The sequence below is a fragment of the Natrialba sp. PRR66 genome, from assembly GCF_034808065.1.
GTDB classification, from domain to species: domain Archaea; phylum Halobacteriota; class Halobacteria; order Halobacteriales; family Natrialbaceae; genus Natrialba; species Natrialba aegyptia.
This window is the reverse complement of record NZ_JAXHGN010000001.1, coordinates 622676-680346: the sequence shown is the minus strand read 5'-3', so window position 1 is coordinate 680346 and position 57671 is coordinate 622676. Positions and strand designations below refer to the sequence as shown.

General features: G+C 63.9%; 49 protein-coding genes (1 of these 49 cut by a window edge). 18 read left to right on the top strand and 31 right to left on the bottom strand.

Going from position 1 to position 57671, the window contains the following annotated elements:
- Window positions 1-28 precede the first annotated feature (28 nt).
- Window positions 29-1030 (top strand): hypothetical protein, encoded by a 1002-nt coding sequence (locus tag SM755_RS03220; RefSeq protein ID WP_323171417.1) that lies wholly within the window; start codon window positions 29-31, stop codon window positions 1028-1030.
- A gap of 142 nt (window positions 1031-1172) precedes the next feature.
- On the opposite strand, the gene SM755_RS03215 is transcribed toward SM755_RS03220, so the two are convergent.
- Window positions 1173-3182 carry a DEAD/DEAH box helicase family protein gene (locus SM755_RS03215; protein WP_323171416.1) on the bottom strand — a complete coding sequence of 670 codons (2010 nt, stop codon included), beginning with the start codon at window positions 3180-3182 and terminating at the stop codon, window positions 1173-1175.
- 139 nt (window positions 3183-3321) lie between these two features.
- On the opposite strand from SM755_RS03215, the gene SM755_RS03210 reads away from it, so the two are divergent.
- Window positions 3322-3498 (top strand): hypothetical protein, encoded by a 177-nt coding sequence (locus SM755_RS03210; RefSeq protein WP_006664198.1) that lies wholly within the window; start codon window positions 3322-3324, stop codon window positions 3496-3498.
- Here SM755_RS03210 and SM755_RS03205 read toward each other — a convergent pair.
- The gene (locus SM755_RS03205; RefSeq protein WP_323171415.1) at window positions 3491-4444 is read right to left on the bottom strand and encodes a transcription initiation factor IIB; all 954 of its coding nucleotides are present in this window, start codon (window positions 4442-4444) and stop codon (window positions 3491-3493) included. The genes SM755_RS03210 and SM755_RS03205 overlap by 8 nt on opposite strands.
- Before the next feature lie 960 nt (window positions 4445-5404).
- Here SM755_RS03205 and SM755_RS03200 point away from each other — a divergent pair.
- Window positions 5405-6004 (top strand): hypothetical protein, encoded by a 600-nt coding sequence (locus tag SM755_RS03200; RefSeq protein ID WP_006664200.1) that lies wholly within the window; start codon window positions 5405-5407, stop codon window positions 6002-6004.
- 480 nt (window positions 6005-6484) lie between these two features.
- Here SM755_RS03200 and SM755_RS03195 read toward each other — a convergent pair whose 3' ends face one another.
- From SM755_RS03195 to SM755_RS03185, 3 genes are all read right to left on the bottom strand, one after another.
- The gene (locus tag SM755_RS03195; RefSeq protein WP_323171414.1) at window positions 6485-8176 is read right to left on the bottom strand and encodes a hypothetical protein; all 1692 of its coding nucleotides are present in this window, start codon (window positions 8174-8176) and stop codon (window positions 6485-6487) included.
- A 486-nt stretch (window positions 8177-8662) separates the two neighbouring features.
- Window positions 8663-9607 (bottom strand): hypothetical protein, encoded by a 945-nt coding sequence (locus SM755_RS03190; protein ID WP_006664202.1) that lies wholly within the window; start codon window positions 9605-9607, stop codon window positions 8663-8665.
- Between the two features lie 447 nt (window positions 9608-10054).
- Complete coding sequence (locus SM755_RS03185) at window positions 10055-11866, bottom strand: hypothetical protein (protein ID WP_323171413.1); 1812 nt, start codon at window positions 11864-11866, stop codon at window positions 10055-10057.
- A 399-nt stretch (window positions 11867-12265) separates the two neighbouring features.
- On the opposite strand from SM755_RS03185, the gene SM755_RS03180 reads away from it, so the two are divergent.
- Window positions 12266-13663: a hypothetical protein gene (locus SM755_RS03180; RefSeq protein WP_323171412.1), complete on the top strand. Its 1398-nt coding sequence runs from the start codon at window positions 12266-12268 to the stop codon at window positions 13661-13663.
- 68 nt (window positions 13664-13731) lie between these two features.
- Here the strand turns inward: SM755_RS03180 and SM755_RS03175 are convergent, their stop codons facing one another.
- Entirely contained in the window at window positions 13732-14205 is a 474-nt protein-coding gene (locus tag SM755_RS03175; protein WP_323171411.1) for a hypothetical protein, read from the bottom strand.
- A 105-nt stretch (window positions 14206-14310) separates the two neighbouring features.
- Window positions 14311-15915: an alkaline phosphatase family protein gene (locus SM755_RS03170; protein ID WP_323171410.1), complete on the bottom strand. Its 1605-nt coding sequence runs from the start codon at window positions 15913-15915 to the stop codon at window positions 14311-14313.
- Window positions 15916-16157: 242 nt separating this feature from the next.
- Between SM755_RS03170 and SM755_RS03165 the strand changes: the two genes are divergently transcribed.
- Genes SM755_RS03165 through SM755_RS03150 form a run of 4 tightly spaced genes read left to right on the top strand, consistent with a single transcriptional unit; the run spans window position 16158 to window position 20484 of the window.
- The gene (locus SM755_RS03165) at window positions 16158-17108 is read left to right on the top strand and encodes a polysaccharide deacetylase family protein (RefSeq protein ID WP_323171409.1); all 951 of its coding nucleotides are present in this window, start codon (window positions 16158-16160) and stop codon (window positions 17106-17108) included.
- 57 nt (window positions 17109-17165) lie between these two features.
- Window positions 17166-18269 carry a Gfo/Idh/MocA family oxidoreductase gene (locus SM755_RS03160; protein ID WP_323171408.1) on the top strand — a complete coding sequence of 368 codons (1104 nt, stop codon included), beginning with the start codon at window positions 17166-17168 and terminating at the stop codon, window positions 18267-18269.
- Window positions 18266-19381, top strand: coding sequence for a hypothetical protein (locus SM755_RS03155; RefSeq protein ID WP_323171407.1), 1116 nt, complete (start codon window positions 18266-18268; stop codon window positions 19379-19381). The genes SM755_RS03160 and SM755_RS03155 overlap by 4 nt, the downstream gene beginning before the upstream one ends.
- The gene (locus SM755_RS03150; RefSeq protein WP_323171406.1) at window positions 19381-20484 is read left to right on the top strand and encodes an NAD-dependent epimerase/dehydratase family protein; all 1104 of its coding nucleotides are present in this window, start codon (window positions 19381-19383) and stop codon (window positions 20482-20484) included. Before SM755_RS03155 ends, SM755_RS03150 begins: the two co-directional genes overlap by 1 nt.
- A gap of 181 nt (window positions 20485-20665) precedes the next feature.
- Here SM755_RS03150 and SM755_RS03145 read toward each other — a convergent pair whose 3' ends face one another.
- The gene (locus SM755_RS03145) at window positions 20666-21595 is read right to left on the bottom strand and encodes a glycosyltransferase (RefSeq protein ID WP_006664211.1); all 930 of its coding nucleotides are present in this window, start codon (window positions 21593-21595) and stop codon (window positions 20666-20668) included.
- Window positions 21596-21746: 151 nt separating this feature from the next.
- Between SM755_RS03145 and SM755_RS03140 the strand changes: the two genes are divergently transcribed.
- Complete coding sequence (locus SM755_RS03140; protein ID WP_323171405.1) at window positions 21747-22844, top strand: DUF354 domain-containing protein; 1098 nt, start codon at window positions 21747-21749, stop codon at window positions 22842-22844.
- 23 nt (window positions 22845-22867) lie between these two features.
- On the opposite strand, the gene SM755_RS03135 is transcribed toward SM755_RS03140, so the two are convergent.
- The 5 genes from SM755_RS03135 to SM755_RS03115 are packed head-to-tail and all read right to left on the bottom strand — an operon-like array spanning window position 22868 to window position 28307.
- Window positions 22868-23941 carry a glycosyltransferase family 2 protein gene (locus SM755_RS03135; RefSeq protein WP_323171404.1) on the bottom strand — a complete coding sequence of 358 codons (1074 nt, stop codon included), beginning with the start codon at window positions 23939-23941 and terminating at the stop codon, window positions 22868-22870.
- Entirely contained in the window at window positions 23928-25484 is a 1557-nt protein-coding gene (locus SM755_RS03130; protein ID WP_323171403.1) for a nucleotide sugar dehydrogenase, read from the bottom strand. Before SM755_RS03130 ends, SM755_RS03135 begins: the two co-directional genes overlap by 14 nt.
- Complete coding sequence (locus tag SM755_RS03125; protein WP_323171402.1) at window positions 25484-26488, bottom strand: Gfo/Idh/MocA family oxidoreductase; 1005 nt, start codon at window positions 26486-26488, stop codon at window positions 25484-25486. Before SM755_RS03125 ends, SM755_RS03130 begins: the two co-directional genes overlap by 1 nt.
- Window positions 26485-27732, bottom strand: coding sequence for a DegT/DnrJ/EryC1/StrS family aminotransferase (locus SM755_RS03120; protein WP_323171401.1), 1248 nt, complete (start codon window positions 27730-27732; stop codon window positions 26485-26487). The genes SM755_RS03125 and SM755_RS03120 overlap by 4 nt, the downstream gene beginning before the upstream one ends.
- Window positions 27729-28307, bottom strand: a complete 579-nt coding sequence (locus tag SM755_RS03115; protein ID WP_323171400.1) for an acyltransferase — start codon at window positions 28305-28307, stop codon at window positions 27729-27731. Before SM755_RS03115 ends, SM755_RS03120 begins: the two co-directional genes overlap by 4 nt.
- 468 nt (window positions 28308-28775) lie before the next feature.
- Between SM755_RS03115 and SM755_RS03110 the strand changes: the two genes are divergently transcribed.
- Complete coding sequence (locus SM755_RS03110; RefSeq protein ID WP_006664218.1) at window positions 28776-29312, top strand: hypothetical protein; 537 nt, start codon at window positions 28776-28778, stop codon at window positions 29310-29312.
- Window positions 29313-30054: 742 nt separating this feature from the next.
- On the opposite strand, the gene SM755_RS03105 is transcribed toward SM755_RS03110, so the two are convergent.
- From SM755_RS03105 to SM755_RS03095, 3 genes are all read right to left on the bottom strand, one after another.
- Complete coding sequence (locus SM755_RS03105) at window positions 30055-31059, bottom strand: DUF1616 domain-containing protein (RefSeq protein ID WP_323171399.1); 1005 nt, start codon at window positions 31057-31059, stop codon at window positions 30055-30057.
- Window positions 31060-31378: 319 nt separating this feature from the next.
- A complete protein-coding gene (locus tag SM755_RS03100; protein WP_006109692.1) occupies window positions 31379-31654 on the bottom strand; it encodes a PadR family transcriptional regulator in 276 nt (91 codons plus the stop codon).
- A 253-nt stretch (window positions 31655-31907) separates the two neighbouring features.
- Window positions 31908-32240: a helix-turn-helix domain-containing protein gene (locus SM755_RS03095; protein ID WP_323171398.1), complete on the bottom strand. Its 333-nt coding sequence runs from the start codon at window positions 32238-32240 to the stop codon at window positions 31908-31910.
- Window positions 32241-32631: 391 nt separating this feature from the next.
- Between SM755_RS03095 and SM755_RS03090 the strand changes: the two genes are divergently transcribed.
- Both SM755_RS03090 and SM755_RS03085 read left to right on the top strand, forming a co-directional pair.
- A complete protein-coding gene (locus SM755_RS03090; protein ID WP_083867392.1) occupies window positions 32632-32832 on the top strand; it encodes a hypothetical protein in 201 nt (66 codons plus the stop codon).
- A 289-nt stretch (window positions 32833-33121) separates the two neighbouring features.
- The gene (locus SM755_RS03085) at window positions 33122-33625 is read left to right on the top strand and encodes an ArsR family transcriptional regulator (protein WP_323171397.1); all 504 of its coding nucleotides are present in this window, start codon (window positions 33122-33124) and stop codon (window positions 33623-33625) included.
- Between the two features lie 271 nt (window positions 33626-33896).
- Here SM755_RS03085 and SM755_RS03080 read toward each other — a convergent pair whose 3' ends face one another.
- From SM755_RS03080 to SM755_RS03065, 4 genes are all read right to left on the bottom strand, one after another.
- Window positions 33897-36548, bottom strand: coding sequence for a hypothetical protein (locus SM755_RS03080; protein ID WP_323171396.1), 2652 nt, complete (start codon window positions 36546-36548; stop codon window positions 33897-33899).
- 307 nt (window positions 36549-36855) lie between these two features.
- On the bottom strand, window positions 36856-37449 hold the full coding sequence (locus SM755_RS03075) for a hypothetical protein (protein ID WP_323171395.1): 594 nt from the start codon (window positions 37447-37449) through the stop codon (window positions 36856-36858).
- Between the two features lie 250 nt (window positions 37450-37699).
- On the bottom strand, window positions 37700-38053 hold the full coding sequence (locus SM755_RS03070) for a hypothetical protein (RefSeq protein WP_323171394.1): 354 nt from the start codon (window positions 38051-38053) through the stop codon (window positions 37700-37702).
- Between the two features lie 238 nt (window positions 38054-38291).
- On the bottom strand, window positions 38292-39434 hold the full coding sequence (locus tag SM755_RS03065) for an NAD-dependent epimerase/dehydratase family protein (protein ID WP_323171393.1): 1143 nt from the start codon (window positions 39432-39434) through the stop codon (window positions 38292-38294).
- A 145-nt stretch (window positions 39435-39579) separates the two neighbouring features.
- Between SM755_RS03065 and allB the strand changes: the two genes are divergently transcribed.
- Entirely contained in the window at window positions 39580-40956 is a 1377-nt protein-coding gene (gene allB / locus SM755_RS03060) for an allantoinase AllB (RefSeq protein WP_323171392.1), read from the top strand.
- 106 nt (window positions 40957-41062) lie between these two features.
- On the top strand, window positions 41063-41689 hold the full coding sequence (locus SM755_RS03055; RefSeq protein ID WP_323171391.1) for a DUF5804 family protein: 627 nt from the start codon (window positions 41063-41065) through the stop codon (window positions 41687-41689).
- Window positions 41690-41715: 26 nt separating this feature from the next.
- On the opposite strand, the gene SM755_RS03050 is transcribed toward SM755_RS03055, so the two are convergent.
- The 3 genes from SM755_RS03050 to SM755_RS03040 all read right to left on the bottom strand — a co-directional run bounded on the left by SM755_RS03050 (window position 41716) and on the right by SM755_RS03040 (window position 44657).
- Window positions 41716-42441: a hypothetical protein gene (locus SM755_RS03050; protein ID WP_323171390.1), complete on the bottom strand. Its 726-nt coding sequence runs from the start codon at window positions 42439-42441 to the stop codon at window positions 41716-41718.
- Window positions 42442-42511: 70 nt separating this feature from the next.
- Complete coding sequence (locus tag SM755_RS03045) at window positions 42512-43492, bottom strand: PLP-dependent cysteine synthase family protein (protein ID WP_323171389.1); 981 nt, start codon at window positions 43490-43492, stop codon at window positions 42512-42514.
- Window positions 43493-43598: 106 nt separating this feature from the next.
- Window positions 43599-44657: a Glu/Leu/Phe/Val dehydrogenase dimerization domain-containing protein gene (locus SM755_RS03040; protein ID WP_323171388.1), complete on the bottom strand. Its 1059-nt coding sequence runs from the start codon at window positions 44655-44657 to the stop codon at window positions 43599-43601.
- A 138-nt stretch (window positions 44658-44795) separates the two neighbouring features.
- Between SM755_RS03040 and SM755_RS03035 the strand changes: the two genes are divergently transcribed.
- Window positions 44796-45164, top strand: coding sequence for a thioredoxin domain-containing protein (locus tag SM755_RS03035; RefSeq protein WP_323171387.1), 369 nt, complete (start codon window positions 44796-44798; stop codon window positions 45162-45164).
- A 170-nt stretch (window positions 45165-45334) separates the two neighbouring features.
- Window positions 45335-45802, top strand: a complete 468-nt coding sequence (locus tag SM755_RS03030; protein ID WP_323171386.1) for an SHOCT domain-containing protein — start codon at window positions 45335-45337, stop codon at window positions 45800-45802.
- A 66-nt stretch (window positions 45803-45868) separates the two neighbouring features.
- Here the strand turns inward: SM755_RS03030 and SM755_RS03025 are convergent, their stop codons facing one another.
- The 4 genes from SM755_RS03025 to thyA all read right to left on the bottom strand — a co-directional run bounded on the left by SM755_RS03025 (window position 45869) and on the right by thyA (window position 51041).
- The gene (locus SM755_RS03025; protein ID WP_323171385.1) at window positions 45869-48022 is read right to left on the bottom strand and encodes a thioredoxin domain-containing protein; all 2154 of its coding nucleotides are present in this window, start codon (window positions 48020-48022) and stop codon (window positions 45869-45871) included.
- Between the two features lie 123 nt (window positions 48023-48145).
- Window positions 48146-48799 (bottom strand): calcium-binding protein, encoded by a 654-nt coding sequence (locus tag SM755_RS03020; RefSeq protein WP_323171384.1) that lies wholly within the window; start codon window positions 48797-48799, stop codon window positions 48146-48148.
- A 695-nt stretch (window positions 48800-49494) separates the two neighbouring features.
- On the bottom strand, window positions 49495-50028 hold the full coding sequence (locus tag SM755_RS03015) for a dihydrofolate reductase (protein ID WP_323171383.1): 534 nt from the start codon (window positions 50026-50028) through the stop codon (window positions 49495-49497).
- Window positions 50025-51041, bottom strand: coding sequence for a thymidylate synthase (gene thyA, locus SM755_RS03010; RefSeq protein WP_323171382.1), 1017 nt, complete (start codon window positions 51039-51041; stop codon window positions 50025-50027). Before thyA ends, SM755_RS03015 begins: the two co-directional genes overlap by 4 nt.
- Window positions 51042-51157: 116 nt before the next feature.
- On the opposite strand from thyA, the gene SM755_RS03005 reads away from it, so the two are divergent.
- Entirely contained in the window at window positions 51158-52723 is a 1566-nt protein-coding gene (locus SM755_RS03005; protein ID WP_323171381.1) for a ribonuclease H-like domain-containing protein, read from the top strand.
- A gap of 2 nt (window positions 52724-52725) precedes the next feature.
- A complete protein-coding gene (locus tag SM755_RS03000; protein WP_323171380.1) occupies window positions 52726-55536 on the top strand; it encodes a DEAD/DEAH box helicase in 2811 nt (936 codons plus the stop codon).
- Window positions 55537-55554: 18 nt separating this feature from the next.
- Here SM755_RS03000 and SM755_RS02995 read toward each other — a convergent pair whose 3' ends face one another.
- The 4 genes from SM755_RS02995 to SM755_RS02980 form a co-directional block, all read right to left on the bottom strand.
- On the bottom strand, window positions 55555-55860 hold the full coding sequence (locus tag SM755_RS02995; protein WP_323171379.1) for a hypothetical protein: 306 nt from the start codon (window positions 55858-55860) through the stop codon (window positions 55555-55557).
- 49 nt (window positions 55861-55909) lie between these two features.
- Window positions 55910-56914 carry a CPBP family intramembrane glutamic endopeptidase gene (locus tag SM755_RS02990; protein WP_323171378.1) on the bottom strand — a complete coding sequence of 335 codons (1005 nt, stop codon included), beginning with the start codon at window positions 56912-56914 and terminating at the stop codon, window positions 55910-55912.
- 122 nt (window positions 56915-57036) lie between these two features.
- Window positions 57037-57375, bottom strand: a complete 339-nt coding sequence (locus SM755_RS02985) for a hypothetical protein (protein WP_323171377.1) — start codon at window positions 57373-57375, stop codon at window positions 57037-57039.
- A 2-nt stretch (window positions 57376-57377) separates the two neighbouring features.
- Window positions 57378-57671, bottom strand: partial view of a winged helix-turn-helix domain-containing protein gene (locus SM755_RS02980; protein WP_323171376.1) — the 3' portion only. It continues 48 nt past the right edge of the window; 294 of the gene's 342 nt are visible here — the last part of the coding sequence; its start codon lies off the right edge, out of view; the stop codon is at window positions 57378-57380.

Below are 57671 nucleotides of genomic sequence, written 5' to 3'. Positions count from 1 at the left end.
CAATACTCTCTTACAGAAACGGGGGCGTATGGCCCCCAGACGAGATGCAGCCCTCTCGAACGCGACCGGCGGGCAGACGAGTTCAGCGGCCCAGTTCTCGCGACGCTGCGCGGTACAAGCCGGGATCGCAACGCTGACCCTGCCGCTGGCGGGCTGTGTAAGCGACGTGGCTGACGAGTCGGCTCCGGAAGACGGAGACGGAGACGGAAACGGAGATGAAGCGGACACTGACGGGACCGACAATGGTGATCAACCAGCCGAGGAGAACGCAGCCGAAAACCGCGACGACGGCGTCGATGCTGCGTTATCCGCAGTGGTCGAGACGTACCTCGAGGCGGCCGTCGAGGAAGACACGAAGACGATGAGCGAGGTGACTCATCGACTGAATCCCCTCGACCCCGCCGCGTTGGAAGAAGAGGGGTGGGAGTTCAGCGGCGGAAACGGCGACGGCGATCCCGGGGAGTACGAGACCACCGTGCGATCGAGAGACGCCGCCACCGACGCCGTCTTCGAACTCGAGGGAAGCGAGTTCTGGTTCGACCGGGGCGAACTCGACGACGACCTTGCCGACGAACGGCTCGCGATTCTCGAGGTCGGTGCCGACGATCCGTCCGGTGCGGACCCGACCGTCTGGGTACTCGCCACCGAAAACGACGAGTGGAAGTATCTGTTCGCCGGCCCGGTGGATGACGCGCCGGACGATCCGTCGGAGGCGTTCGAGGAACCGATCGAAGACGAGGCAAATGACGTCGTCGAGGAAATCAACTGGGAGTACGACAGCCCCACGAGCGACGTGACCCAGGCGGCGGTCGTCCTCACCGATTCGACCGAGATTGACGCGGAGCGAGTGCGTATCGAGTCGACGATCGCCGGCGGACAGACGGGTGCCTACAATAACGAGGAGTTCGGCGCCACTTGGACGGGAATCACGTTGTACGTGGAAGTCGATCCAGCGGGCGACCAAATCGTCGTCACCGCGATCGACGGTGACGAGGAAACCGTCGTCCACCGAGAGCAGTTCGAGCCGTAAACGGTCGTTGTAGCCGCTTACTGCCGCGGTCTCGCCGATACAGCCCTTCTTCAGGCCTGTCGAACACCGAGATCCGTTGCCGTTCTAGCGGGACGTCGCACACGACAGGTAATCTGGTGGCTTCACCACGGAATCTCACTCCTCACTCCTGATCGCTCTCGGCGTCATCTCGATCGATCGTCTCCTCGCGAACCGTCATCCCCTTGCGGCCCAGATGCTGGAGTTGTCGCCGCGCAAAATCCTCCTCGCGCGTGCCGCGCGTCGCGAGCACGTAGACCAATGCGCCGCCCGCCGGCCGCATCGTCCGCCCCGCTCGCTGCGTTCCCTGCCGTCGAGAGCCGCCCAACCCGGAGGCGACGATCGCCAGATCCGCCGTCGGGAGATCGATCCCCTCGTCGCCAACCCGCGAGACGATCAACAGGTCGCGCTCGTCGCGTCTGAACTCCTCGAGTAGTCGCCGACGCTCGTGGTGCGGTGTCTCGCCGCTGAGGAAGGGGACGTCGAGCGCCTCGGCGAGTTCACCGCCCTGGTCCAGGTAGTCCACGAAGATGAGGGCCTTCGAGTTCGGCTCGGCGGCGAGGAGGTAGCGGATCTCGTCGATCTTGCCGCGGTTCTGGGCGGCGATTCGGTACCGCTCGCGTCCGTCGGCGGAGGCGTAGGCGTTTTGCTGTTCGTCGTCGCACCACGGGACGTACCGGATCTCGAGTTCGGGTTCGGCGACGAAGCCGTCGTCGAAGAGCGCCTGCCAGTCGGTGCCGATCGGGGGGCCGACGAGGGTGAAGATCTCGGTCTGGCGGTCGTCTTCCCGGATGGGGCTGGCCGAGAGTCCGAGGCGGTGGCGCGACTGCAGGTGCGTACTTCGCCGGTACACGTCTGAGGGGACGTGCTGGCACTCGTCGAAGATCACGAGTCCCCACTCGCGGTCGTCGAACAGCGAGCGGTGGCGATCCATCCCGGCGATCTGGTAGGTCGCGATGGTAACGGGGCGGACGTTCTTCTGGCCGCCGTGGTACTGCCCGATCTGGTGGGGACCGAGCGAGGTGAACTCCTCGATCGTCTCAGCCCACTGGCGGGCGAGGTCGCGACTCGGAACGAGGACGAGTGTTTCGCCCTCGACGTGGGCCATGGCACCCATCGCAGCCACCGTTTTGCCGCTGCCCGGCGGGCCGACGAAGACGCCCTCGCCGGCCTCGGCGAAGCGGTCGATCCAGGTTCGCTGGTAGTCGCGCAGGGAGACCTCGAGGTCGACGGAGAGCCGCTCGCCCGAGTCGAGTTCACGGTGGTCCTGGACGGGGTAGCCGGCTTCGTAGAGGGTGCGCTTGATCGCGGCTTCCGAGCCCTCGCGGACCCAGTCTTCGGTGTCGGAGATGGGGGCGTGGACGTGTTCCTCGTCGAGTTTCTGGCGGGCGACGTTGCCCATCACTTCGGGGCTCTCGGCTTCGAGAACGGTGTAGCCCTCCTCGTGGGTGGTGAGCCGGAACTGGTGGGCGCGGTCCCACTGGCTCTGGACCCAGTCTTCGAGTTCGGCCGAGCGCTGGCCGAGCGCCTGGCGCATGGTTCGCGCGAGTTCGTCGAAGGAGTCGTGGGGGGCCTGCCAGACGTCCTCGGGTCTGACGACGTAGCGGTAGCCCTCCTCGCCGTTGCCGTCCGCGAGGTGGGCGAACTGGGCGAGTTGGGCGCGGGTGAACTGGTCGGGGCGGTCGACGACGATTTCCCGGCGTTTGGGGAAGACGACGACGCGCTCGCGGTCGGTGAGGTCCTCGAGTTCGCTCGGATACCAGACGACGGGATCGGCCGAGACGGCGAGGCGTTCGAGGTCGCCCCGCTCGGCGAGGGCGTCGAGGCGGTCGCTGACGGCGTCGTGAGAGGGGTGGTGATCGAGCGTGCGCGCGACTTCGCCGGCGGTGAGGACGGGACGGCCGGCCTGCTGGCAGGCGTCGTGGAACGTCTCGAGCGGGAGCGGCGAGTGCGACTCGCCGTCCGCACCCGTGCTGGCGGGTGCGTCCGCGTCCGTATCCGCATCCACGTCTGCGTCCACATTCGGATTCTCGTGTTCGTTCCCGTCGGCGGCGTCCACGCTGTCGGTCTCGGCGGCGTCGGCGGCAGGAAGGTGCTCGTCGCTGCGCGTCGCTGACGAACGTTCGTCTGTCACTGCAGGCCCTAGCGGTGGCGGGAGTAAACAGATTTCGCTTAGCCGACACGGGCGCAGTAGTCGTGTCGGTCGTTGCCGCGGTGTGGTGTGGCCTGTGAAAGCGCAACACTATATGTCGACCGAGGCCGTACGAACTCGTATGTTCCGCGCGATCCTCCCGGAGGGACAGATCATGTGTGAGGACTACGATCGAACGGACGACGGACTCAGGCTCTACGACGAGAACGGCGAGTTCATCGCGTTCGTCCCGTACGCGAATTTACACGCGTTGCTCAACGAGGACGTCTACAGCGAGAACGAGCGGTCGATCATGTAACCGGCGCTTGATCGATCGCGTCGAGTTGCTCCCGGTAGCGGTTTCTGACGGTGACGACGGTGGTCTGGGCGGTGTCGGCGACGGCTCGTTGTGGGATCGTTTCGTCACAGAGCAGGCCGGCGGCGTAGATGGCGGCGGCGGCGAAGCCAGTCGGTGATTTGCCGGAGTGAAGGCCCTGTTCGGTCGTCTGCTCGATGATGTCGACGGCTTTGGTTTCGACGGCTTTGCTCACGTCGAGTTCGGAGCAGAACCGTGGGACGAACTGGCGCGGGTTCGTCGGCTCCAGATTGATATCGAGTTCGTCGGCGATGTAGCGGTAGGTACGCCCGATCTCGCGCTGGTCGACTCGCGAGACGGACGTTACTTCCTCGAGACTGCGCGGAATACCTTCCTTTCGACAGGCGGTATAGAGTGCGCTGGTGGCGACGCCTTCGATAGAGCGGCCGCGGATGAGATCCTGCTCGAGGGCCTGCCGGTAGATGACGCTTGCCGTCTCTTTGACGGGTTTGGGGACGCCGAGAGCGCTGACCATGCGGTCGATCTCCGAGAGAGCGTACTTGAGATTGCGTTCGCCGGCGTTTTTCGTGCGGATGCGTTCCTGCCAGACGCGCAGCCGGTGGAGTTGGCCGTGCTTGTCGGCTGACATCGAGTGGCCGTTTGCGTCCTTGTTGCGCCAGTCGATCGTCGTCGTCAGCCCGCGATCGTGCATCGACTGCGTAAGGGGTGCGCCGACGCGGGAGAGTTCGTCGTGTTCTTGGGCGTTGAACGCGCGCCATTCCGGGCCGTAGTCGATCGGATCTTCGGTGAGGACGAGTCCACATTCTCCGCAGACGCGTTCGCCGCGATCCGGATCGTGAATGATCGTCTCAGTTTCGCAGTCTGGACATAACCCTTGGTCAGCCTCCTGGACCTCGGTTCTGGTCTGGTCGATGATGGACTGCGTCATCAGTAGTGGACGGAAACCGTGCTGTCACTGTAAGGGGTTCACATGGTTTCGCGAGAAACGCCGACTTACTGCACCCCAAGAGGGCATGACGACGGCGCGTTTCGCGTCCCGAAGCAGCGCCCGAGAGCGGTCGCTCGTCCCGCAAGAGAAAGCGCGAACCAATCCCGTTTCGACCGGGAGTCCGGCGATTTCGTCTCCTGTCTGGAGTCACGCTGGAGAGTACCACCGGCGTCCGCCACCGACGACCGGGTCGAGATAGTAACTGGACGACGAGTAACACTGTAGTTCCACACGTAAAGGTGGCTTTCGAGTGCAAACCGTCAGGAGAATTTATGTCGCTCGAGTCAAACGTTTCCTAACAGTGCTGTGTTGCCGACCCGCACACCGACGCCACTCTCCGCATCGATACCGCGTTTCGAGCCACAGTCGTACGGCGTCGATACAGACGCCCAATCCATCGATACTGACGCTGCACTCGATCTCGAATCGTCCACAGCAATCGCGCTTTCATCGCCTCGGCAGCGTCGCGTCGAGAAGCCGGCCCGTACCCCCTTTGCAGCCGGTGCGAAACGTGGCTGTGCTTAAGAGTGTCTCTGTTGGTGTACAACTTGGTGTGTCAATCGTGACTGCGAATTGCCGTTCGAGCGTACAGGGGCCGCTGCCGGTCCGACAGTCCAGTGGTTCGGACACGGCCTGGCGACGGCAGTCCTCGGCTCAAACCGTCCCAGCGGAACCACTGGAATCGAACTCTGAGCGACGACGTGTTCACCGGGAACAGGACCGAACCCGAACTCAGAACCGATACCAAAACCGTTCCCAGAATCGACTCTACAATCAGTCCACACGGGACCAAACCCAACCCCAAATCCAACCCCAACTCCGATCAACCCGGAAACAGTTCGTCTACAATCACTGTAACCGGTCCACCGGACAACTCCTAACTGGCGGAGGCTCCCGATAATGTCCTCCGTCGATACCTCTCTTCCGGACGAACTCTCCTCCTCCGTCGGCGACGCCGAAACTGACGACCAACTCTCCAAAGACGTCATTTTCGAACTCCTGAAGAACCGCCGCCGACGCGAAGTCCTCACCTACCTGCTCGAGGCCGACGAAACCGTCACGCTCGGTGAACTCGCCGAACAGATCGCCGCCTGGGAGAACGATACGAGCGTTAATGCCCTCAGTTCGGACCAGCGAAAGCGGGTCTACGTCGCGCTCTATCAGACCCATCTCCCAAAGATGGACGATGCCGGTATCGTCGAATACGATCAGGATCGCGGTCTGATCTCGTTGGCAGACAACGCCGACCTGCTGATGATGTATCTGGACACCGATACGCATCGACAGGACCGCTGGGATCGGTGGTACGCTGGCCTGAGTGTAGCCGGTGGCCTCCTCGTTAGTGCGGCACTGGTTGGTCTTCCTGGGCTCACGGCCCTCCCAACGCTTGCGATCGCTGGCGGTGTCGTCGTCGCGTTTTTCGTCCTCTCGCTCGCCCACGTCGCGACGAACCGCCAGCACGAACGCGATGTCGACGGCAAACTCTCCCGAATCGAATAAGTCATTTCGTTCGGACCCGCCCTCTCGCCCACGCCTCACAGAATCTGACCAGTCGTTCCCGCTGGCGTTCTCAACTCCAAACAGAATCGAGAAGGACTTTTATCCGGGCCGTTCGTACCATCAGATGGCTCCCGGCGACCGTCATCCAGTACCGGAGCAGTTCGCGTGCCAGCTTGCTGTTCCACGCGCGGGAGCCATCTGATTACTGATACCGATTACCAGCCTCTGGCTCCCGGCCAGTCAAAGATCCAGACTACCGAACGTCGCGTGTACTGTCACACAGCGCCGAGACGACACCACATTCCGTTCACGACCGACGACCGAGAGGGCCGGTTTTGACTCGGAACGCTGAGTTCTCATTCGGGCTGCGTCCAGTCAGCACCGGCGACCCGCGATCCGTCCTGGATTGCGCGGGAAATCAGTACAGCGGACGGTCTCTGCCTCGGGCTCGAGATCTCTACTTCTCAACTCCCGACACAACTACTGATCCCGAGCGTTGTACTGCACGTCCACCGCTGCGTTCCCACAGAGTGAGAAGTCCCCGAGTTCACCCGCGAACCAGTAGGCATCGAGTTCGGTATCGACGACGCCGCGAACGGTGCCGTCCGCAATCGTGTCGTCGGTGTCGATGGTCGCTTCGCCGGGGTCGGCTTTGACGATCGTCCCGTTGACCGTCACGGCGTACGACGTGGGGTCGTCGGTGCCGGAGCCGTCGATAACCAGCGCGTGTGGCAGCAGTTCAGTGTCGCCGTACGCTGCGGGATCGATCCGCTCCCCGTCGAGGAAGACGGCCGCCTCGCCATCGGTAAACGTCACGTCCGTCAGCGCCCCCGAGAATCGGAACTCCTGCGTCGAGTCCGTCACCGAACTCTGGACCGTCGAGCCGGAGATCGTCGTCGCCTCGTCGTCCGGATCTTCGTCGGCGTCGAGTTCGATCGTGCCGTCGACCGTGATCTCGTAGCTCGTCGGCGCGCCGCGGCCGTCGATTTCGAGCTCGTGCGGGAGCTCCTCGCCGTAGTCTGCGGGATCGACGTCCTCGCCGTCGACGAGCACTCGTCCGGGGCCGTCGACGGTCAGCGACGAGAGTTCGCCCTCGAACCGGAACGCGTCCTTCCAGTCGGCAACGACGCCGCGAACGCTGCCGTCCCCGAATTCGTCCTCGCTATCGATCGTCGCGCCGTCGGTAGTCGCCTGCTCGACCGATCCGTCGACCGCGAACTCGTAGCGGGTCACGTCCGCGCTGTCGCCCTCGACGAGCAGCAACTGCTCGTCCTCAGTGTCGTCTTCGTCCGTAGCAGCGTCCGTCTCACCGCTGGTCGTCGAATCGCTCGCGCCACCCGAGGCAGCCTCGACCGCCGAGGTCGGGGTTCCGTCGGGAACCGAGAGGTCAGGTGAACTCGAGACATCGGTCCGTTCGAGACCGCTGCCCTGGACGTTGCCCTCGATGGCTCCGCCGGACATCTGGGCGGTCCCGCTTCCGCGGAGGACCATCGCGTGCGGGTACGGTCCGTCGGCGAAGTGCGAGTTCTCGATCGAGACGGTGTCACCGGGCCAGACCCAGACCGGGCGACCGTGCGCCTCGGTGTAGCCGCCCCAGCCGGGACCGTAGTCGGTGTCGTCGTTGTATGCGACTGAGTCGACGATCTCGTCGTCGCCGCCGCCGACACGGTACGTACTGACGCCGTTGTTCTTGCCGTAGCAGCGGTCGAAGTGGGCCGACCCGCCGGAGGCGGTGTTGGAACAGTAAAAGCCGTTGTTCGGCCATCCCTGTACGTTGCAGTGGCGGAAGGTCATGTCACAGGACGCGTCCTTGTGGTAGAACACCGCGCCGGGACCGTGGACGAAGCTCTCGCCCTCCTTGGTCGAACCGTCGCCGAGGTAGACGTTTTCGATCAGCACGTCTCCGCTTGGAGCCGTGATCGAGATCATGAAACCGTCTCCGCGGTGGAGTCCCTCGAAGCCGACGTTGCGGATCGTCGAATTACCACCCTCGACGAGCAGGACGACGCTATCGCCGGTCGTCAGGTCGATCAGTTTGTTCTCGAAGGTCTCTCCCTGACCGATCCGAATGACCTGACCCTGCGCGGCGATCGTTTCGTAGTCGGCCTCGTCGGCCGCGCCGACGGTGCCGGCAAACGCCGTCGCTGCAGTCGTTGCGCCGGCCAGTTTCATATACGATCGACGGCCGAGTAATCCAGTATTACCGCCTGTCACTGCCTTATCCCCGGATGAACCGTCACCCGGTACCGAACGTTCGCGTGCCATGTACTACGAGTAATTTGGGACTACTACAAGAAACTTTCTCTTACCTAATCTCTAAAATTTACAGACCGTAGATATGGTCTGAGTGTTCGATCACAAAACTATCTATCTTCACAGCCGAAACGCGTTTCGCCACGTCGGCTCAGTCGGGCGAGTAATACCGTATTACCGCTCGACACGGCGAATAAACATCATGTGAATTATACAACCGATTGCGTCCGATTCGAGAACGTGACGAATTTTGAACTCGTTTCGACGCGAACGGCGAACTGGCGGGAGCCAAAAACGATGGCGGCGGCTAGATCAAGTCGAAAGACGACACAGCAAAAGGAGGGTGGATCCGTCAGCGGGACTGCAGTGGAGGGCCGCCGTCAGGAGGACGAGGACGGCGAGCGATCAGTCGGAACTGCCGGAGGCCGCAGCCTCGGCGTCGGTCGGGACGCCGTCGGGGATAACTGCCTCGGGGTCGGTGCCGACGCTGTCACCGAGTTCGACCGTCGAGCCGGCGTTTTCGGCGATACCGGCTTCCTCGTCGTAGTCGCTATCGCTGACGACGACCTCCGTGGCGGAGCCGTTTGCACCGGCGTCGATAGCAGTGTTCTGTCCGTTCATCTCGATCTGGCAGTTGTCGACCTCGATCGTCCCGGGTGCCCAGGCCCAAATGCCGCGGCCCTGGTAGCCCTCGTCGTCGACGAGGACGCTCGAGTTCGTGATCTTGCTGCCTTCCGTCGCGACGCGGAAGTGAGAGACGTAGCAGTTTGCGGCGAAACAGCTGTCGATGTGGAGGGTACCGCCGCCGCCAGTCCCGGGCGCGGAGCCGTAGATGGCGTTGTCCGCGAAGTTCTGGATGTTGACGTTCTGGAAGTCGATGTGCCCGGCGTGGTCCGGATTGACCCAGAAGGCGGTCTGGCCGTGGCCGCTCGAGCTGCCGTTTCGCTCGTCGGTCCCGTCCCCGAGATAGACGTTCTCGATCGAACTCTCACCGCCGGAGTCGGAGATACCGAAGGTAGCGGAGCCGGTTCCGGAGGTGTTTTTGCCGGTAAATCCGATGTTTCGGATCGTCCAGTCACTACCCTGCGCGGTAATGACGATATCCTGGCCGGTGGTCATGTCGATGAGTTTGTTCTCCCACGTGTCACCGGACTCGACCGTAATCGTCTGCCCTTCGGCGTCGATACGTTCGTAGTCCGATTGGCCCGCTGCCGTCCCGGCTGCACCGAGCGTCGTCGCTGCGGCCGCGACCGCCGCGACCGATTGGACGTAGTTGCGGCGTGTTAAGCCGGAATTACAGCCGTTGTTCGGAGTCGTCTCCGTTTCGGACGTACGGGAATGCTGCGCCATACAATTCCGTAACAACACCTTATGCCCATAAACCTTTCTTTGGATCTGAAGATTAAATTTATAGAGATTCTTTGTAACACTACGGTTTCGCTCACAATGTAGCCCGTCTTGTTCACGAAGATACGAACGATGAACGGTGAAAACGGTTCTCACAACAGGGTCTTTCCGAGTCAATACGTTCTTACTCGCGTTTTACGAAGCTATACGGCCTGTTTTCCGTCTGCTGACCGGTGTGCTAACTTGTCACAGTTGATCGGCAGATCCGTGCTGAAACAGTGGACAGTCCGTAATTACCCGCACCGTCGCGGCGAGAGTTCAGCCAGTCCGTGGTACCGCTTTCCGACGCACCTGCAAGAGCGATCGCGGATGCGCCGGAACTGACTGACAGGAGTCCGTGTCAGTCGTGAGCCGAGATCGGTCGGAGAAATCGGTTCGGAGATCGGTACGCTATACGGTGGTACCGTCAGTCGCGTTCGTCGACTCGACCGCGTACAGTTCGAACTCCTCGTTGGAGACCACCTTGTTCACGCCCGGTTGCTGCGAGACATCATTCAATGCGTCCTCGCTGTGGTGTAGTTCCTGATAGACCTCGATCTCCCTCGTCACATCGTATTCCGTGACAGCGAAGTAGTAGTCGGATCCACGATACGCGCCCGTGTAGTTGCCCGCCTCGAACTCGTCGGGATCGACTTCGCCGCTCGCCGTGCCGGCGCTCGTCAGCGGTGCCTCACGTTCGAGGCCGTAGATACCGTGGTCGTACCGGTAGGGATCGTATCCGAGCCCGGCGTACGGCTGGTCATCGACGCCGTGGTCGAAACTCGTCTCGTAGCCGCTGTACTGCTGGTCGGTCACGTGCTGATTCGGACTGAAGATCAACGGTGATGCGTAGATGGTCCCCAGCCCGAGGACGAGACACGCGCCGAGGGCGACGGCGGCGACCGTGTTCGCTCCGGGCCTCGTGAAGTACCGTGAGAGCCCGCCGATACCCTGAGCGATCGCGACACCCGCGAGGATCGTCAGGACGACGTAGATGAACCCGACCTGTCGGAAGGCCATCGTCGGCGTCCCGACGAAGTAAAGCAGGAAAATGCCGCCGAGCGGGAAGAGCGCGATCGCGAAGTAGGTGACGAACGCCGAGGTCTCGCGGTCGACTTTCGTCCAGCCGAGCCACATGACCAGCACGAAGAGCGCGACGAGCAGTCCGATCACGGCCGCATTGAGGAACATCCGAACGAACAACTCGCCGAGGCTGCCACCGATCTCAGTAAGCGACGCCCCGCGTTGGTCGACCGTCTGTCCGCCACTGATATCCGCCGACAGCATCCCGGTGACCAGCCCGGACAGCGCGCTCTGGAATCGCTCGTTCGCCAACGCCCAGGCCGCAAAGATGACGCCGAGGACGATCGCGTGCGTGTAGGCCGTCGGGTGGTTGAGCATCGGATGATCGCTGTACCGCCACCGAGCGAGATACTGCACGCCTGCGACGGTTCCGACGAGGACGACGACGTTGATCATCTGCTGCGGGTGAACGAGCAAGAGCGCGATCCCGGTGAGATACAGCAGGGCACTGAACGGCGAGAGTCCGAGCGGCAGTCGCTCGACCGTCGACCGGCGGTGAAGGTACGCGACGAAGGCGAACAACACGACCGGAACCAGAAACAGCGCGTTCGAGTTCGTGTGCACGCCCATGTGCGTCGCGATGTTGTTGATCGGCAGGACCATCCACGAGACGATCGCGGCGACGCCGACCGCGAGTCCGTTGCCGGAGATGTCGCGCACGACGAGCGGCACGAACACCAGGAACGGAACGAACAGGACGACGACGGTGAGCAACAGGGCTCGCTCGATGGGGACGCCGGCGACGAAGTGCAAGACGGATGCGAGCGAGTGCAATCCGGGATAGAACAGCTCGTGGGGCTGTAAGTTGCCGCTGACGATGTCCCGCGTCCACCCGAGGTGGGTCAGCGCGTCACCCATCCCGGCAAAGCGGTAGTTCCGAATCAGCGGCAGGCTCACGATCGCCGTTACCGTCGTCGCACCGAGTGCGATCCCGATCGCTTGCTGGCGGCCGCGGCAGGCGAGCGCCGTGACGAGTGCGATCGAGAGTGCGATCCCGAATCCGACCCAGACAGCCGTCGGCGTTGCGGTAAACAGCGACGGTTCGTACGCCGTTGCTGGATTCGCCCTCGCGACGAGGAGTCCCGCAGCGAGGGCGAAAAAGCCGACCGCGTACGTCACGTTGAGTACTGATCGGTTCATCGTCTCAGACCTCCACGATGCAGCCAACTGGTTGGACACATTGCTTGCTCGAAGCCTCGTCGAATGGGGCGTTTGTTATAGGGAACCTATCAGACAGGGTGTGAATGCAGGAAAAACGAACGGGTTCGACACTCGATGACACGGCGTTGGCCGGATACGCATCCGCCGTCACACGGCATCATCGTGTGCCCGGTACGGTTGTCGTACACGCTGAACTCGGGGGACTGCGCTGGAACCCGTTCGACAGCCACGGCCGTTGAAGGGCGACGTTGTATCGTGTACGGCGTCGTTGTCGAACAGCGGAGGGTCGGCTATGGATCGATTTCATCGTCCCCGACCGATCAACGGTTCTGATGGTTTTTGTAGCCCTCCGTAGTCCTCGGGACAACGAGTTCAGCTATGTCATCGATCACTCTCGACCGGCCGACCGTCTCGGGGTCGACGCTCGCGTGCGAGGTGCACCCGTCGTCCGATCTGCAGCGCTTTTTCACCGGTGAGCCGATCACCGTCGACTACGACCGTTCGATCGAATCCGTTCCGGACGGTATTCTCGTGATTCCGATCCTCGCACAGGTGTGTCCCGTCGCCTGGGCGAACGGTGCGGACGTGTACGTCGAGACGGTCGACGGGTCGTTCGCGCACGCGATTGCGGCGGTTCAGGAGTCGCTGTGTCGAATGCACGACTTTCTCGAGGGTGGCGAGCTGTACGCCCGTCGAGTTCACGATAGCGATGACGCTGGCAATGGCGATGGCGAGCGCTCCGACGGTTCCGACGATGCTCCTGGAACCGGCACCGACGACGGCAGCACTCACAACAGCGACGACGGCAGCGACAGCGCGCTTCTCTTCACCGGCGGCGTCGACTCGACCTGTTCGTACGTCCGCCACCGCGAGGAAGCGCCCACGCTCGTCAGCCTCCGCGGCTGGACGATCACGCCGGACCCGGCCGACGACGAGGACTGGGCGACGCTGCGAGAGCGCGTCTCGGCGTTCGCTGACGAGCGCGACCTCGACACGGCGTTCCTCGAGACGAACGCCCTGTCGGCGCTCGACCACGCAATGCTTCTCGCTCACTACAAACGCTACGTCGACGGCGGCTGGTACAGCTCGGTCGGCCACGGCCTCGGCCTGCTCGGCCTCTGCGCGCCGATGGCGTACACCCGCGACATCGATGACCTGTACGTCGCCGCGACCCACTGGGACGGCATCGACCTCGAATGGGGCTCGCGGCCCGACATCGACAATCACGTCCGCTGGACCGGCACGCAGTGTCACCACGACGCGTACGACCTCACCCGCCAGGAGCGCCTCGATCTGATCGCCGACTACGTCGAGCGCGAGGCCCCGGATCTCGAACTCCAGACCTGCAACACGCGATTGGACGGTAACTGCGGCCGGTGCGAAAAGTGCTATCGGACCGCCGTCGGCCTCCGCCTCTCGGGGCTCGATCCGCAGGCTCACGGCTACCCGTTCACCGACGCGGAGTACCACGACCTCCGGCGCAATCTCGAGCGAGGGACGTGGGTGCTCGGACAAGACGAACGCTACATGTGGGAAGATATCCGCGAGCGCGTGCGCGAGACGGACCGCGAGCCCGAATCGGCCGCCGAGCGCGAGTTCTTCGCATGGCTCGAGACGGCGAACCTGGATGAACTCGTCTCCGACTCTGGGCCGCCGCTATCGCATAGAATGCTTCGCGCGGGCGCGAGAAACGCGCCGGCGAGCGTCTACAACGCGGCGTATCCGGTCTGGAAGACGATGAAGACCGGCCTTCACCGGGTTCGGCTGGGGCGATAAGAAGGGACGAGCGGAGCCGTGAACGGCGATTTTCCGCGAGTGAAGCGGAATTCGAGTCGGCGATCTGCTTAGCTGTCGGTGTCGGAATCGGCGTCCGCGTCTCGATCCGCATCTGTATCCGCATCCGTATCCGCGTCCACATCGGACTCGTCCGCCCGTCCGGGCGTGATTTCGATCGGGTGAACCTCCTCGTCGGTCTCGCTTCGGTCCGCCGTTTTCCCGCCCCGGCTCCCCGACTCCCCGCCGACCGGAATCTTCGTCCGGAGCGACGAGGCGACCGACTGTACCTGATCGGCCAGTGTCTTGACCTCCGACTGGAACTCCTCGACGGAGCGTTCGACGTAGTGAACTCGTCGGGACGGGATTCGCCGGACGATATCGTTGCCCTCGTCGTCCTCGTCGGTCTTGATGATCCAGTGGTCCTGGAAGTAGGCGACGTGTTCGTTCGGGACGGTCTTTCGGACCGTTCCCTCGTCGGGTTCGTCGTAGACGATCGTTGCCTCACCGAGATCGCGTTCGAGTTCGAGGTCGTCGTCGACCATAGTGGGTAGTTGGTCGCGAGAACGGTAGCCGCTGTGCTTGCAAGCGTTGGACCGGTCACTATCGAGACGAGAGCGGAGCGGCCGAAGCGACGACCCGGCGGGCGATCACTCCATGTAGCCGAGGCCCTTCAGGCGGTCTTCGACCTCCGTAAAGTCCTCGTCAACGCCCTCTTCGTTCCCGTTTTCGGGTTGTGTAACGGGAGCGCGCTCCACTTTCGTCTGCGAGGGTGTCGCCGCCGAATCGAACGCGTCGAAGAGGACGCGCCCGTCGACGTTCTTCGGGACCGGTTCGCCGATGCCGTGGAGCAGCGTCGGCGCAACGTCGACGACGCGGGCACCGCGAAGGGTTGCTCCCGGTTCGATCGACGGTCCCCGACAGAGGATAATTCCCTCGCTCCGGTGGCTGGCCGCGTACGTCCCGGTATCGCCGAACAGCTGGTCGGTGATCGCGTTCCGGCAGTCGTAGCCATCGACGCCGTTGACGACGAGATCAGGCGAACCGCCGTCAGTCGGGAAGAGTTCGTCGCCGTCGGCGATGGTGAGCACGCGATCCCCCTGTTCGTTGGTGACGGACTCGAAGAGTTCGGTGAGTTCGGTTTTGACGCGGTTGATCTCCGACGGCGGCACGATGCCGTGTTCGAAGCGGTCGGTGTCGTTGACGTAGCAGTTGCCGGCACCGTGAACGAACGCGGTCGTCTCCTCGTAGTTGACGTCGTAGAGGGCGTGATCACCGGGGATCTGTTCAGCGACCGAGTCGACGAGCGTCCGGGGGAGCGTCGAGACGAGCAGTTCCTCGGAGATGCCGACCCGCGCCAGCACGTCGGTGATCCGGTCGCGAGAGATGCCGAGACTCGCGAGCGCGCCCCGCGTGCCCTCGTCCTCGCGTCTGGCGAGATAGCCCTCTCGTTCCAGCACGTGGTTGATGTAGACCAGCTCGTCGATCGAGCCGAACCCATGATCGGAGACGACGTAGAGATCGGCGTCGTGGCGATCGGTGAACTCGATCACGTCGCCGAGGATGGCGTCGAGTTTGCGGTAGTGATCGAGGAGCCGGTCCATGTCCCAGATGAGGTGCTGGAACCGGTCGGGGGCGGTGTAGACGAAGAAGAACAGCCGCCAATCCGCGCCCGCCCGATCAAATTGGATGTCCATGACCTCGCGGCGGTTGGCCAGCATCTCGTCGACGGCGACCTCGAAGTCGTCGAGTCGGTCGGCGTACTCGGGGTAGTCGAGACTGATCTCGTAGTCGGGCACCCGAGACTCGATCTCGGCCTGGAGGTCGGGCGGGTGGGTGAAGTCCTGGTCGGTCGAGGGCGTCATCATTCCGGTGACCATCGTGCCGTCCTCGTCGAGTTCACGCGCGGGATAGGTCATCGGAACGTTGCCGACGTGGGCGGGAGAGAGGAGATCCCAGAGGGTGGGTTGGGTCACGTCGTGGCTGGTGTACATCTCGTGGGTGTAGGTTCTAGAGAGGTTCTGGAAGCCGTAGATTCCGTGTTTGTCCGGCCAGACGCCGGTCGCGATCGACGGCCACGCGAGCGGTGTCGTCGGCGGGCGCGTGCTCTCGAGGGTCCCGGACGCGCCCTCGTCTCGAAGCCGGGCAAAGTTGGGAAGCGCCCCCTCGTCGCTCCACTGTTCGATCAACCGCCACGGCACGCCGTCTAAGCCGAGGACGAACGCTCGTCCGGTCCGGTGAGTAGATCCGCTCATGATTGTCGAGAAACCTGCTGTCGTGGAGGTGTCGGCATGATCGCTTTGTTATAGACAACGTTCACGGACTGATCAGCCGAAACGACCGTTGTTCGGTCACGTTACTTCGTCCTCCCAGCAACGGCGTGATTGTTTGCTCACCATACTGTTTGCGGTCGCGCGCCTGCACACCCAAAGGGACCAATAACAAAACCGGCAGATCAAATCCGCCACGTGTATGCTACGACCGCGTGGTGGGAACGATGGGTAGCGTCGTTTGTTCGCTCGATGCTGAACTCGGCTGGGGCTTTCACGATCTCGAAACACCGCCCGCCGACCGCGTCGAAGCCGGCCGCCGCGGCTGGTCGACCATGCTCGATCTCTTCGACGAATACAAAATCCCGGCCACCTGGGCCGTCGTCGGTCATCTCATGCTCGAGGACTGCGACCGCGTCCACGCCGATCACCCCGCTCCCGACGGCTGGTTCGAATACGAGCAAACCGACTGGAACGACCGTCCCGACCTCCGATTCGGCCCTGATCTCGTCGATGCCCTGCTGACCGCCGACGTCGACCACGAGTTCGCCAGCCACTCGTTTTCGCACGTCCTCTTCGGCCGCCCGGAGACCGACCGCGACCTCGCCGTCGCTGAACTCGAACGGAGTCTCGAGATCGCGGATGCGTGGGGTCAGCCCGTCGACTCGTTCATCTATCCACGCAACAATATCGGCCACCGGGACGTGCTCGCCGAGTTCGGAATCAGCGCGTACAGAGGGCGGTCGCCGACGCACGACGGCGTGCGCGGGCTCTTCGATTCGACGGTTCGGGACCAGACGATGCTGGTCGAGCCGTACAGAGACGAGTTCGGATTGGTGAACGTGCCGGCCTCGCTATTTCTCTTCGGCTTCGAGGGGCCGGCACGGACGGTTGCGGAGTCGATCTGGCAGGATCCGATGGTCGTCCAGGCCAGACGGGGGATCGAGCAGGCCGTCGGTAGCGACGGCATCTTCCACATGTGGCTGCATCCGAACAACCTCACGCACCGCCGCGACGACCGGCGCATGCGGGCGATTCTCGAATACCTCGATCGACGGCGGGCGGAGACCGATCTGACTGTCGAAACGATGGGCGACGTTGCGAGACGGGTGGCCGTCGCCCACGGCGTCGACGGCGGGGCCATCGCCGTCGACGGTGGGCGGACGAGCGACGACTGACCGGACAGCGTGTACGACGGCGATAACAAAGCCCACCCACGGCCCGTTCTTGCGTAGATGTGCTCTGCAATTTGCAGTCGATTATCCGGCTCGAGCGGCCTCGCGCTCGGCGTGCTCGGCGTCGGCAATATCGGCATGGTTCACCTGAAATCCGCGCTTTCGATGGCCGCGGTCGACGTTCGTGCCGCCGCCGACGCGATGCCCGAGAACCGCACCCGGGCCGAACGCGCCGGCGTCCCACAAACGTACGACGACTATACGACGCTGCTCGACGCGGAAGAACTCGATGCGGCCGTCGTCGCGCTGCCGCCGTTTCTCCACGCCGACGCGGTCGAACGAGCCGCCGAGAACGACGTCGACGTGTTCGTCGAAAAACCGCTCGCGCGCTCGAGTGAGGAAGCCGACAACCTGCTCGAAACGGCCCGCAAGGCCGGCATCGCCGTCGGCGTCGACCACACGCTTCGCTACCAGCCGGACATGATCGGCGTCAAATCCGAGTACGAGGACGGGACCGTCGGTCACGTTCCGTACGCCTCGATTACGCGGCTCAACGACGGCCCGCTCGGCCGTCCGCCCGTCGAACACGCGCCCCCTTCGTGGCCGCTCGACGCCGACGCGGCCGGCGGCGGCTCGCTGCTCGAACTCGGCATCCACTGCTTCGACGTACTCGAGTGGCTCTTCGGCGACCTCGAAGTCCGCGACGCCACGACCGGTACGACGCTCGATATCCCCGTCGAGGACGCGGCGACGGTCCTCCTGCGCGCACCCGAGACGGAGACGACGATCACGCTCCACTGCGGCTCCTATCAGTGGGAACAGCTTCCCGAAGTGAACACGCGTCTCCGACTCGAGGGCGTCACCGGGACGATCAGCAACCAGGACCACCTCCCCGGAAACTTCTACGCGAGCGCAGCCAAATCCGCGCTCTCGAACGTCGCGAGCAGAGTCACCGGCTCCGAATCCGACGTCTTCGGCCCCACGTTCTACCTGCAGGCCCACTACGAGGCGCTTTCGGCGTTCTGTGACGCAATTCGCAACGGCGACCGGCCGCCGGTCGACGGCCAAGATGGCAAGCGGAGTCTCGAACTGGCCGAAACCGCCTACGAACTGGCCGCCGCGGGAGACGACACCGAACTCGAAACGATGGAGGTGACGCGATGACTGGTGAGCCGGTCGTCCGCGGAACGGTCATCGAGGCCGGCGAAAGGACAGACGACGACACCCCCAACACCCCCAACACCGTCACAACCGACGGCACCGAACCGCACGACCCGCGCGACGGTCACAGCGGAAACGGCGATGACGCGCCCCCTCGACGCTGGAATCCCGATATCGACGCACGGATGGCCGCCTACGAGCCGTCCGTCGAGGACGTTCTCTCGCCGACCCTCGACGAGCTTTCGACCGCCGACCCGGGGCGAATCACTCTCGTTCCCGACACGCACTACCCGTTCCACCCCTCCACCGGCATGGTGACCGATCCCGCCCTCGTCGGCGCAACCCTCTCCCTCCTCGACGACCGGACGGACGCCGAACTCGCCGTCGCCGGCACGAGTTCAGCGGCCATCGCGTTCGAGCGCACGACTGACTACCTCGGCTATCCGTCGCTGGTAGCACGCACCGGCGCTGAACTCGTCGATTGTAGCGACGACGACCTCGAACGGGAGCGATACGTCCTCACGAACGACGACCACGCTGTCGCGGTATCGGTTCCCGTGCGCCTCCGAGAAAGCGCCGTGATCACCGTTCCGACGCTTCGACCGACCGACGCTGGGGCGTTCGCGGGCGGACGGCGAACGCTCGCGCGGCTTGTCGACGCCGTCGCCGACGCCGCGGCAACCGCCGTTGCAGCAACCCACGCGATCGATCCCCGCAGCTCTCTGCTCGACGCGACGACGGCCTACGGCGAGTCTCCCTACGCGGCGAACACCCTGTTTGCCGGTCCGACGCCCGCCGTCGACACCCTGGGCGCATCGCTGCTCGGCCTGTCGAACACCGCCGATCGGGCGCGCGCAGCTGAACTCAAGGCGATGGGGACGGCGGACAGCGCCAGCGAGCTATCGACGGTTCGCGTCACACCGGTCGGACCCACAGCGGACGCCAGCGGCGTCGACTTCGAACAGCACCTCGCGACGCTTCGGGAGCAACTCGACGGTGCGTCGCTGCCGCCGTCGGACGCAACGCACCCCGCCGTCTCGGCCGCCTACCGCCTCTACGCTGCGGTCGGCGGGGACGCCGTTCCGCCACAGCTCGACGCGCGAGGTGGGCACTGATGGCGGAATCGAAGGCGGAGTCGGATGCTGACGGGTCTGCGGCCGGGACCAAACGAGGGAGGGAATCAGGCACCAGCACCGACACCAGTACTGGCACCACCACAACTGACACGACATCCAAAACCGACACTGCCACCCCCACCGCCGCCGTCACCGGCGCAACCGGCTTTCTCGGCACCGCGCTCTGCAACCGGCTCCTCGCTGACGGCTGGACCGTCCGCGGCCTCTGTCGCCCCACCTCCGATCGCAAACGGACCATCCGTGACGGCGTCGACTGGTACGTCGGCGACCTCTTCGATCGACCCACGCTCAACGAACTCGTCGACGGCGCTGACGCCGTCTTCCACCTCGCGGGCGTCGGCCTCTGGAGCGCGTCCCCCGAAACGGTCGAACGCGTCAATCGCGAAGGTACCGGCAACATCCTCGACGCCTGCCGCGACGCCGACACCGGCCGGCTGATCTTCACCAGCACCGCCGGCACCCGCCGCCCGGACCGACCCGGTGAACTCGCGACCGAGACGGACCTCGTCGAACCGATCGGTGCCTACCAGCGCTCGAAGGCGACTGCAGAGCAGTTTGTCGACAGGTACGCCGCCGAGGGCGGCGACGCCGTAACCGTCCATCCGACATCGGTCTTCGGACCGGGCGACGACGAGTTCACCGCGCAGTTGCTCTCGATGGGGCTCGAGCCGACGATGCCGGCCTACCTGCCGGGCGGACTGAGCATCGTCGGCCGCGACGACGTGGTCGGCGGCCTGCTGGCGGCGTACGAACGCGGCGAGTCGGGCGAGCACTACATCCTCGGCGGCGAGAACCTCACCTACGAGCAGGCGATCGAGCGGATCGCGGACTCCGGGGACGGCTCACCGGCGCGCGTGCAGGTGCCGGCGGCGGCAATTCACGCGGCCGGGCCGGTCGCGGAAGTCGTGGGAACGGTCACGGAACAGCACGTGTTCCCGTTCGATCGGAAGATGGCGCGACTCGCGACCGAACGACTGTTCTACAGTTCGCGCAAGGCCAAAGATGAACTCGGATACGAGTATCAGCCGCTCGAAGCGCACTTGCCGGCGGCGATCGAGTGGTATCGAACGACGCGTCGGTGAGGCAGGAGGTGAGCGGGAGGCGAGCGGAGCGGTATCGGTGTGTAGCTGTCACCGTTCCGTCTGTTCCAGAAGCATGACTGCCCCGGTTTGACTCGAATGCGCCGCGGCACGAATGGTGAAGACGAGAGGAGTTCTTACTCGGTGACGCCGGTTGCACGTGCGCCGCGCGATCGAACCGAGTTCAGTAGCTCCCGTACGCGACCTGTTCGTACACGTCGAGCCAGCGCTCCGCCGTCCGGTCGACGCTAATCTCCTGTGCGGCCTCCCTGCCGTTCGATCGATCGCCGCGTTCGAGGGTGTCTCGGAGGCCGTCGATCAACGCTTCGTCGCTCGTTGCGACACAGGACGGTGAGACGTCCTCGAGTCGCTCTCGAACGTCGCCGACATCGACCGCGACGACGGGCAGGTTGCAGGCCATCGCCTCCTTTACCGAGTTCGGCGAGCCCTCGCTGTGCGAGGTCAACAGCAGGGCGTCGGCGGCGTTCATGTAGTCGGGGATCTCGTCGTGGTCGGCGTCGTAAACCGTGTGCAACCGCACCGGGCGGTCGACCAGACCGTTGACCGCGTTGACGATCCGCCGCGCTCGCGGGTAGTTCTTCACCTCGCGCTCGGGCGTGTAGGGAAAGAGGACGTGGTGAGCGTCGTCGTCCCAGTCGACCGTCTCGCGGGCGCGACGTTGCGGGCTCGGCCGGAACTTCTCGAGATCGACGCCGTCGGGGATCACGGTGCAGTCCCGGTCCAGGTACGTCCGCATCTCTTCTGACATGACCACGAGTTCATCACACAGCGGCGCGCAGGCTCGGCTCACCGGTTCGACGGGGCCGTAAATATCGGAGCCCCACAGCGAGAGGATGACGGGTTTGCGAACCTGTGCGAGCGCCATCGGTGCCGTCAGGCCGTAGTGGGCATGGATCAGGTCGTAGCCGTTGCCGGCCTCGCGGAGTACCGAGGGGAAGAACTTGAGGTACTCGAGCGGGCTTCGCGACGTTTCGCCGTCGACCGTTCCCGACACCGATAGCGTCGAGAAGGTGACGCCGCGCCGTTCGAGTGCACGCATCTGCTCGGTTAAAAACGGCGCATCGGCGTTCGTCGTCAGCGTGAGCACGTGCATCTCGGTATCGGTGTCTCTCACCGGCGGCGTTTTGTTATCCAGAACCTTTTCTGAACGGTCAGACGGGAGTGAATATACTGATTATGGGCGTTTTACACGTGCTACTGTACGTGTACGATTACAAAGCAGCCCAAGCGTCTAGCTGTGGGTGATGCGAGTTCTCGTCTTTGCCAACACTCCCGCGCACGTGCATCTGTATCGGCACGCCGTCGATCACCTCGCGGAGGCGGGTCACGAGGTGCTCGTTCTGACCCGGGAGTACGCCTGTACGACCGACCTACTCGAGTTCTTCGGGCTGCCCTACCGGCGGTACGGGACCCACGAGACGCGCGCACCATCGAAACCGCAACTCGCTCGCGAACTGGGCGAGCAGTTCGGCCGGATCGTCTGGGAGGCGAGACGGTTCGATCCCGATGTCGTCTTCGGTCGTGGCCCGTACGCCGCGCTGGCGGGAACCGTCACCCGAACGCCCGTCGTCCTCGTGCTGGACGACGAGCCGGGCGACTTCAATCACACCGTCTCCCGACCGTTCGCCGACTGCATCCTGTCGCCGGAAGTCACGCGTCGCGACCTCGGCGACGACCACTACACCTTCGACGGGTTCAAGGAGTGTGCGTATCTCCACCCCGACGTCTTCGAGGCGGATCGAGCGATTCACGAGTTCCTCGCGCTCGATCCGGACGAGTCGTACGCGCTCGTTCGCTTCAACGCGATGGACGCACTCCACGATGCCGGCATCGAAGGCTTCTCGCGGGACCAGCGACGCGATCTCCTCGAACGACTGAGCGAGCACGCGACCGTCTTCGTCTCGGACGAGAGCGGGACGATGGACTTCGGCGACCTACCGGCCAGACCCTACGACCTCCATCCGGCGTTGATCCACGACGCGATGGCGGGAGCCGACCTGCTCGTCGCCGATACGGGCACGATGGTCAACGAGGCCGGCTTGCTCGGGACGCCGGCGCTTCGCTACCAGGGAACCGACGACCACGAGTACGGCGAGTTCAGCGAACTCGAACGCGCGGGCCTGGCCGAGCAGTTCGACGACTACCCCGCACTCTGCGACCGGGCAGTCGAACTCGTGCGGATGGACGCCACCAACCACTGGCAGCGCCGCCGGCAGGCGTACGTCGGTGATCTCGTGAACCTGACCGATCTACTCGTCGCGGTCGCCGAGGCCCGCGGGGATCTCGCTGCACTCGACTCACCGGCGCGCGGGGTGTTGCGCCCGCGGTCGGCGGGACGGTGACGGTGGGAGAGGGGAAAAACAGGCTACTCGGACGAACTTGTCGGATTCGGGTCGGCCGGCTGCTCGAGGGCGGCTCGTTCGCGGTCGGTACTGTCCTCGTACCGGGTTCGTTGGAGCGATTCGTTTTCCGCTGCGTCCATCGAGATCGCGACGCCGAGGGAGACGACGCCGACCAGTACTGCGAGAACGGATGCGAGCGCGCCCGTGAACCCGTCCTTACCGCGTGCAGCCTGAACGATCGAACCGGCGAGGCCGCCGCTCCCGACGGCGAGTCCGGCCGTTCCAGCCCCGTAGAACAGGACGGCGGGGTGAAAGCGCTCGATCACGTACTGGCGTTTGAGCCGCCAGTAGAAGCTCCGTAGGAGGAGCAGCGAGACGAACCGAACGAACGGGGCGTACCTGATGCTGCTTTCCTCGTCACCGTAGAGCGCCGACATCGACACGTCGGCGACGCGGCAGTCGTTGACGCTGAGGTGCGTGAGGAGGTGATTGAGAAACCCGTACTGGTCCGTGATCGCGTCCAGGTCGAGTTCGTCGATGGCCTCGCGCGAGATGGCGGTGTAGCCGTTCTGGGGGTCGCTGATCGTCCAGTAGCCCGAAGCGAACTTCGAGAGTCCGGAGAGGAGCGCGTTGCCGACGAACCGGAACGTCGACATTCCTTCGCGGTCCTCGGCGTACAGCAGCCGATTCCCCTTCGCGTAGTCGGCCTCGCCGTCGACGACGGGATCGATGATCCGCTCGAGGATCGTCGGATCCATCTGGCCGTCCCCGTTCATGACGGCGACGACGTCGATCCCGTCGCGTGCGGCGCGCTCGTATCCCGTCTTGACCGCCGCGCCGTAGCCCCGATTCTCGTCGTGACGGACCGGAACGACGCGACGACCGTCGCCGCCGTCGGCGACGGCTCGTTCCGGCTCGCTTTCGGCGTTGATGCGGGCTGCAGCCCGCTGAATCACCGCCCAGCTATCGTCCGGCGAGGCGTCGTCGACGGCGTAGATCCGATCGACGTACGACGGCACCGTTTCGATCACCCGATCGACGAACGCCGACTCCTTGTAGGCCGTGACGACGACGCCGATCGATTTACCCCTGTACATCGGTTCCACCATCCGTTCGGTTCGCCGCTGATTCGGTCGGCGAGTCGCCGCCGGCGTCCTCGCTCAGCCGCCGACCGTCGCTCTCCTCGCTGACGGCGTCCGACGGGTTGGCATCACCCTCGCTGCTGGCGCTTCGAGCGCCGGGCCGCGGCGGCCGGCCGCGTCGCGACCCCGCAAGCGTGTACACGCGGTGAGGCGTCTCCTCGAGTTCAGTTGCGTCCCGACCGTCGACGACCACCATCGGTTCCGCGGCGTCCCAGTCGATGCGACCGAACTCGTCGTGGGGAGTGACGACGACCGCGCCGTCGACTGCCGACGATTCGAACTCGTCGATCGAAAGGGGTCGCGCGCCGTAGTCGGCGGGGTCGATCAGGGGATCGACGCCAGCAACGTCGGCACCGCGTTCCTGAAGCTCGTCGATAATCCCCAGCGCGGGCGAGGCCCGCGTTTCCTCGACGCCGGGACGGTAGGTGATCCCGAGGACGGCGATCGACGCGCCGTCCAGATCGGTGCCGACGGCCGCGAGTTCGCGTTCGAGTCGGTCGACGACGACCGCGGGCATGGACTCGTTGACCGCTCGCGCCGTCCGCGTGAGGGCCATCGGCTCGTCCATCTGCGAGAGCAGGAAGTGCGGGTAATAGGGAATGCAGTGGCCGCCGACGCCGGGACCGGGGTCGTGGAGCTGGCACATCGGCAGGTCGTTGGCCGTCTCGATGGCCTCGCGAACCGAGATGCCGAGGTCGTCCGCGAGCCGGCCGAGTTCGTTCGCCAGCGCGATGTTCACGTCGCGGTAGATCCCCTCGAACACCTTGACGGCCTCCGCGGTCGTCGCGTCGGCGACCGGGTGCACGTCGTTGGCCGAGAGTTCGTCGTAGACGAGCGCCGCGGCGCGGGTGCTCTCGTCGTCGATGCCGCCGACGACCTTCGGGTACTGGCCGCGGATGTCCCGCAGCGCGGTTCCGGAGGAGGTCCGCTCGGGACAGAACGCGAGGCCGAACTCCTCGGCATCGAGTCCGCTTTCGGCCGCCAGGAACGGCTGAAGTACGTCCCGGCAGGTTCCCGGCGGCAGGGTCGACTCGGCAATGACCAGGTCGCCGGGCGAGAGGCCGGCCGCGATGTCCGCGGCGACGGACTCAACCGTCGTCAGATTCGGCTCGTTCTCCTCGTCTAGCAGCGTCGGGACGATGATGACGTGAACTCGGGCCTCGGCGGCGGCAGCGGGGCCGTCAGTCGTGGCGTCGAGCCGTCCCTGCCGGACCTGTTCGGCGACGAGTTCGGCGAGGTCGGGTTCGCCGACGACGTGGCTCTCGCCGGCGGTCACCGTCTCGACGACGGCGGGGTCGATGTCGACGCCGGTCACGTTGCCGGCTGTTTCGGCGTAGACGGCTGCGAGCGGAAGGCCCATCTTCCCGAGCCCGTAGACGGCGACGGGAACGTCGCCGTCGGTAAGGCGCTCTCGTTGACGGTCGGCAGGGACGGCCGTGCCGTAGAGTGCCGTCTCCCGGACCGATTCCGGTTGTTCAGGCGCGTCACCCGTCTGCATCAGGCTTCCACCTCCTGTTCTCGGCGCGGGGTCTCCCCCGAGACGAGCGATTCGATTGTCTGGACGGTCCGAAGCGCTCTGACGCCGTCTTCGGCCGTAACTGCCGGTTCGACGCCGGTTCGAACCGCGTTGACGAAGGACTCGAGTTCGTGGCGCAGCGGTTCGCCGTTGTCGACGCGGGCGTTTTCGACGACGCTCTCGTGGCGGTAGCGGTTCGGTCCGTCGTCGGTGAGGTATTCGGGGTAGGAGTCGCGGTGAATCAGGACGGACTGCTCCAGGTAGTCGACCTCGACGAGACACTCGCGGGCCGTGACGGTGAGTTTGCGCACCTTCTTCTGGGTGACGCGGCTCGCGGTCAGCGAGGCGACGACATCGTCGTAGGCCATCGTTGCGGTCGCGTACTGGCCGTCGTCGGTGCCGATCGCGTTGACCGAGGTGGGCCGGTCGTCGAGGATCGAGCCGACGATGTCGACGTCGTGGACCATCAGGTCGAAAACGACGTTTGCGCGGGTCGTCCGGTCGACCGGCGGACCCAGGCGCTCGGCTTCGAGACTGATCACGTCCAGGTCCTCGATGAGTTCCATCACCGTCTGGACGGCCGGGTTGAATCGCTCGATGTGGCCGACTTGGAGGACGAGCCCCGCGTCCCGCGCCTGTTCGGCCAGCGCGCGACCCTCCTCGACGGTTCTGGCGATCGGTTTTTCCACCAGCACGTGAACGCCGGCGTCAAGACAGGTCGACACCGTCTCGTAATGGACCTGGGTCGGCACGGCGACCGTGACGGCATCACAGCGCCGGCACAGCGTCTCGCTGTCGAGCGCCGCCGTGCCGTACTCCGCGGCGACCTGCTTTGCGACGCTCGCGTCGTGATCGGCGACGCCGACGAGTTCGACGCCGGGCAATTCGTTGTAGACGCGCGCGTGGTTCTCCCCCATCGAGCCGACGCCGATGACGCCGACCCGGATCGGTCGTGTCGATGGAGATCGAGTTCGTTCCGTACTCATAGATTGAAGTGATCGTGGACGGCTTCGACGACGGTTCGGCGCTCGCGCTCGGAGAGACCCGGATGGACGGGCACTGAGAGGACGGTCTCGGCCGCTCGCTCCGCCTCGGGCAGTGACGCAGCAGCCGTACTCACCGTTTCGTAGGCCGACTGGCGGTGAATGGGTGGATCGTAGTAGATCGCCGAGTCGACGTTGCGCTCCGCGAGCGCGTCCGCGAGCGCGCCCCGCTCGGCCGGATCCTCGGTCCGTACCGTATACTGGTGATAGACGTGGCCGTATCCTTCCGGCACCGTCGGCGTCTCGAGTGGCAACTCCGCAAACTGGTCGTCGTAGGAGGCGGCGTGTTCCCGGCGCGCCTCGTTGAACTCGAGCAGGCGCTGGAGTTGGACGCGGCCGATGGCGGCGGCCAGGCTCGTCATCCGGTAATTGTGGCCGAGGGCGACGTGGTCGTAGCCGCCGGTTTCGCCGGGGGCCCGGCCGTGGTTGACGTACTGTCTAACGCTCTCGGCAACGTCTTCGCGGTCGGTCGTGACGATGCCGCCCTCGCCGGTCGTCATGTTCTTCGTCGGATAGAACGAGAAACAGGCAGCGTCGCCGAGTCCGCCGACGCGCTTGCCGTCGACCGTCGCGCCGTGGGCCTGACAGGCGTCTTCGAGGACGAAGAGATCGTGTTCCTCGGCGAGATCGCACAGCGCCGGCATCCGCGCCGGCAGACCGTAGAGGTGAACCGGCAGGAGGCCGACGATGTCGTCGCGTTCCGCCAGCACGCGCTCGACAGCAGTCGGGTCGAGCGTGTACGTATCAGGATCGATATCCGCGAAGACTGGCGTCGCCCCCGTAAGCCGGATCGCGTTCGCACTCGCGACGAACGAGAACGGAGAGGTGACGACCGCGTCGCCCTCGCCGACGCCGAACGCCTCGAGCGCGGCGTGAAGGGCGGTCGTCCCGTTCGAGGTCGCAACCGCGGCCTGAGTCCGACAGAATCCGGCGAACTCGCCCTCGAAAGCCCTGACTTCGGGTCCGTCGGCGAGCATTCCATCCTCCAACACCGCTCTAACGCGCTCTATCTCCGTCGAACTGAGATCCGGATCCGCGATCGGAACGTCGTCGACGGGTTCGACGGCGCTCGTCTCGGTTCTGGCCTCGGTTCCGCCGTCGGGTGCGGTCCGATCCCGCCGAATCGGCCGATCCGTGTCGCGCTTCGCCTCACTCTCCGTCGGATCGTCTGGCGATTTCTCAGTCATGCGAGCTGGTTCGGTCCGTCAAGTGGCCCAGGTAGCGATTCGATCGTCGCCGGCGCACCGACCGCAAGCCGTCCGGGCGGAACGTCGTCCGTAACGACCGCTCCAGCCGCGACAAACGCGCCCTCACCGATCGTCACGCCCGGCAACAGCGTTGCGTTCGCGCCGATCGATGCGCCGTCCTCGATCGTCGGCCCCTCGAGACCGTTGTCGGTACGAACCGGATACTCGTCGTTGGTCAGCACCGCACCAGGACCGATGAAGACGTTCGAGCCGATCCGCGTCTCCGTCGGCACGTACACGTTCGTCTGCAGGCTCACGTGCGAGCCGATCGTCGTCTGCCCGTCGATGACCGTCTTGGTTCCGACGAGCACGTCGTCGCCGATCGCGGTCGCCTCACGGACGAGCACGTCGTGACCCGTGGTGAACTCGTCACCGATCGTCACGTCGCCATAGACGATCGAGCCGGCCCTGATCGTCGCGCCGTCGCCGAGCAGCGTCGGCTCGTCGAACTCGCCGTAGCCAACCGTCGCCTCGGGATCGATCGTACAGTCCTCGCCGGACTCGAACGCCGTCATCTGTTCGGCCCTCCACCGCGTGACTGTCGCTCGGTCCGTCGCTGTCGCGGTCGGTCGACGATCGCCCGTTCGAGACTGAGAAGCCCCGTCGTACACGCCACCGCGGCGGATCGTCGTCGGTTATGCTGTGTCATTGGTTACTCGATACCCGCGAGGGAATCGTCCTGATACAGCCGGTAACGAGGTTTTGTTATCCCCGTCTTGACGAGTTCGTAGCCACGAACTACAGCGACGCGGCCGGGCTACGCTCTCCCTACAGCAGGGGCCACACCCGACACTCCTATCGATCGTATCACCCCACAGATGCCGTGAATCGTTGGATCTGGCGTCTTTCACGAGCGCTAACCGGTACAACCGGGTTTCGAGCAGGTAGCCGCGCGATAGTAAAGGCCGAGTGTCTCTCACTCGGGGACGTGAGGTATTCGAACACCCCCGATCGACAGCCGATTCGGGACCGTGAGGGCACCCATGTCTGATCAGGAGTTCACACAGGCTGAACTCTTCGACGTGTTCAGCAACGCCCGACGGCGTCGCGCGGTACAGTACCTGAAACGCCAGGGCAGCACCTGCGACCTCGCACCGCTCGTCGAACAGGTCGCCGCCTGGGAGAACGATACCGATCCCGACGATGTCACGCGGACCCAGCGCCGACGGGTCTACATCTCGCTGTACCAGACTCACCTGCCGATGCTCGAAGACCACGGCATCGTCGACTGGGACCCCGACAGCCACAGCATCACGCTCTTGCCGAGCGACGAACTCTTCGAGCCGTACCTCGACCGACGACTCGGTGCACAGCGACCCTGGCACCGGTTCTACGCGGTCGTCTCGGCGCTCGGAGTCGGTGCATTCGCCGTTGCGTGGCTCGCCGTTGGCCCGCTGACGACCGCTGTCGCGCCGTTTGTCGCACTTGTAGTCTGTGTCGGTGTCTTCGCGGTCTCGATCGCACAGCACGTCTCGCGGCGGCCGGACCTCGAACTACCGTTCGGTTCCGCGAGTCGATAGTGTTCTCGGACAGGGGCGCCCTCGACCCTGTTCGAACGCCCACCCTTCTCACAGCCGTTCGTGACCACTCGTCGGCGCGTCGTCTCCCGCCGGTGAGTGTGAACGCCGCGACACGGGCTGACTGACGGACGGACGGGTAACAGAGCCGGTTACGCCGCACACGTCATCACGCCCAGTCGCACAACCATCGCCAAAACGAGCGCGGGTAGTAGACGAGATCGGCACCCCGAACCGTTTGTAACGCATTCCGTCAGAATCGGCGACAGGCGTGTTCGGAAGCGAGCGTGATACTATCGGTTGATCGGGCCGTGCTCGTCCGCAGGGCAGCGTCGATCTGCTCGGCGACGATCCGTTCGGATCGCTCGGACTCGAAACGCTACCAACTAGCTCAGCGAACGCACCCTCGCAACCAAGCGCTTCGACCGGTGCGATTGTCTCCCCCAACCCCGGCGTTGACCGCAGTGACCGGCACGATATCGTCGAGTGCCTCCGTTTTCCTCACAGGCACCAAAACAGCTGCCTCGGGTCCCCTCAACCGCGTTTCTGAGATGTTGGGAACACGGACACGGTCATTGTCACATAGGTCCAGTTCGTCGCAATCGCCACTCCGGACGGTGGCGATGGCGGTCGCGACGGCAGAACTCTCGTCGGTCACCCGTTCGCGAAGCCACAGCTGAATTACTGGCTAAAAAGCGTGACACTCTCCATCAAGAAGCGACGAAAGAGCGGTACACCGAATCCGCTACGCGCCGGCGTCTTCGGTCACCGTCACCCAGAAGGTCGTCTCGGCGAGGGCGTCCTCGGCCGTCGGCTCGCTCGGCGGCTCGTCCTCGTAGAGGAGCACGCTGATACGAACGGTTTCACCCGACTCCGCCGTCGGCGTCACTTCGAGTTCTTCCTGTACACTCGATCCGTCCGTAACGGTCGCACTGATCGTATCGAGTTCGGTTCGGTCGACGACTGTGTCGTCTTCGAGCGTTTGTTGTTGGACGACGGCCGTGTATGTCATCTCTTCACCCGCCTGGTTCTCCATTTCGACCGTAACGGGGACTGACTCGCCGGGTGCGACTTCGTCCTGAATGCCGCCGGTGACAAGATCGCCGCTCTCGTTTTCGGAGTACAGGGCGAGTTGGCTGAACCCGCCGGAGGAAACCGGTGCGATCAGGCCAGCGAGGAGGGCTCCGGCCGCCACGATGACCGCAATTCCAAGCAGGAGTGATGTGACGGTTACAGCTCCGCTCTCCCCCTGACGAAAGCCGGCCAGAGCGGCAAGCGGCGCGACCCGGAACCGTTTCGCCTCGGGGACGCGAAGCCGACGAATAACGCCGATCTGTGCCACCACGACGGTAAACACACAGAGTGCGGCCGCGGTCGACGCAGTTCCGAGTCCCCACTCGGTAACCGCCAACCCGAGTGCGAGCAGGGGCACGACGGCGACCGAAACCGCAAGCGCCAACCCGAGTCGTTCGACCACGTCGATGCCGCGCGGATAGGTTTCGGCATCGACGGCCGTCGCAGTCGTCTCCTGGGCGTCGCGCTCGCCCGCTGGAAACAGTACCGAGACGAGTGCATACCCCGGGACGAACAGCACGAGCGGCAGGGCCGCGATCAGTCGCAGTGCCGTCTCGTCAGCCGCACTCGTGACGGCGACGTATGCGCCGATCGCAACGAGTGACACGATCGCCAGATCGCCCGGATACCGTCGTACGGACCCGAGCCGAGTCTGCGTGCTCGTTCGTAAACTCATCTGTGTAACACCCCCACGCGCCCGACGGGGCCAGTACTACTCGCATCGGTCGAACTCGTCACGGAACTCGAACGCGCTGTAACAACCATCTCGTCTCTCGCCTCCACGAATGTCCGCTTTGTTATGCGCGCTATATTTCAATCTACAATCATTTTTTGATCTCACTATCAGCGATCGGTATATGACCAAAGCGCAGTTCCCGATGACTCGCCTCGTCTTGGATGTTCTACCCCATCCTCAGGGACGCACGGACCCGAGCAGTCGCTCTGAACTCGTCACCGCACGCATACGGAACTGCAGAAAAAGACGGCTACCGCAGTCAGAAGTCGACGTATTGTTCCTCCCACTCACGCCGGTCATCGATCTGTTGGCGCCCGTCATCAGTAATCGCGTAGTAGTTCGTTCGCCTGTCGAGCTGTCCTTTCTCGACCAGTTCTTTGTTGACGAGCGTATCCAGGTTCGGATACAACCGTCCGTGATTGATCTCCGAGCTATAGTACTTCTCAACCTCGTCCTTGACAGTTTGTCCAGAAGGCTGGTCTGCGCCTGCAATGACGTACAGCAAATCGCGCTGGAAACCGGTCAGATCGTGCATTGCTCAATCACAGTGACCGTACCACAGAATAGATATTTGTTATCCGTATCATACAGCGTTGTTAGTACTCCTTTCAGTATTTTTCAAACTGTCTAAATCGATTGTTCCCGTGACAACCATCCGTTCATGACTGTCCAAGAACCCTGAATATCGGCTTGTCTGTGTTTCCTCCAATTACCGTCACCTCACCATCACGAACGCGCGGATGACAGACACACGCATACACTGCCGCGCATACTCCGTCGATCGCCCGTCACTCGTCCGTCACAGAGAGCGCGACATCGATACCCTCGTCGTCGATCCGGACGCGCACCTGTTCAACAGTCGCCTCGTAGGCCGTCGTGTGCGATCCGTCGTCCTCGAACCGAACACATTCGGCGAGGAGATCGCTCTCGAGCAAATTATTTATCCGTCGGTACACCGTCGCGGACGAGCTATCAGTCCGATCGGTCAGTTCCTTCGCCGTCTTCGGTCCTGAACTCGTTGCGACGAGGATCGTCCGCGCGCATTCGTCGCCGAGAACGTCGAGTTGGACTGTCGACTCAGTCGCCGGGTTCGATTGGGTATTACTCGCTTTCGTGGACATCGTCGTACTCACCTGGTATGGTCCAGCAATCAAACTGGTAAGCGAAAGCGGTATTTTATAACGATGTGCCTTCGAGACGGAAAGTCACGCATTCCGGCGCGAAACACGGGGTTTCGATATCGAAATCAGCCCTTTCGACCAGCGAGAGACTTGGATACAACGCCGATTCCCACCGAACCCAGTCCAACCGATCCAAATTCGGTTTGAGGCCGACCTGCAGCAATTACGAACAGACCGCCCTGGATATCCGAATAGCGGCGCTATTCGGCGGGAAACTGTGCATTTCTCCAGTGCAGATCTACCGACGAGAGTGAACAGTCGCAGTCCTTTATTCGGATCTACCCCCCTCGGTTGGAATGCGATAAACCGCTCCCATACCCACCATCCACCCATGAACTCTCCACACCAAAACTGGCGACCGATGGAATCGTCGACCGCAGGTGCCCGCTGTCGCAACTGCGATACACACGTCACCCAACAGTTCGCCCGCGTCTTCGGCGACAACGGTGACATCGTCCACGGCTGTCCGGCCTGTACAACATATCGTGAGATGCAATCCGGTGGCCACCTCCCCGGTACTGAATCCGACTGACTCCACGACTGTCCGCCGAGACACGACCAGAACCGGTCGAACGACGTACAGTTTTTATCGCAGACGGCTGGACCTGATCGAATTGATACCCGTGTGAAAAACGGGTCGTGATCGCGTTGTGCTGCCATCTGTACCATTCTGACCGCATTCATCGCCGGATGATTCCGACCGTATTCATATAACAACTAATACCGCAGGTTAAAGTCAGTGGTCAGCAAAGTGGAGGACGTGCATGAGAGACGATGATGGACTGTGCGTCGAGACACGACAACTAACTGTTACATAAGCAATGTCTGTCCAGAGGAGTCGTCCCGAGTCGCTCGCAGAAAGCGAAGTCTTTCACATTCTCGGCAACGACAGACGGCGAGCAATCGTCCAACTACTCGCACACCAATCCGGACAGGTCGACGTCTCGGACATCGCAACCGAAATCGCTGCCACCGAGTCCGAAACGACCTCAGTACCGAATAACCTCTACAAAAGCGTCTACGTCTCCCTCCAACAGACGCATCTCCCTCAACTCGAGGAAGACGCAGTTATCGAGTACGACTCAGACACCAAAACAATCCAACCGGGGCCAAACTTCGAGGACGTTATCACCTATATTGACGGCCACGATGGTGATTACACCCGAGTTCTCCAACTCCACCTTGCCGCCTGCGTCATCGGCCTCGGCCTTATCGTCCTCACCGGACTCGACCTCCCGCTGCTTTCCAGTCTCGATCCCGTCCTCTGGAGCGTCCTCATTCTAGTCGCCATCGCCGGGAGCAGCCTCTACCGGCTCTTCGCTTGAACTCTCGCCACTCACTGCCGTTCCCGCCAGCAGAGACACTCTTTTCACGCCGTACTCACCACCCGCGACGTTCAACAGTCGCCGAACTCAAATGCCCAAGAAACACCGTTTACAGCGCTCTCCACAACAATTGCACTTTCCACAACTATCGTTTTCGCCACAACAGAGACAACGCTACCACGTTCGCTCTCACAACGCTACCACGTTCGCTCTCACGACGCACCTGATCCACACGGAACGAAAAAATCGGCCGGCTGACAGCACTTCCGACTTACGCGAGTGCCGCAGCCACGTTCGCACTCGGTCCCGACTCCTCGGCTGCTGAACTCGTCGTCATGTCGTCCATTCCCGAGTCGTGCATACTGACAACAATGATGGTTGCCTGCTCAATCGTAACGGAGATCTCGGAGTCGTCACTAGTATCGGTGTCAGTATCAGTGTCGGTCTCCGTCTCGGTGTCGGTCTCCGTCTCGGTGTCGGTGTCCGTCTCGGTATCGCCATCAGTCTCTTCCGCATCGTCAGTCATCGCTTCGTCAGTATCGCCGTTGGTTTCGGTATCGTTGTAGTCGTCTGTGTCGTCCGCTTCGGTATCCGTCTCTTCAACGCCGTTCTCGGTTTCGGTTTCGGTCTCGGTCTCGGTACTTACATTGTCCGAGTCCTCGATGCCGGTCGTCGTGGAGTCGTTCTCCGTGACACCGTTGTCGTCTTCGATACCGTCGTCAGTAGCATTGGTATCAGCCGTCGCCGAATCGGCCTCGGTATCGGTATCCGTCTCGTGGCCATCTTCACCGGTGTCGATACCGTTCTCGGCCCCAGTATCGGCACTGTCGTCAGCACTGAAGACGAAGATGGTCGCCTGTTCGATCGTTATCTCGTGTTCACCGGCATCGGCATCGGCATCTTCGACCGCTGATTCATCGGTTGCGTCGTCGTGCTCATCGTCTGCGGCACCGTCACTGGCGTTATGGTCGTCTCGCTCCTCCGATGGTTCCGTCTCAGTGGTCTCGTCGTCCGTTTCTGGGGATTCGGTATCGTTCGTCTCCGTCTCGTTCATTTCGTCGTCCCCACCATCACAGCACGTGTCTGCCGTGGCAGCTTCGTCCGACTCGTTTTCAACGGGAGCAGTCGTGTCGTTCTCCTCGTGTTCGTGTTCAGTATCGTTGGTTTCCGATGACTCCGTTTCAGTGGTCGTGTCCGTCTCGTTCATCGTGCTGTCGTCTTCAGCGCCACAGCACGCGGTCTCTGACTCACTGTCGTTGGCGTCAGTTTCGGTATCCGTCTCGACTGTCTCGTTTTCGTCGTCGAGTTCAGTGTCGTTGGTGTCGTCGGTGGTGGTGTTAGTGTCGGTTTCGGTGTCAGTGTCGGTCTCGGTGTCAGTTTCGGTGTCGGTCTCGACATCCATCTCGTCCTCGGATTCGGTGGTGTCGACCTGTTCGTCAGCCGCTGAATCGAGTCCCTGAACGAGGACGAAGATCGTCGCACGCTCGATCGTGATCTCACTCTGGTTGCCGTTGGTCATCTCGTCCGCCGGCAGGTCGTCTGCGCTGTGGAGGAGGACGAAGATGGTGGCGTTCTCGATGGATGCCGTGCTAACGGAGTCCGTTTCCGTTTCTGTGTCTGTGTCTGTTTCTGTCTCAGTGTCCGTTTCTGTCTCGGTAGTCGTCTCGGTATCCGTTCCGGTGTCGGTTTCAGTGTCAGTTTCAGTCTCGGTGGTAGTTTCAGTGTCAGTGTCAGTTTCGGTTTCTGTCTCAGTGTCCGCAGCCGTTTCGTTTTCACCGTCCGGTTGCATCGCACCGTCACCGGCATGGTCGCCCATGGACGACTCCATTCCGTCTGGATCGAGTGGGGCGATCGTTGGCTGTTCAATTGTCACTTCGATCTGTTTCTCGTCGGACATGGCGTCGTCGTCGCTGCACTCGAAGCCGTGTGCGACAAGGGTCGCCCGGTTGATCGTGACGGTGAGTTCACCATCGCTAGCGGCGGTATCGGCTGGCTGATCGTCGACCGGTTGGTCATCCGTCGGTTCGTCATCCGCCGGCTGCTCAGCTGCAGGCGTTTCGTTCGCTGGCTGCTCATCTGCTGGCTGCTCGTCTTCGGGTGCATCAGCGGCTGGCTGATCGTCTGCCGGTTCGCCGTCCGCTGGTTGCTCGTCCGCCGGCTGCTCAGCTGCTGGCTGCTCGTCTGCCGGTTTCTCGTCCGCCGATTCGTTAGCCGCCGGCTGCTCGTCTGCCGACTCGGTGTCGTTAGCTGGCATCTCAGCGGCGCCGTTGTCGGCCGTTCCGTTCGCTTCGACCGTTACAACTGCCTCAGCAGTGACGGCGTCGCCTGCATCAGTGACGTACGGGCCGTCCTCTTGACCGTCAGTCTCGACGAAATCGTACTCCTGGTTGTCGTTCGTATCGAGGTGCGGCATGGCGACCAGCGTTTCGTCCTCAGTAAGCGGCTCGTCGAGCGTAATCTCGATGTTCTCGTGCGTCCCTGGTTCGAGGTATGCTGACGTACCGATCACGCTCTCGATAGCCTCTCCAACGAGAAGGCTACTGTTGTGAATCGTCACGAAACCCCCGTCAGGAAGCGTCGCCTCCTCAACAACGACCGTCTCGCCCGCAGTCGTCTGGTCTTCGAAGGTTACCGCCGCCGTCTGTGCCGGTCCGTCATCGCTTACATTATCGCCGGCTTCTGCATCGCCGTTCGTTCCTGTCTCATCGGAGGGTTCCGCCTCGTCTGTCGCCCCCGAGTCCATCTCCGTCTCCGACGCCGTCGTCTCGGTTGCTGTCTCTCCCTCGTTACTGCTCTCCTCGTGTGCCTGGTCGCTCGTGTTTCCACTGGCACTCGCCGATGTTGCCCCCGCGACCATCGCAACACCCGAGGTTATCATCATCAGTGTGATGAGCAGTACGAGTAGCTTCTTGCGTACGTTCATAGTGTGCCGTTGAAGGCACTCGTTCATCGCTGGAGTGGCGCTTAAACCGCCACAACCATTTCGCCAGGAAACTGTACACTACGCGTTCCTGACGCCAGACACGCCGATCCCGTCGCCCGCAGAAAGGACCGATTGAGAACCACAACGACACCAGTCGCCGTTCGACATACACCGTACTTGTCGTCGCCCTTCAGTGTGTGACCCCAATTCTCACACAGTACACGGACTCGCGACAGACGATACATAACACACCGAACATAACATACCGAACATAACACACGACACGCGATGTGCGATACACTACTCACTACTCGTTCGACTGCTCCGGCGACTTCGACGCCGTCGGCTCGTGCCCCGGCAAACAGACCAGATTCTCCCGTCCCAGCCGTAACTTGGTAACCTGATCATCCTCCTCGAGTTCAGCCAGCAGTCGGCTCACCTTCGCTTTCGACCAGTCGACCGAGTCGACGATGCGAGACTGTTTCATGCGCCCCCCGTTCTCGCGGATGAGTTTGTGGACCCGCTCCTGGTCGGTCATGAACTCGTCGCGGCGGGAGTCGTAGTTGGGGTTGTGCTTGTGTCGACGATTGTAGTCGGGTCCGTGCTCGCTGTCGTGGTCGTAATCGTGTTCGGTGGTATCGCCGTAGCTGTCGGCCCTGCGATTCTGTAATCGGTCTCGAGCGACGAGGATCGTGCCCAGGGCAGTCAGGAGGAGTAATCCGAGGAGTGCTGCAAGGTGAGCACCGCCGCTAGTCTGGAGTGGCACCGCAGAGAGAGTGGGCTCGAAGCCGACGCGTTCAGCGACCGCGGCGTGGTCGCTAGCCGAGCGAAGCAGTCCCGCGTCGGAGACGGTGATGGGGAAGTGGATGCTCATGATGACGACGAACGAAGACTCGCTCACTCGTTTCTGAACCGTCGACATCCGCCTTCAAAGTATTTTTTATGGGTCATGTATTGTTATTACTTGGTAAGTATATCACAGAAAGTGGTGTGTGCGGGAATCCGACGCGATACTGAGCCGTCTCCGGCCGGTTTCGAAGGATACCGTAGCCGTCGGTAATTCGGTTTTACCAGTGAGCGGTAATCCGACTGGAAACTGGTATGGCCGATGCGTGAGCGGAAGCCAGCGGAAGCCGACGTCCGTCTCGCCATCAGATGCCCGGGACGCCGGCGGCCTCGAAACCGGTGATGCCGAGGACTGCGAGGACGTACAGGATGACCAGGACCGAGATCCAGGCGACGATCGTGATCGCGATTGCATCGACCCAGCCGCCAGGATAGCGAGCGTTGATTACAGCAAGGTACGCGACGAATACCAGAAGCGGGCCGAGCAACGGGATCCAGCCGAGGAAGAACCCGACGACCGCCCAGACGACCGCCCCGATCAACGCCGTGATGAACGCGTACGTGTAGTCGTCCGTGTCGACGACGAACCTGGCACCGAGGAAGATGCCGAGCGCGCCGATGAGCAGGCTAACCACGAACACGATGAGGTTCTCGATCATAGACTGTGTGAAGCCCCCCATACCGATAGTTATCACTCACCTACACGAACTGGACAGCACGATTAATCCGTCTATCAATACGCTTCTCGTCGCGCTAGCGCCGGTTCTTCCGGGAAATTACGCAGTACCTTCGTAACGAAGACGAGGCGTTATCGGGGAGCAGTTGTCTGTTTGTCACTCCCCTCTCGACTTCGTCTCGATCGCAATTGCACTCTCCTCCCGCTATCCCGGCATCCAATTATTCCTGTGAATACTGCTCGTGCTGTGCCGCCATCGCCGCCCGCTGTGAACTCGTCGCGGACCGGTCGGTTTCCTGAACAAGGGTCCGAATCCCCGACTCGAGACCCACCTGCGCCTCGAACTCGAGTTCACGGCGCGCCTTGGTGATATCTGCGCCGCTGTGTCTGATGTCTCCGGGTCGGGGTTCTCGGTGGACGATCGGGGCGGTGGAGCCGACCGCGTCCCGAACGAGTTCAGCGAGCTCGCGGATCGACGTGCGTTCGCCGGTACCGATGTTGTAGGCGGTGCCGACGGCGTCGGTCGTCGCCGCCTGCAGGTTTGCTCGCACGATGTCGGAAACGTGGATGAAGTCCCGCGTCTGTTCGCCGTCACCGTCGATGGTGATCGGATCGTCCGCCCGCGCCTGGTCGAGAAACGTGGAGATGACGCCGCTGTAGGGGCCTTGCTGGCGCGGCCCGTAGGCGTTGAAGTAGCGGAGCGCAACGGTGGGCAGGTCGTAGAGTTCAGCGTAGCGGCGGGTGTACTGATCGAGGGCGAGTTTCTGGATTCCGTAGGGAGAGTTCGGGTCCGTCGAGGCGGTTTCGGAGATCGGGAGCTCATCGGGGTGGCCGTAGACCGCGGCACTCGAGGCGACAACGACCCGTGCGTCTTCCTGGCGAGCCTGCTCCAAGACGAGGAGACTGGCGTCGAGATTCGTCTCGTTGCTCCGTCTTGGCGCGTCGACGCTTCGGGAGACGCTGACGAGAGCGGCCTGGTGGAAGATCAGATCGACGCCGCGAGCGGCTCGCTGGAGTGCCATGGGGTCGCCGATGTCGCCGTCGATTACGGTGACGTTGTCGTGGATAGTCGTCGAGTCCGTCGAACCCATGGAATCCGTCGAATCCGTCGTTCCAGTCGATGTTGCTGGTGGTTCTGATTCTGAGGCCGATTCCGATGGCGATGTCGATGTTGATGTCGGTGCCGATGCCGGCCCTGAGACCGACGCCGACACGGGCGGAAGATACTCCCGAGAGCCAGTCGAGAAGTTATCGAGCACGCGAACCTCGTTGTGCGGAGCCAACGCGCCGACGAGATGGCTCCCGATGAACCCCGCACCACCGGTTACGAGGACTGTGCTGTCGCGGATCGCTGGGGAGGTCATTACTCCTGCGAGGACGGCCGCTCGGTTTAGTATAGCACTCGTACCGCCGCCGTACACGGAGCCTACACCGTACGCGAGGACGAGTCGAACTCGAGTAGGAGAGACAGAAGCTATATGCGCCCGCCTCGGCAACGCTACGGCACCCATGAGCGTCGACCTCGTCGTGCGAAACTGCACCGTCGTCACGCCCGCCGGGCGGTCGCCGAACTCGGGGGTCGCCGTCGAGGACGGAACCATCGTCGCCGTCGGCCGGAGTGACCGCCTCCCTGACGCCGACCGCGTCGTCGACGGCAAGGGCAACGTCCTCGTCCCCGGTATCGTCGACTGTCACATCCACAACCGCGAGCCAGGTCTCGAGTACAAAGAAGACTGGGAGTCCGCGACGCGCGCGGCCGCCGCGGGCGGCGTCACGACCGTCGTCGGAATGCCGAACACCGACCCGGTGATCGACCGCCCCGAGCACCTCGAACTGAAATTCGAGCGCGGCGAAGCCTCAGCGCACGTCGATTTCCAGAGTTACGTCGTCGTCACCTCGGAAAACCTCGACCGGATTCCGGCGCTGGACGAGGCCGGCGCGCTCGGCTACAAGATTTTCCTCGGCTCCACCGTCGGCGACGTGCCGCCGCCGAACGACGGCGAGATTCTGGAGGCGATGAAGCGCATCCGCGAGACCGGCAAACGACTCGGCTTCCACGAGGAAAACGGCGAGATCATCGATCACTACACGGCGCAGTTCAAGGCGGACGGCAAGACCGACCCGATCGACCACTCTCACTCTCGGCCCGTCATCGCCGAGCAAGAGGCCGTCGAGCGGATGATCACCTTCGCCGAGGAGACCGGCGCGAAGGTCCACATGTTTCACGTCTCCTCGGGGTCGGCCGCCGAAGCCGTCGCTCGCGGGAAGGACCGCGGCGTCGACGTGACGGCGGAGACGACGCCGCACTACCTCTGGTTCACCGAGGACGTCATGCACGACGTCGGGAATCCCGCGCGCATCCAGCCGCCGATTCGGGACGCCGACGAGCGCGACCGACTCTGGGCGGTCGGCATGGACGAGGGCGCAATCGACTGTATCGCGACGGACCACGCCCCGCACACCCCCGAAGAGAAGAAAGTCGACGATCCGTTCGGCAACACCTGGGACGCAATCTCCGGCTTCGTCGGCCTCGAAACCGAGGTTCCCGCGCTGCTCACCTTCGTCGATCAGGGACGGCTCACGCTCGAGGAGTGGGTCCGCCGGCACGCGGCGCGTCCGGCGCAAGTCTGGGGGATGTACCCACAGAAGGGATCGTTACAGGTCGGTACGGACGCGGACTTTACGATCGTCGATCCCGACCGCGAGTGGACGCTCGACGACCGCGACGAACTCCATTCGAAGAACTGCGTCACGCCCTTCGTCGGCGAAACGTTCACCGGCGACGCGGTCGCGACGGTCGTCCGCGGCGAGTTCGTCTACGACAATCAGGAAGTCGTCGGCGAATCCGGATACGGGACGCGAGTCGACGTGAACGACGGCGACTAGTGCGGGCGCTGTTTCCGTTACGCGAAGCCATCGCTCGAAGACAGCGCGTGCCGCTCGTATCGCAAAGCCGAAACCGACATTACCGAACCGACCACACTGTCTGACAGTGACCCGTGTCTGTCTCATCGGGACCGACGACTGTACCCTCCAGTACGAACTCCTCTCCCGCGAGACCGCTCGCGAGGCCCTGACGACCTACGATCTCCGACGCCCCTTCGAAAACACGATCGCCCTGCGAACCGTCAGCGTCGGCGCTGCCATCTCCCTGCTCAACGATCTCGACTGGTATCTTACTCGCTTCGTCGACGCAGCGCTCGTCCAGGACCCCAGCGTGAGCGAAGACGAATGGCTCTCGCGTGAACTCGCGACGGAACTGCGAAACGGAGCGATCGAACCGGACGAAACCGCCGAGTTCTGTAAAATCTACGGCGTCGAACGGGTCGAACCGACAGATGCGTCGGCGTCAGAGCCAGCGCAAGCGGATGAGTCGGCGGCGGAGATGGCGGAAACCACTGGGGTACCTGCCACAAGCGAAATCACCGAGACCACCGAAACAGCCGAAACAGCCGGAACAACCGACGAAACGACACCGCCCAACCGCCAACCGCAAACGCGGCGGCTCGTCGAACCGCTCTACGTCCGTCGAACGGACGGCAGCCTACCCGAATACGATCTGCGAGATGTCGACTCGACGCTCGTCGTTCGACTCACCGAAGCGGAGCACTCGCCCTGAACTCGGTTATGACCCGCCCGAGCGCGTCACTTCTCTGTCTCTTCTTCCGAATCAGTATCTGACCCGGTGACAGACGTGGATGAACTCGCACTACCGCTCCCCGAAGCCATACTCTGGCTGTGTTCGTCTCCGTGTCGATCGACGACCGTCACCGAGAGTTCCGTCGTCGGTTCGTCAGGGAAGGTGGCGCGAACGAGCGCGCCGACGGTTACCTCCTGCTGGGCGCAGGCCTTTTCCGGCGACCGCTGATCGGTAACCGTTGCCTCGACCGTTAATACGTCGTCCGAGAGTTCGACCGAGTCGATAGCCATCTCGGTGCAGGGGTTCGGAGCGCCGGCCTCGATCGAAACGAGTCTCGAGTTCTCGAACTCGGTATCGTCGACGAATCGGGTCGTATCCTCGCCGACATCGCGGTCGGCGAGCCAGTCGTCAGCGTCGTCACGCGAGTGTATGTACTCGATCGTGGGATCGTCGGAGCGTGTCGGCTGTTGGTACTGGTGGGTTTTCGTGGACAGTTCGTCGTCGTTCTCGGTCTCGTCGCCGTCGCCGTCGCCGGTATCGTCTCCGTTCTCGTCGCTCTCGTTCCCGTTTGCCGACTCGTTCCCGTTTTCGTTCCCGTTCCCGTCGGAGTTGGAACCGGCACCGGGATCCGGATCGTCGTCATCGTTGCTATTGTTCGCGACGCAACCGGCTGTGAGCGCGAGTAGTCCTGCGGTGCTACCGAGGAGCGTCCGTCTGGAGGGTGGTGACATTGCTATGCCATCCTACATCGGGCCGGATAAAGACGATTACCCTAGGTGAAAGAGCGATTTTGGCTACGCGTTACCCGAACAGTCCGGTCGACAGATACCGCTCGCCGCTGTCCCAAAAGACCGTCACGACGAGCGGACAGTCCTCGGCATCCGTGCCGCCGTCCGGTTCCGGCATCGCCGGCTGCTGGCGATCGAACGCATCCGGGAGCTCCGGACACCCACCGGCAGGGTCGGCGATTTCGGTGGCGATTCTGTTCGCGACCAGACTCGTCGCGCCGCTCGACTGCCCGACGAGAATGCCCTCTTCGCGGGCGAGGCGGCGACACTCGTCCTCGGCGTCTTCCAGTCTGACCGTCTCGACGCGGTCGACCAGGTCCAGATCGAGGTTGTCGCTGACGAACCCCGGCCCCATGCCCTGGAACTCGTCCTCGCCGGACTCGCCGGTCGACAACACGGCGTTCCGTTCCGGTTCGACGGCGATGATATCCATCTCGGGGAACGCTTCGCGGAGCCGGCGACCGGTTCCCGAAAGCGTGCCGCCGGTGCCGACGCCGGCGACGAACGCGTCGATTTCGCGGTCGCCGACCTGTTCTAGAATCTCGACTCCGGTCGTCTGGTAGTGGGCCTTCGGGTTGGCCGGGTTCTCGAACTGACCGAGCTGAACCGCGCCCTGCGCCGCGAGTTCATCTGCGCGTTCGCGGGCGTCTTCCATCTCGCCGTCGACGAGTTCGAGTTCAGCGCCGTAGGCGGCCATGACGCGGCGGCGCTCCTCGGATTTCGAGGCGGGCATGACGATGGTGAGGTCGTAGCCGCGGGCGGCGGCGACGAGCGCGAGACCGATGCCGGTGTTCCCGCTCGTCGGTTCGACGAGCCAGTCGCCGGGTTCGATCGCGCCTTCGCGTTCGGCTGTGCGGATCATCTCGCGGGCCGGGCGGTCCTTGGCCGAGCCTCCCGGATTAAAGGATTCGACTTTTGCGGCGACGGTTGCCCCATCCGGTGAGTCGACCTGGACGAGCGGCGAGCCGACGGTGTCCAGGATGCTTCCCTTCATTAGACCAGGGTATGGAGTCGAGACGTAAACCCGTGCTGGACACAGGCAGGACGTGCCGGTGGTGTCACGGTCAGTGATAGAATCGCCGCCTCTGGCCTGCGGGGCATCAGTTCGACGGCAGCGCCGGCGTCACCGTCTCGGACGCGTCGATGCGCTCTCGGGCGTAGGCGTCTGCCGCATCGAGGACTGTGCAGTCGTCGGTTTCGGCGCGGTCGACCATCTCGCCGAGTCGGTCACCGATCGCTTCGGCCTCCGCGTAGGCCTCGTCGTAGGTGCCGCCGAGGTGTTCCTTGCCGACGGTGATCAGCCCGCCCGCGTTGATCACGTAATCGGGCGCGTAGAGGATATCCCGCGCGGCGAGTTCGTCGGCGTGACGCCGCTCCGCGAGAACGTTGTTCGCGGAGCCGGCGATGATGTCGCACTCGAGCTGGTCGATCGTCTCGTCGTTGACGACGCCGCCGATCGCGCAGGGAGCGAAGACATCGCACGGCTGCTCGTAGACCGAATCCGGAGCGACGACATCAACGTCGTGGGTCGCGGTGAACTCGTCGATAGCGTCCCGGTTCACGTCGGAAATCGTTACGGACGCGCCGTGTTCGAGGAGTTCTTCGGCGAGTAGATGGCCGACTTTGCCCAGCCCCTGGACGACGACGTCGAGGTCGCCCGCCGAGTCGGTACCGTAGACGTGCTCGGCGCAGGAACGGATGCCGGAGAAAACGCCGTGGGCCGTGACTTCGGAGGGGTTGCCGAGCCCGTCGCTGCCGCCGACGACGTGGTCGGTTTCGCGGGCGACGATGTCCATTTCTTCGGCTCCGGAGTTGATGTCGACCGAGGTGATATACCGACCGCCGAGACAGTCGACGGCACGGCCGTAGGCCTCGAGCGCGTCTTCGGTTTTGACCTCGGCCGGATCGCCGACGATGACCGCTTTCCCGCCGCCAAGCGCCAGATCGGCAGCGGCTGCTTTGTAGGTCATCGCTTCCGAGAGCCGCAGTACGTCCGTCAGTGCGGCGTCTTCGGACTCGTAGTCGAGAATGCGCGTCCCGCCGAGGCTCGGGCCGAGACTGGTGTCGTGAATCGCGACGATGGCCTGCAATCCCGTCTCCGGATCGGAAAAATACGATACTTGCTCGTGGCCCGGCTCGGCGATCGAATCGAATACCATGCTGATAACGCTTGTGTTTGGTGTAAAAATACCACCGACTCGGCGCGGGTCGCATCTGTCGCATGTCAGGTCCGCTCCGCAACTGCAATGCCTGTCGGAAACACGGGCGTTAAGCATCCCGGTTCCCAATCCGTGCGTATGAGTCTCGAAACCATGCAGCCGAACCCCGCGTGGGACGCCGCCTCCTACGAGGACGCGGTCGATACCCTGGAAGCACACGACGACCTGGTATACACGGTCTGGGGCGGAGACTGGTGTAAGGATTGTCGCCGACTCCTGCCGGACTTCGGGGCCGCCCTCGATGCGGCGGATGTCCCCGAAGACCGAATCGACGAGATCGCCGTCGACGAGGACAAGCAGGGCCCCGGCGTCGACGAGTACGGCATCGAGTTCATTCCGACGATCGTCGTCGAAACGGAGGACGGCGACGAAGTGACCCGCTTCGTCGAGGAAGAAGACGTGCCGCCGGCGATCTGGCTGGCCGAGCGGATCGACGACGAGCGATAGGCGATAGAGTTGGCAGACGCGCCGGAAGGTGCTGGCGGGACACGAGCGAGAAACGGCCCCATCCGACGCTCCGACGGGACGAGCGAAACGGAGTCCACTGGAGTTCTTTGCGTCGCCGTCCTGGGTGAGAGTTCAGGAGTGTATATGTGTCTAGCGGACGAGGAAACAGTATGGAGAGCCGGCTTCAGCGATTCGTGGCGGAGGAGCTCTGGCTCTTGGTCTCGATCGTGACGCTCGCGCTCATCAGTCTCGCGGGGGTTGCCGGATTCGAACTGCTCTCCGGCGCGATCGCCATCGTCGGCTGGTTTCTGCTCACGCCGATACTGCTGTTCTGGGGCGACGAGATCGCAGCGGCCCTCGATAGCGAGCGCGAGACGGCAGAGACGGCACACGAGCGCGATGCACTCGACGAACTCAAACACCGGTATGCAAGCGGCGAACTAAGCGAGGACGAGTTCGAACAGCGGCTCAGTCGACTGCTGGAGGCAGACGACGCGTTCGAGCGCAACGGATCGAACGGCAGTAGCGAGAGGGAACCGAAAGCGGTCGAGACCGGGAACTCGACCGGACAGGACGCGACAGTGGATCTCGCCGGGACGGACGGGGACGATGACAAGGAGCGAGAAGTCGACCGATAGCGACGGGTTCCGGACCGAACATCGAATCCCCAACGGCACCGACCGCCGACTCGGCACGAGTCGCCGCTAGAACGGACTTTCGGTCACCGTCCCGCCGTCCTCGAGCCACTCGAGTGCCTCCTCAACATCGTGTGTCGGCGGCGAACACGTCCGGTCGCGGCAGACGTACAGCGTCGGCTCGCCGTCTCTGGTTTCCCGTCCGGCCCAAATCGCCGGCGCGTCCGTGAGTTCGAGTTCGTCGAGCCACGGCTCGAGTTCGTCGTCGGTCGCCGGCCGCCGCGCGAACAGGCGGTCGGGAAGATAGCGCGAGGCGAACGCGTCGCGCCACTCCTCGGGGAGGTCGTCCGCGGCGATCGTCACCTCGAGTGCGCCCGATTCGAGGCGGTCGGCGGCGAGACAGAGCGTCGCGTGTTCGAGCGAGTTCGTCTCCAGGCGGTTGGCGTGGGTTTCGAGCACCGTCGTGGCTATCCGTTCGAACTCGCCGCTCTCGCCGGCGAAGCCGTCGAGTTCGAGTAGCGTCTCGACCGCGACGCCCGCGGCAGAGGGCGTCGATTGGTCGCCCAATTCCTGCGGGCGGGTGACGAGGGATTCGCCGCTTTCGGGCGTGAAGTACAGCGTCCCCTGCGCTTCGTCCCAGAACTCGGCTTCGATGACGCGCGCGAGTTCGAGTGCGAACGCGAGGTGGTCGACCTCGCCGGTCGCCTCGTAACAGCCGAGCGCGCCCCGGGCGAGGAAGGCGTAGTCCTCGAGGTAGCCGTCGATGGCGACGTCGTGGTCCTTGTACCGCCGGGAGAGGCGTTTCTCGTCGGCGTCCCAGAGCCGGTCGCGGACGAACGCGAGCGCGTCGGTGGCCATCTCGGCGTAGTCGTCCTCGCCCAGCACGAGCGCAGCTTCGGCGCAGGTCGCGATCATCAGGCCGTTCCAGCCCGCGAGCACCTTCTCGTCGCGGTTCGGCCGTGGACGCTGTTCGCGCGCCTGAAACGCCGTTTCGCGCGCCGACTCGAGCCGCTCTTCGACCTCGTCCGCCGGCAGGTCAAACTGGTCCGCCAACTCGTCGATCGAGGCGACACGGTTCGGTTGGTTCTTCCCTTCGAAATTGCCCGATTCTGTAATGTCGTATCGGGAGCAGAACAGTTCAGCGTCGGTCTCGTCCGTCACGGCGGCCTCGACTTCGTCCGGCGTCCAGACGTAAAACGCCCCCTCCTCACGCTCGCCGGTTTCGGGATCTTCGCTCTGGGCGTCGAGCGTGCTGAAAAAGCCGCCCGCCTCGTGCATCAGTTCGCGCTCGACGAAGTCAAGCGTCTCCGCGACTACCTCGGCGTAGCGCTCGTCGCCGGTCTGCTGGTAGCCGAGCAGGAACGCCCGCGGAATCTCGGCGTTATCGTACAGCATCTTCTCGAAGTGAGGGACCGTCCAGTCCCGATCGACGCAGTAGCGGTGGAAGCCGCCGCCGACGTGGTCGTAGAGCCCACCCGCCGCCATCGCATCGAGGGTTTCGACGAGGACATCGCTGAACTCGTCTCGCCCCGTTCGGTCCGCGGCGCGGGCGAGGACGCGGAGCCGCGAGGGCTGGGGGAACTTCGGCCCGTCGGAACCGAAGCCGCCGAACTCGTGGTCCGCGCTCCGAAGGGAGGCGTTTGCGGCCGCTTCGAGCACGTCGCTCGACGGCGGCTGCGACGCGCCGACGGCATCCGGCGTCTCCTCAAGTCGGTCCGTTGCGGCTGCGGTCCACTGGTCGGCGCGGTTCTCGATTTCTTCGCGGTCGCTCTCCCACGAGTTCGTCACGTTTTCGAGGATATCGAGAAAGCCGGGCTGCCCTCGCTTTGCCTCCCTCGGGAAGTAGGTGCCGACGTAGAAGGGCTTGCCCTCGGGGGTGAGCCACGCCGAGAGGGGCCAGCCGCCGCGGCCGGTGACGAGCTGGCAGACGGTCATGTAGATGCTGTCGATATCGGGGCGCTCCTCGCGGTCGACTTTGATCGGAACGAAGTGCTCGTTGAGTTGCGCCGCGACGGTCTCGTCGGCGAAGCTCTCGTCCGCCATGACGTGACACCAGTGACACGCCGAGTAGCCGATCGAGAGGAAGATCGGCACGTCGTGCTCGCGAGCCGTCTCGAGGGCCTGTTCGTCCCAGGGTTGCCAGTTGACGGGGTTGTCCGCGTGCTGGCGCAGATAGGGACTCTCCTCGTCCGCAAGGCGGTTTCGCTGCGTCGGGTGAGCCATAGATTCGCCTACGACTGGCAGTCCTAAAAGTCCGCCGTACTGCGGGTATACGGGTTCTAGATCGTTACGGTCGGGTCCGCGATAGCCACTGGAAAAAACAGAGTCGGATGTGTGGTGTTGGCGTTAGTTGCCGCCACCGCCGCCGCCATCGCCGCCGTTGCCGCCGTCGCCACCGGCTCCGCCGCCGTCACCGGTTTCGTTACCGTTGCCGGCCCCGCCGTTACCGGCTCCGCCGTTTCCGTCGTCGCCGGCTCCGGGATCGTCGCCGCCGTTTCCATCGTCTCCACCGTTTCCGTCGTCGCCACCGTTTCCGTCGTCGCCACCGTTTCCGTTACTGGACGCGCCGAGGTTCGCCTCGACCAGGTTCAACTCACCGCTACGGAACGAGCCGTCCTCGCCCATCGTCTCGCTGTCGCCGGCGCTGAGGTCGGCGTCCTCAGTCAGGAGGTAGCCAAGCGACGGGGCAGAACCGCCCATGTCGGTGTTGATGAGATAGAGGTCCCAGTCGTCCGGCGTGTCGAACTCGTCCGTCAGATCGGCGGTTTCGAACACGTCGTCTTTCGTCCCCTGGTCCAGTTGCGAGGCGACTTCGAACTCGACGCCTGGGTGGTAATCGTCACCGAACACGACGACCATGTCTCCGTCTCCGCCATCGTCCTGTGCCGCAGCAGTTCCCGTCGCACCTGCACCGAGGGCAACCGCAGTCGTCGCGAGCGCGCCCTTTTTCATGAACGATCGTCTCGAATCGTCGAATAGTCCGTTATCATCGTCTGTCATATCTCTCACCTGAATCCCCGTGTCTGGGGCAAACGGTTCTTGAACCAATTTTCGCATAAGTGAACGACATTGTTTCACCGTCTAAGATAGACTGTATCTGGGAAACAGACGGTTTGATGCCCCCATACGGCCGTATTTCGACGGATCTCGGAAACCAACGGGAGAGCTATCAACAATGATTTTTTATCGATCCACCGGGGTACTCGGCCGGCCGAGTTTGGATCCGTTAAAACGTATCAGATACCGATAAGACGTTCAATCGAACCTGCCCTCGGAGATCGCCCGCCCCGACGCTCGAGTTCGGTGCTGTAGCCGGTTCACCCGGTTTCCAACGGAAATACGGATAGGACGGCGGATCCATTATACAGTAAAACAAACGATTTCCCGGGCTGTGCCGTCGAAAAGCGATACGAGAAACCGGATCTATCTCGTGACTGTCCACACGAGCAAGATATCAGTCGTCGACCACCGCGAGTGCGACCGACGAGTCGAGTTCCGACCGGACGCGAGCGACACAGCGCTTGTGGCACTAGTCGGTCGTGACGCCCCCGTCGCCGCGCGCCCTCATTTCTACGACCACCGTTCCAAAACGGCGTATTGTGTCGGCGAAAGCGAGGCGTGAAACGGGATGCAACTGACAGGGCGAGCACCTGCGACGCCGCGTTTTCGCCGGTCGCGTTTTCACCGGCACCCTCTCACTCCCGACGAACGTATTCGACGAAGGTGAACTCGTCGTGTTCGTCGCGGCTCACCGTCTGAAATGACTCGCGATTCCAGTCCGGGAGACGCGCGTCGCCGTCCGGTTCGGCGTGGACCTCCGTGACGATCAGGCGGTCGAGTTCGGGCAAGAACTGTTCGTACACCGTCGCCCCACCGGCGACGAACAGGCGGTCGGTGCCGCCGTGGCGCTCGTCCGCAGCGGTTTCGGCCGCCGCGATCGCCTCCTCGATCCCACGTGCAACGACGGCGTTCGCGGGCGTTTCGAGGTCGCGACTCGTCAGGACGATCGTCGTCCGCCCGGGCAACGGTTCGCCGAGCGTGTCGACGATGCCCTCGTACGTTACCCGCCCCATGATGACGGGATGGTCCATCGTGGCTTCCTTGAAGTGCTGGAGGTCTTCGGGAATGTGCCAGGGCATCCCGCCGTCCGTCCCGATGACGCCGTTGTCGGCGACGGCGACGATGCCGACGAGTTCGCGATCGGTTTCGAGCACGGGGTCGGCGGTCATTCGGCGACGGCGAACTCGAGTCCGTCGTGGGACTCGTAGTCTCGAAGGGAGATGTTGTCGGCGGACAGGTCGTCGATCGACGCGGCGTCGAGTTCGAGCGTCGGCCGGTTGAGTGGCTCGCGCGACAGTTGTTCGAGCAGCCCCGGGACGTGGTCCAGCCGCTCGTCGCCCTCGTCCTCGGCGGGGGCTTCGGACGCGAGCCACTCGCGGATCCCGCGGTAGTCCGCGCGCTCTTGGGCGTCGGCGAGACGGGACTGGAGGGCGTCGAGATTGTCGGCGTACCACTCGCCGCGCGCGCCACGGCCGCAGTAGACGTGGGCGTCGACGACGGTGTGGGCGAAGGTGCCGGGTTCGAAGCCGGTCTGCTTGGCGACGACTTTCGTCAGGAGCGCGTAGGCTGCGATGTTGAACGGAATCCCGAGCGCGATGTCGCCCGAACGCTGGGTGAGGTGGCAGTTCAGCCGGTTGCCCTGGACGTTGAAGACGAACGAGTAGTGACACGGCGGCAGCGTCGAGACGGCCGCGTTCGCGGGGTGCCAGGCGTTGACCACGAGCCGGCGCGAGTTCGGCGAGTCAGAGAGCGTATCGATGACGTACTGCAGTTGATCGAAGGTGCGGCGGCCGTCGGCCTCCTCGGTGACCCAGCGGTGGCTCTCGTCGGGCCAGGACTCGCCGGGGAGCCGCGCGGGGTCGTCTGGAACCGGGTAGCGACGCCAGAAGCGACCGTAGGCGGTGTCGAGTTTGCCCTCGTCGTCGGCCCACGCGTCCCAGATTTTGGTCTCCTCACGGAGGTTCTCGATGTGCTCCTCGCCGGAGAGGTACCAGCAGACCTCGTGGAGCATCGAGTTCCAGCGGTAGCCGTCCATCTGCTTGGTCGTCAGAAGGGGATAGCCCTCCCGAAGGTCGACCTCGTAGTGCTCGCTGAACGAGGAAATCGTGTCGACGCCGGTGCGATTGGGCTTGTATGCCCCCTCGCTGAGTGCCGCGTCGACGAGGTCCAGGTACTGTTGCATTGTCGCGGTATTCGCAGCGGTGACGTAAAATGGGTTTGCGTTTCCGGCGGGCGATCCACTTTCACCCCGGTGTCCAAACCGTCTTTATCCCCGCGCGCCTGCCACCGACTACGACTATGGCAGGTCGCACCGGCGCTCGAGTGCTCGCACTCCCGCCAGAAACAGTGCTCAAGCACCCGGTCGCGACCCTCCGAGATATCGACGCGACGCTCGAGCCGGATGCAGTCTGGGTGCTCGGTCGCTCCCGCGAACCGACGGCCGCCGCCCGCGTCCGACACACAGTCGACGCGCCCGTGATACACCCGCCGCTCGAAACGGGCGACGATCCGCTTTCCAGACGGTCGATCGGCGACGAACTCGCGTTCGCGGTCGCCCGGAGTGCGAGCGCGCTCCGCGCTGGCGACGGGATTCGCAGCGCTTTAGACCGGAACGAAGACGAGCGCGAGGTCGACGCACTCATCTGCGACGACATCGCGACGACAACCCGCCCCACCGCGCTCGAGACGACTCTCGATCACGCGGCCGAGCTCGCGGCGGCGCTGCCCACTGGACGGACGACGACCGTCCTGTCGGGCGGGCTACCGGCCGGCTACGACGAGCGCTGGCACGTAAACGCCGAGACGGGAACGGTTCGAACCGTCGAACACGACCCGTTGCTCTCCCCGGACTCCGTGGCCAACGACTGCGTCGCCGTTCGCGTCCGGGGTGCCGGCCCCGTCGACGGCTACGGCGGCCCGAACGCAGTCGTCGAACTCGAGTTCGCGGCCGACGGTCTCGTCTCGAGCACCTCGCACGCGGCGAGCGACTTCGGACTGGAGGCCATCAGCGGAATCGGCCCGAAAACGGCCGGCCGGCTCGCGGAGTGTGGCGTGACGACCCGATCGGAGTTGCTCGAAACGCCGGTCGCCGCGCTCGCGGACGTCGAGGGCATCGGACCCAAGAGCGCGCGCAGGATGTACCGACACGCGACGGTGCTCGAAACGGGCGAGCCGCGGCGGGTCGGCGACGCGTCGTTGCCCGGCGAGCACTGGTCGACGCCGCCGCTTTGTCTCGACATCGAAACGGACGGCCTCTCGCCGACGATCATCTGGCAGATCGGGGTCTACGACCCGTCAACGGATACCTACCGAGCGTTCGTCGAACGCGACGATCCGGCCGACCGGGCGTCGGTTCTCCGGGCGTTCTGCGACTGGCTGCTCGGCATTCACCCCGACAGGGCGCTGCTCACCTGGAACGGCTGGGGGTTCGACTACCGCCACCTCGGGGCGTTCGTCGCCCGCCACTGCCCGGCCTACGCCGCGGAATGGGAGTCGATCCCCAAGTTCGACCTCTATCTCTGGGCCGACGGCGACGACAACGCGCTCCTCCCCGGCCGGACGAACGAACTCGACGTCGTCGCCGCCGAACTCGGCTACGACGGTGCGGCGACGGGGCTCGACGGCGCACGGACTGCAGCAGCATATCAGCGATTTATGCGAACGGGCGACGAATCTGAACTCGAGTGGGACCGCCACAAGGCCTACTGCGAGGACGATTGCCGGGCGCTGTGGCACGTCTACGAACGGCTTCGGGATGCGCCGCAGGTCTCGGTCTCGGCAGGGTCGTCCGCGAGCGGGGCCGCCTCGAGTTCATCGACCGCGGAGCAGGCGAGCGGCGAGCAGACCGGATTGGGTGACTTCTGAGTATGGGGATCGATACCGACAGCGACACTGATGTAGAGGGGGACAAAGACAGAGACAGAGACAGAGACAGCGACGGAAGCACGGACACCGACGCCGATGTCGATACCGACCGAAGCAGCGGCCGAACCGACGACCGACAGAACGTTCCGATCACCGGCGACGAACTGCTCGAGACGTTTCCCCGCGCTCGTTCCCGCGAGTCGGACGACGTTTCTATCCTCGAACTCCCGGGCCGCGACGCATCGGCAGTCCCGAACGCCGAGGTGCTCCGCCCCGAACTCGCCGACCCGCTCGATGACGACCTCTACACTCACCAGGCTGCGGCGCTCAGGGCTCTGGGTCGCGGCGAGAACGTCTGCGTCGCGACGAGCACCGCCTCCGGAAAGACGCGGATCTACGCGCTCCAGATCGCGCGCCACTACCTGGACGCACGCGCCCGCGGCGACGGCACGGACGCGACCGCCTACGTCTGCTACCCCACGAAAGCCCTCTCGCGCGACCAGGAGCGCGAACTGAACGAGTTCTACGATACCCTCGGGCTCGACATCTCCGTGCGCGTCTACGACGGCGACACCGAACGCGGCGACACCCGCCGCCAGATCCGCGAGACGGCCGACGTGATCATCACCAACTTCGCCGGCGTGAACACCTACCTGCACGACCACGACCGGTGGGCCCGCTTTCTCTCCGCGTGTGAACTCGTCGTCGTCGACGAATCCCACACCTACACCGGCGTCCACGGCATGCACGTCGCCTGGATCGTCCGCCGGTTGAAGCGCGTCCTCGAGTACTACGACGCCGACCCGCAGTTCGTGCTCACGAGCGCGACGATCGGCAATCCCGGCGCGCACTCGAGTTCGCTCGTCGGCGAGCCGGTGACCGTGGTGGACGAAGACGGCTCGCCGACGGGGCCGCGGGAGCTGGTGCTCTGGAATCCGCCGCCGCAGGCGCGCGAGGAGAGTGATGAGGAGCACGCCAGCGGCAGTTCAGGTGACGAGACCCCTACCGATGGCGGCGAGGACGCCATCACCGACCGCGTTCCTGCAACCGTCGAGGCCCCGAAACTCCTCTCGCATCTGGCCTACCACGACGCCCAGACGCTCCTGTTTACCCCCTCGCGAAAGCTCGCTGAACTCTCGGTCAAGCGCGCGTCGAAACACCGCCGCGACCGGAGCCGGTACTACGCGAACCCCGATCGCGGAAGCGCCATCGAACCCTACCACGCCGGCCACTCGCGGCGAAACCGCCACGGAACCGAACACCGACTCAAGACTGGCCTGCTCGACGGGGTGGCCTCGACGAACGCGCTCGAACTGGGGATCAACGTCGGCGAGATGGACGCCACCGTCCAGCTGGGCTATCCCGGCCAGCGCCAGTCGTTCTGGCAACAGCTCGGCCGCGCCGGCCGCGGAACGAAACGCGCCCTCTCCGTGCTCGTCGCCGGCCACCGGACGGTAGACCAGTACGTCGTGAACAACCCCGACTACCTGCTCGAAACCGACGTGGAAGACGCCGTCGTCGACACCGAGAACGACGCCGTCTTCGCCCGACATCTGCTGTGTGCGGCGGACGAACTCGCGCTCGACGAGTCAGACGGCAGTGCCGCGGGATTCGCCGAGCGCGACCGGCTCGAGCGCGCCGTCGAGATGTGGCGACGCTCGGGCCGACTCTCCGGCCACCTGGAAACCGGCGTCTCGTACACCGGCCCGCCCAGGCCGCAGGGATCGATTTCGCTGTACGCCACCACTGGCGAGGAGTACGCCGTTGAACTCGCCGAAGATGCCGACGAGCGTCACGATCCCGAAATGGAGCCGCTCGCGGAAGAACGCGTCCTGCGGGACTTCCACGAGGGCGCGGTCAGACTGCACGAAGGCAAACAGTACGAAGTGTGTGCGGTCGACCACACGACGCCGCGACCGTCGGTGACGCTCCGGCCCACCGACGTGGATTACTACACGCGGACGCGCACGGACGTGACTGTCCTCGACGCCGTCTCGGAGGAGTCCCGCGACATCGGCTCCGTTAGGCTGCACTTCGGACGCGGGCGAGTACTCGTCTACCACGGTACCTACGACAAGGTCGCCGTCCACGGCGGGCAGAAAAAAGAACGGATGATTCCAACCGAGAACCCGCCGCTCTCGATGGAGACACAACTCTGCTGGCTCGAGGTCCCCGACCGCGTCGAAACGGCGCTGATCGGGAAGTACCGCGAGTTCTCGGTTCCGGAGCTGGACGGCGAACTCGCGGAAACCGCCCACCTCGGCTACGCGGGCGGGCTCCACGCCGCCGAGCACGCCACGATCGGCGTCGCGCCGCTCGAACTGATGGTCGACAAGCGCGATCTGGGCGGCCTCGCAACGCTGTCGATCGATTCGCACCTCGCCACCGCGACGGAAAACGGCGAGACCGACGCCCGAGAGAACGCCAATGCCACCCCGCAGAACATCGCCGCCGCCGAAGCGACCGTGAGGGAGATCGCAAGTGAACTCGAGCACGAACCCGCCAGCGGCTGGTTCATCTACGACGGCATCGACGGCGGCCTCGGCTTCTCGCGGGCGATTTACGAGAATTTCGAGGCCGTCGCAGCGCGGGCGCGCGACCTCATCGTCGACTGCGACTGCGGCCGCGTCGACGGCTGCCCTGTCTGCGTGATGGACGACCAGTGCGGCAATAACAATCGACCGCTGCACCGCGACGCGGCCGTCGACGTGCTGGACCAGGTGCTCGGGAACGCAGACGTAGACGACCTCGAACCCTACCTGCCCGACGACGAGTTCGGCGGCGATCGGCGACCGCCGCTGTTTTACGCCTGACGGGTTCGGTCGGCCGCGTTACGACGAGGACACCTTGTCCCGCAGTTTCCACACCTCGAACAGTCCGCGAGCGCACAGGCCGAAAAATCCGACCAGCAGCATCGCCGCGAGACTCGCACCGAGGAAACGGGGGACCGCAACAAGCGTTCCCTCACGAAGTCCGGTCACCAGTCGAAGCCCCGCCCAACAGCAAAACACCGGGACGAAGTATCGGCGGCTTCGGTTGGTCTCGGCGATCTTCGGGAGGGTCACGAGCGCGAGCAGGCTGAACAGCGCGATGGCGAGATTGAAAACGTTCGACGTCCCGCCGAACCACTCGAGCATCGCCCAAACTGGTTGCGGAAGTGTCATAACTGTTCCGCACTCTCGAGGGTCACCGCTCCGAATCGCTCTCAGCGGAGAGGACCCGGTCGGCGATCGAGAGGTCGCCGTAGGTCGCGTACACCCAGAGGCAAAGCAGCGCGACGCCGAAGAGTAGTCTGACGAACCAGAACTCGACACCGACAAGGAGCGACGGGTCGCCGGCCTGCTCGGCGACAACCAGCGACGGCAGCGTCAGTTCGGGATCGGTCGAGACGGGTTGTTGGTGAACGCTGAGGATGGCGATGCCGCCGAAGTGGACGCCGATCGGCAGCGCCAACTGGCCCGTGAGGACGTAGGCCGCCGCGAACAGAACGCCACCGATGGCGCTCGTGACGATGGCTGCGAGGCCGCCGCTAAGCAGATGAAGCACGCCGAATACGGGAAGACTGACGGCGATCGCACCGACGACGGCCGCCGTCGGACCCACCGATCTGGATCGGAGCCCTTCGGCCGCGGTCCCGATCAGAACGGCGCGGAACACGATTTCCTCGAATGTATTGTTCGCGAGGAGGAAGACCACCAGTACCAGAAGGATGATTCCGCCCAGCAGCGGGGAGTCGACGCCGACGCCGGTCACCGCCGTATCGAGCGTGGCGTACCCCCGAGCAACCTGATAGGCGACCGCTCCCGAACTGGCGACGACGCCGACGAGGACGCCCGCAGTGAAGTCCGCGACCCACCGGCGGGACGCGTCAAACCCGTAGCTCGAGAGGGGCCGTCGATCGAGCCGCGACGCGACGAGCAGTCCGGCGACGCCCGCGAGAGCGACCGCTGCCGCCAGCGCGAGGAGCAACACTGCGGTCGCGATCACCCGCGAGGTTTCGTCCGCGAGCGGCTCGAGGACCCCGGCTGCGTAGCGGGTGAGGAACTGCTGACCGACGACGTAGATTGCGACGGCGACGGCGAGCGGGACGAGCACCCGCCAAGTCGCGCGCAGCCGGTTTCGACTCGAGTCGTACAGGAGCCGCTTTCTGGCGGATCGATTCGGCGTTCCGTCGACCGCTGATTCGGTCATGGATTCGACTACCGGATCGGGTTCCAAATACCGTCCATCGCGGCTTCAAAAGCAGAAGCTGCGCTCGCCGAGAGCGTCCGACGCCGTGCGCGTGAGATCAGTTCGACGATTGACCGCGTCGGTCAGTAGTCGCGACGGCCGCGACCGTCGTCGGCCCGCGAGCGATCGGGATCCATCGTGATCGCGCGGAGGATACAGAGGAACGCGAAGACGTTCGTCACCTGGTAGACGGTCATCGTCTCGAACTGCGAAATCGCGACGAACCGCGTGACGACCGCCATCGCCATCTCGGGGACGATGATCGCGGCGAAGCCGACCGCGAGGAACAGCATGGGACGGCTCCGGTTCCGTCGGTATCCCTGAAACGCGAAGTAGATGATCGCGAGACCGAGGACACTTAGAACGAGAAACAGGCTTCCCTGAACGATCGCTTCCATCGGCAGGTCGGTGGTCGGAATCATGATCACATTTCCTCGATTAGTCGGGTGAATCGGTCGGCGGGCGTGTCCGCGCGTTCGATATCTAGCTCGAACCCCTCTTCAGTGAGCGCGACCGTCAGGCGACGGACGTTCGTCCGGTACACCTTGTAATGGTTCCCGTCGCTCTCGGGAACCGTCGACGCCGCGACGAGGTCGTGCTCGCGAAGCGTCTCGAGGCGCCGGTAGATCGTCACCGTCGAGACGTCGCACCGTTCGGCGAGCGTGCTCGCCGACAGCGCTTCCGTGCGAGCGTGAACGAGGATGGACCGGGCGACGTC

What these genes read in the sequence shown, in the direction of transcription:
- SM755_RS03220 (WP_323171417.1), top strand. Translation starts at nt 29, where the DNA reads ATGGCCCCCAGACGAGATGCAGCCCTCTCGAACGCGACCGGCGGGCAG.
- SM755_RS03210 (WP_006664198.1), top strand. Translation starts at nt 3,322, where the DNA reads ATGTTCCGCGCGATCCTCCCGGAGGGACAGATCATGTGTGAGGACTAC.
- SM755_RS03205 (WP_323171415.1), bottom strand. Translation starts at nt 4,444, where the DNA reads ATGACGCAGTCCATCATCGACCAGACCAGAACCGAGGTCCAGGAGGCT.
- SM755_RS03200 (WP_006664200.1), top strand. Translation starts at nt 5,405, where the DNA reads ATGTCCTCCGTCGATACCTCTCTTCCGGACGAACTCTCCTCCTCCGTC.
- SM755_RS03195 (WP_323171414.1), bottom strand. Translation starts at nt 8,176, where the DNA reads ATGAAACTGGCCGGCGCAACGACTGCAGCGACGGCGTTTGCCGGCACC.
- SM755_RS03190 (WP_006664202.1), bottom strand. Translation starts at nt 9,607, where the DNA reads ATGGCGCAGCATTCCCGTACGTCCGAAACGGAGACGACTCCGAACAAC.
- SM755_RS03185 (WP_323171413.1), bottom strand. Translation starts at nt 11,866, where the DNA reads ATGAACCGATCAGTACTCAACGTGACGTACGCGGTCGGCTTTTTCGCC.
- SM755_RS03180 (WP_323171412.1), top strand. Translation starts at nt 12,266, where the DNA reads ATGTCATCGATCACTCTCGACCGGCCGACCGTCTCGGGGTCGACGCTC.
- SM755_RS03175 (WP_323171411.1), bottom strand. Translation starts at nt 14,205, where the DNA reads ATGGTCGACGACGACCTCGAACTCGAACGCGATCTCGGTGAGGCAACG.
- SM755_RS03170 (WP_323171410.1), bottom strand. Translation starts at nt 15,915, where the DNA reads ATGAGCGGATCTACTCACCGGACCGGACGAGCGTTCGTCCTCGGCTTA.
- SM755_RS03165 (WP_323171409.1), top strand. Translation starts at nt 16,158, where the DNA reads ATGGGTAGCGTCGTTTGTTCGCTCGATGCTGAACTCGGCTGGGGCTTT.
- SM755_RS03160 (WP_323171408.1), top strand. Translation starts at nt 17,166, where the DNA reads ATGTGCTCTGCAATTTGCAGTCGATTATCCGGCTCGAGCGGCCTCGCG.
- SM755_RS03155 (WP_323171407.1), top strand. Translation starts at nt 18,266, where the DNA reads ATGACTGGTGAGCCGGTCGTCCGCGGAACGGTCATCGAGGCCGGCGAA.
- SM755_RS03150 (WP_323171406.1), top strand. Translation starts at nt 19,381, where the DNA reads ATGGCGGAATCGAAGGCGGAGTCGGATGCTGACGGGTCTGCGGCCGGG.
- SM755_RS03145 (WP_006664211.1), bottom strand. Translation starts at nt 21,595, where the DNA reads ATGCACGTGCTCACGCTGACGACGAACGCCGATGCGCCGTTTTTAACC.
- SM755_RS03140 (WP_323171405.1), top strand. Translation starts at nt 21,747, where the DNA reads ATGCGAGTTCTCGTCTTTGCCAACACTCCCGCGCACGTGCATCTGTAT.
- SM755_RS03135 (WP_323171404.1), bottom strand. Translation starts at nt 23,941, where the DNA reads ATGTACAGGGGTAAATCGATCGGCGTCGTCGTCACGGCCTACAAGGAG.
- SM755_RS03130 (WP_323171403.1), bottom strand. Translation starts at nt 25,484, where the DNA reads ATGCAGACGGGTGACGCGCCTGAACAACCGGAATCGGTCCGGGAGACG.
- SM755_RS03125 (WP_323171402.1), bottom strand. Translation starts at nt 26,488, where the DNA reads ATGAGTACGGAACGAACTCGATCTCCATCGACACGACCGATCCGGGTC.
- SM755_RS03120 (WP_323171401.1), bottom strand. Translation starts at nt 27,732, where the DNA reads ATGACTGAGAAATCGCCAGACGATCCGACGGAGAGTGAGGCGAAGCGC.
- SM755_RS03115 (WP_323171400.1), bottom strand. Translation starts at nt 28,307, where the DNA reads ATGACGGCGTTCGAGTCCGGCGAGGACTGTACGATCGATCCCGAGGCG.
- SM755_RS03110 (WP_006664218.1), top strand. Translation starts at nt 28,776, where the DNA reads ATGTCTGATCAGGAGTTCACACAGGCTGAACTCTTCGACGTGTTCAGC.
- SM755_RS03105 (WP_323171399.1), bottom strand. Translation starts at nt 31,059, where the DNA reads ATGAGTTTACGAACGAGCACGCAGACTCGGCTCGGGTCCGTACGACGG.
- SM755_RS03100 (WP_006109692.1), bottom strand. Translation starts at nt 31,654, where the DNA reads ATGCACGATCTGACCGGTTTCCAGCGCGATTTGCTGTACGTCATTGCA.
- SM755_RS03095 (WP_323171398.1), bottom strand. Translation starts at nt 32,240, where the DNA reads ATGTCCACGAAAGCGAGTAATACCCAATCGAACCCGGCGACTGAGTCG.
- SM755_RS03090 (WP_083867392.1), top strand. Translation starts at nt 32,632, where the DNA reads ATGAACTCTCCACACCAAAACTGGCGACCGATGGAATCGTCGACCGCA.
- SM755_RS03085 (WP_323171397.1), top strand. Translation starts at nt 33,122, where the DNA reads ATGTCTGTCCAGAGGAGTCGTCCCGAGTCGCTCGCAGAAAGCGAAGTC.
- SM755_RS03080 (WP_323171396.1), bottom strand. Translation starts at nt 36,548, where the DNA reads ATGAACGTACGCAAGAAGCTACTCGTACTGCTCATCACACTGATGATG.
- SM755_RS03070 (WP_323171394.1), bottom strand. Translation starts at nt 38,053, where the DNA reads ATGATCGAGAACCTCATCGTGTTCGTGGTTAGCCTGCTCATCGGCGCG.
- SM755_RS03065 (WP_323171393.1), bottom strand. Translation starts at nt 39,434, where the DNA reads ATGACCTCCCCAGCGATCCGCGACAGCACAGTCCTCGTAACCGGTGGT.
- allB (WP_323171392.1), top strand. Translation starts at nt 39,580, where the DNA reads ATGAGCGTCGACCTCGTCGTGCGAAACTGCACCGTCGTCACGCCCGCC.
- SM755_RS03050 (WP_323171390.1), bottom strand. Translation starts at nt 42,441, where the DNA reads ATGTCACCACCCTCCAGACGGACGCTCCTCGGTAGCACCGCAGGACTA.
- SM755_RS03045 (WP_323171389.1), bottom strand. Translation starts at nt 43,492, where the DNA reads ATGAAGGGAAGCATCCTGGACACCGTCGGCTCGCCGCTCGTCCAGGTC.
- SM755_RS03040 (WP_323171388.1), bottom strand. Translation starts at nt 44,657, where the DNA reads ATGGTATTCGATTCGATCGCCGAGCCGGGCCACGAGCAAGTATCGTAT.
- SM755_RS03035 (WP_323171387.1), top strand. Translation starts at nt 44,796, where the DNA reads ATGAGTCTCGAAACCATGCAGCCGAACCCCGCGTGGGACGCCGCCTCC.
- SM755_RS03030 (WP_323171386.1), top strand. Translation starts at nt 45,335, where the DNA reads ATGGAGAGCCGGCTTCAGCGATTCGTGGCGGAGGAGCTCTGGCTCTTG.
- SM755_RS03025 (WP_323171385.1), bottom strand. Translation starts at nt 48,022, where the DNA reads ATGGCTCACCCGACGCAGCGAAACCGCCTTGCGGACGAGGAGAGTCCC.
- SM755_RS03020 (WP_323171384.1), bottom strand. Translation starts at nt 48,799, where the DNA reads ATGACAGACGATGATAACGGACTATTCGACGATTCGAGACGATCGTTC.
- SM755_RS03015 (WP_323171383.1), bottom strand. Translation starts at nt 50,028, where the DNA reads ATGACCGCCGACCCCGTGCTCGAAACCGATCGCGAACTCGTCGGCATC.
- thyA (WP_323171382.1), bottom strand. Translation starts at nt 51,041, where the DNA reads ATGCAACAGTACCTGGACCTCGTCGACGCGGCACTCAGCGAGGGGGCA.
- SM755_RS03005 (WP_323171381.1), top strand. Translation starts at nt 51,158, where the DNA reads ATGGCAGGTCGCACCGGCGCTCGAGTGCTCGCACTCCCGCCAGAAACA.
- SM755_RS03000 (WP_323171380.1), top strand. Translation starts at nt 52,726, where the DNA reads ATGGGGATCGATACCGACAGCGACACTGATGTAGAGGGGGACAAAGAC.
- SM755_RS02995 (WP_323171379.1), bottom strand. Translation starts at nt 55,860, where the DNA reads ATGCTCGAGTGGTTCGGCGGGACGTCGAACGTTTTCAATCTCGCCATC.
- SM755_RS02990 (WP_323171378.1), bottom strand. Translation starts at nt 56,914, where the DNA reads ATGACCGAATCAGCGGTCGACGGAACGCCGAATCGATCCGCCAGAAAG.
- SM755_RS02985 (WP_323171377.1), bottom strand. Translation starts at nt 57,375, where the DNA reads ATGATTCCGACCACCGACCTGCCGATGGAAGCGATCGTTCAGGGAAGC.